9 protein-coding genes (1 of these 9 cut by a window edge) are annotated in these 49,662 nt (G+C 46.0%); all 9 read right to left on the reverse strand.

Going from position 1 to position 49,662, the window contains the following annotated elements; translation table 11 throughout:
* Positions 1 to 7,452, reverse strand: partial view of an ESPR-type extended signal peptide-containing protein gene (locus UCI88_RS00420; RefSeq protein WP_302357174.1) — the 5' portion only. 3,405 nt of this gene lie to the left of the window's left edge; 7,452 of the gene's 10,857 nt are visible here — the first part of the coding sequence; it begins with the start codon at positions 7,450 to 7,452; the stop codon falls past the left edge of the window.
* 468 nt (positions 7,453 to 7,920) lie between these two features.
* A complete protein-coding gene (locus tag UCI88_RS00425) occupies positions 7,921 to 15,087 on the reverse strand; it encodes an ESPR-type extended signal peptide-containing protein (RefSeq protein WP_302357173.1) in 7,167 nt (2,388 codons plus the stop codon).
* A 283-nt stretch (positions 15,088 to 15,370) separates the two neighbouring features.
* Complete coding sequence (locus tag UCI88_RS00430) at positions 15,371 to 22,618, reverse strand: ESPR-type extended signal peptide-containing protein (RefSeq protein WP_302357172.1); 7,248 nt, start codon at positions 22,616 to 22,618, stop codon at positions 15,371 to 15,373.
* A gap of 588 nt (positions 22,619 to 23,206) precedes the next feature.
* On the reverse strand, positions 23,207 to 27,085 hold the full coding sequence (locus UCI88_RS00435) for an ESPR-type extended signal peptide-containing protein (protein ID WP_302357170.1): 3,879 nt from the start codon (positions 27,083 to 27,085) through the stop codon (positions 23,207 to 23,209).
* Positions 27,086 to 27,389: 304 nt separating this feature from the next.
* The gene (locus UCI88_RS00440) at positions 27,390 to 33,122 is read right to left on the reverse strand and encodes an ESPR-type extended signal peptide-containing protein (RefSeq protein WP_302357169.1); all 5,733 of its coding nucleotides are present in this window, start codon (positions 33,120 to 33,122) and stop codon (positions 27,390 to 27,392) included.
* A gap of 452 nt (positions 33,123 to 33,574) precedes the next feature.
* Positions 33,575 to 36,520, reverse strand: a complete 2,946-nt coding sequence (locus UCI88_RS00445) for an ESPR-type extended signal peptide-containing protein (protein WP_330023864.1) — start codon at positions 36,518 to 36,520, stop codon at positions 33,575 to 33,577.
* 582 nt (positions 36,521 to 37,102) lie between these two features.
* A complete protein-coding gene (locus UCI88_RS00450) occupies positions 37,103 to 44,170 on the reverse strand; it encodes an ESPR-type extended signal peptide-containing protein (protein WP_302357167.1) in 7,068 nt (2,355 codons plus the stop codon).
* 378 nt (positions 44,171 to 44,548) lie between these two features.
* Complete coding sequence (locus tag UCI88_RS00455; RefSeq protein WP_302357166.1) at positions 44,549 to 46,981, reverse strand: ESPR-type extended signal peptide-containing protein; 2,433 nt, start codon at positions 46,979 to 46,981, stop codon at positions 44,549 to 44,551.
* Between the two features lie 361 nt (positions 46,982 to 47,342).
* The coding region (locus UCI88_RS00460; protein WP_330023865.1) for a YadA-like family protein at positions 47,343 to 49,662 on the reverse strand (2,320 nt) is incomplete at its 5' end.

Raw genomic sequence — 49,662 nt, forward strand, 5'->3', positions numbered from 1 at the left:
CAAGGTTGTATTTCCTGCTTCATTTGCAGCCTCAGCAACTTTTTTCAACTGAGCAACGTTAACGGCATCCGTGTCCTGCATACCGGCAGCTACTCCCGTAATCTGGCGAGTAGCTGTTGCTGCACCACCATCAGTCGGAACACCAACGGAAACAGCGGCTAAAGTAGACTTCCAAGTTGCCGTGGTATTTGTAGATGCCTTTTCAGTCTCTACATCATAGCCGGCAACACCGGCGTCAACACTTGCTACGGAGCCGGAACCTAAAGCCACACCATTAGCTACGGTTACATTGGCATTATGGCCAATCGCCGTCGCATTAGATACTGATGTTGTCATAGCTTGATCTGCCGAGCCGAGGATGACACTGTCCGAAGCTTTTGTTAAGTTTCTGTTATCCCCGATTACAACAGTGCTATAAGCATCTTCAACGGTATTGCGACTACCAATCACAGTAACATTACTGATATTAGTACCGGTATTAGCAAAACCATCAATCATGTTAAGCTTACTTTCGTTACCTTCAGTACCGGTCAACGTATTACCTACACCGACTACCTTCGAAAGCATCGCATTATCAACGGTATTAGCGCCACCGATAGCAAGTACTGCACCACCACTAGTTTGTACCATACTGCCTAAAGCTGTAACCATATCATCCGTATCACCGGTTGTAATTGCTTTTTGTAATGCATTTGCTAGAGGAGCAGCGGTAGACATATCTACCGGGCGATAGGAATTGGTTACCTTGTTGCCGGCACCCATAATTAATGCGGCATTAGCATTTTCCGTCTTATTGGCTACGCCGATAACGCTGTTGGCGACACCATCAAAGGCTACGCCGGATTTTGCACCGATAACATTAAACGAACCGTAAGCAGCAGCTGTTGCACCTTGGAAACCACCAGTCATGCCATTCGTACCATCTCCATCAACACGAGAGAAGGCACCGGTTACCGTAGAGGCTGTACCATTAGCAGTCGAACCTGCACCGGCGGCTAAGGACATACCACCTTTAGCGCCGTCATTATCATAGTTCGCGGTTTGATACGTCCCATCATTTACACTATAGTAATGAGTTTTGTTGGATGCAAGATCAGTGGTTGTAGCAATTCCGGTCACCTTAATAGGATTGCCTTCATTTTGAGTAAGGGTTAAGGTATTACCACTTAAACTTGCTTCAGTGAGGTAGGTGTTCTTAACACCTTCTACAGTAACTTTGTTATTTGCAGAATCAGTCAATGTTATAGTACCATCGGTACCTTTGTCGTTATAAGCAATTTTGCCACTTTCCAACACTGTGTTGGTGTCTGTCGATGCAATTTTGTAAGTTGTAGCACCATCATCAGCAACAGTAGATGTAATTGTTACATTATCACCTTCAACTAAACTTACTTTATTAGCTTTCAACTGCGCTACGTTAACGGCATCAGTATCTGCCGTACCTGCTGCTACATCAGTAATCTGGCGAGTGATACCTTTAGAAACATCGCCTACTGATACAGCAGCTGCCGTTGCTTGCCATGTGGCTTTAGATTTCAATACATCACCAAGAGCAGTTTGCTGTTCTGATAATGTAGCCTGAGCGGCTGTAAGTTCAGCTTGCTGAGCTTTATATTGATCAACTATTTCTAAATACTGAGGGTCATCTTGATAAGTATCAGGATAGAAGGATTTATAGAAATCCATAGCAGCTTGTGTATCAGCCAACTTACCATTCAATTCACTTATCGACGATTGAGTTTCTGTAATTTGAGCCTGAATACTTGCATATCGTTCTGTATCATAAGGAATACTATCAGCATCTGTAATTCTACCAGATGGATCGTACCCTACAATACCTTTATCTATTCTAGCAACAGAGTTAGCACCAAGTGCCACACCGCCGTCATAAGTTACATTCGTATTCCGGCCGATAGCTACGGCATCATTGGCAGTTGTTTCGATTGTCGAATCAGCCGAGCCAATAACAATCGTATTATCTACACCGGTTAAAGTACGGTTGGTACCAATAATCGTGGTATTGCCCCCGCCGGTAGACGTGTTTTTATAGCCTGAAACAAAGTTATACTGGCTGACATTATCGCTGGTACCGGTCACAGTGTTGTTTACACCGATGATGGCCGTATTTCGTGTATAATCTGCCGTATTACCACCGCCGACAGCTAATGTAGAACCACCGCCACCAGAGCTTTGGATACCTTGGCGAATAGCATCAACCATCTTATCAACCGTCGTTGGATCACCAGATATACCGATACCACTTATAGCATTTACAGAGTTAGTAATTTTATTACCAGCCCCATAAATAAGAGCACCATTTGCATTTTCCGCAATATTACCTATGCCAACAATGCTATTGGCAACACCACTAGCACCTGTATAACCGGCAGAACGGATACTGTTCAAAGACCCTACTATGTTAGCACCAAAGTTTTGAGGTCCATAGGTCAAGCTGTTAAAACCACCGGAACTATCAAAGTCACCAGTCATAACAGAGTAAGCACCTAACATACTGCCCATAGCACCTTTGTTGTAGGAGTTGGTACCAATAGTAGTCATACCTACTAAGTTAGCCTGCGATGTACCGGTAATTTCTGTTCCACCCATGACATAGCCGTCCATGGTATGAGCACCAATTTGGACGCTAGCCGTACGGGCATAGGCATTAGTACCAATAGCAATACCACCTGGAGATACGTCGGCATTAATCGGAAGATCACTACCAGATGCATAGTTATCAGGGGTGAAGCTCAAGGCTTTATCCTGTTTACCACTACCATTCAATACAACTGCATTTTTACCAATGGCAATACTTGTTAAATCCAGCCCATTAGTAGTAACAACTGCTTTGTCACCAATAGCGATACTACTAGTACCCGTGGAATTGCCACCATTGCCTAAAATTTGAGCACTATTGCCAATCGCAATAGAGTTCTGCGTATTAGCTACAGCACCAACACCGGCAGCAAGTGCATTCGCCCCCTTAGCGCCATCGTTGTTATAGTTACCTGCTTTTTCATCAGTCGAGTTAACGCTGTAGAAATGGGTTTTGTTGGATGCAAGATCAGAGATCGTAGCAATGCCTGTTACCTTAATAGGCTCACCATCATTTCTCGTAAGTGTTAAGGTGTGTGTATCGGTATCCAAAGCTGCGCTTTCTACAAAAGTGTTCTTCAAGCCGGTTACAGTAACGGGGTTATTATCAGAATCCGTTAAGACTAAAGTACCAGTAGCACCGTTATCGCTATATGTAATTTCACCTTTTGCCAAGACTGTATTCGTGTCAGTCGATGCAATTGTATAAATAGTAGAACCATCATCATCTGTAGTAGATGTAATTGTTACATTGTCACCTTTTTTCAAGGTCACCTGAGATGCTTTCAACTGTGCTACGTTAACGGCATCCGTATCCTGCATGCCGGCTGCTACGCCTGTAATTTGACGAGTCTGAGTTGCTGCTGCATTATCTCCCGGCACGCCAACAGAGACGGCACCCAAGGTCGATTTCCATGTTGGTGTTGTATCTGTCGATGCAACTTTAGTAGTTGGATCATAGCCTGCTACCCCAGATGTCACACTTGCAACAGAATTAGAGCCCAAGGCTACACCATCATCTACAGTTGCATTGGCGTTATAGCCCATAACGACTACGTTATCAGCCGTCGTCGTCAAGGTCGTATCGGCTGCGGCGCGAAGCGTGGTCGTCGTTTCCTTATTAGCACGACCTAAGATAATGCTGTTGTCAGAGCCGGATACAGTACGATTATCGCCCAACAAGATAGTATTGTTAGATTCGGATACCGCGTTTTCATTACCTAAGTTAACGATAGAGGTAGAGTCATTAACCGTATTGTTTGTACCGGTTACGGCTACATTCGTTACCCCGGTTGCCGTATTGTTAAAACCGGTTAATGCATTATATTGAGCAATGGAATCCTCAGAGCCTTCCAAGGTGTTGTTAACACCGATAAGAGCCGATTGCTGCGTATAGTTCGCCTTATTCGCACCACCAATAGCGAGTGTGGAACCACCACTATTGGAAGATTTAATGGAATTCATCAAATAAGTCTGCATTCCTTTAGCTGAACTCGGTGCCGCCAAACTAGGCACAGCAATATCCGTGATAGAGTTTGTAATTTCATTGCCTGCACCAAATATTAAAGCACCATTGGAATTAGCAGTTCTATTGGCCAAGCCCACAACGCTATTGCCAATACCAGAGGACTCATTATCAGAAGTTGATGATTCAATGCTATTAAAAGCACCATTTATAGTTGCACCAAAATTCTTGGTCGCATTCGCAGTGCCGCCACTATAATTCGAAGATGCAATTGAATAAGCACCGGTCAAGGTAGAGAATAAACCATTAGAATAACTATTAGCACCTAATGTGGTCGAGAAAATCGTCATATTTTGAGCTTTAGAGTTAGCACTATCTACCGTTACATCACCCAGTGTACCTTTATAGTTATGCGTACCTAACATAATAGCACCGGACCGTGCATATGTGTTTTGACCAATAGCCACACCCGTTGTCATTCTGCTAGGATCTTTTGGATTTCCATAAGGAATTCCAACAATCGGATACTTATTATATCCTGCTTGCTCGAAATCAAAGGTTCGTTCCAAACCACCAGACATGTTTTCAACAAAAGAATTAGCACCGATAGCAATACCACCCGGCTGATTTGAATAGCTATTCATTGAAGCGCCGTTACCCATTACGATACTATTGCTTGCATTGGTGCTAGCTTTACCGATAGCAATGGAATCTGCACCCTTAGCACCATCATTATTGTAGTTAGTTCCACTTGTCGAATTGACCTGGAAGAAGTGAATCTTATTAGCATCTACCGTATTCGTCAAACGGGTATTTACAGCATTAAGCTGGGCCACGTTTACGGCATCAGTATCCTGAGTACCTGCTGCAACACCTGTAATCTGACGTGTCTGCGTCGCTGCTGCATTGGTTCCAGGCACACCAACAGAGACGGCCCCTAAAGTGGACGTCCACGTTGCACTTGCTTTATCAGTATCAGAAACAGTAGCTCCGGTCGGAACAGTACCGGATACACCGGCTGCTACGCTAGCCACGGAGTTCGAGCCTAAAGCTACGCCATCAGCTACCGTTGCACTGGCATTATGGCCGACACTGACCGTATCGGATACGGTGACTTCTTTGTTTGTATCGGCAGAGCCAAGAATAACGTTGTTATTGGCACCGGTGATAGTGTGATTATCACCAGTCACAATGTTATTCGTAGCATTTTCTACGACATTGCGATTGCCACTAACAATATTGTAGTCAGCCGAGGTTGTATCAGAACCGATGATCTGGTTATTGGTACCGGAAATCTGAGAGAACGTAGCATTCTTTACGTAGTTGCCATCACCATTGACGGAAACATGGCTGCCCATTTTCTCATAAACGTCGCCCGCCGGAGTCCCCATAAACATCTGAGCCATAAGTTTTTGTTGATCTTCCGTCGTCAACGTTTCCTGTTTATAAGAGTTATCTACAATATTTCCCTGTCCTCTTACAAAGACTCCGTTTGATTCTTTTACACGGTTCGAGCCGCCGAGAATCACATCTGACGATGCACCGGCCTCTTTATCACCAGCAATATCGGCGGATTCTGAACCAATGATAACGGTGCCTATCCCTTGCCCGGCATTCGGTGCGTTTACTATGGAAGACTCACCGATTACCGTGCTGCTTCCTCCAGCGTTCGCATTAAAGCCCAGTGCAATAGCTGTGCCTCCTGTCGCTTGAGAAATATGACCGATGGCAATGCCTCCATTTTGGGTTGCGCTTGCACCGGTACCAATGGCAACAGCATTAGTACCCGTTGCACCGTCATTATTGTAGTTGCCCTGAGTTTCATCACCGTTTACGGAGAAGAAATGAACCGAACTTCCACCGCTGCCGCCACCAGTGACAGCTCTAAGCTGCGCTACGTTGACAGCATCGGTATCGGCAGTACCCGCTGCTACACCGGTAATCTGACGAGTGATGCTCTTTGATGTATCCCCTACGGAAACAGCACCGGCTGTAGATTTCCAGACACTGGCCGATGAAGTGGAGTTAGCTTTTGTCGAGGGATCATAGCCTTGCTGTCCCAAAACGGTTGCCGCAACAGAGCCAGTACCTAAGGCTACACCGCCGGTTGCCGTAGTCTTACTATTATGACCGATAGCCACGGCATCGGATACCGTCGTTTCAATTTCACTGTCTGCAGTACCTAAAACAATATTATTCGACGCTCCGGTAAGCTTCTGCTTATTGCCCACAATAATATTATTCGTACCATTGGTTACGGTATTCAAAGTACCAATCATGGTAGCATAAGAGGTCGTCGTCCCCTTATTCCGATAGCCGTTCAACATATTATAGGAAGCTCTGCTAGAGGATGTCCCGGTCAAGGTGTTACCGACACCGGACAATTGAGAGCGGGTAGCGTAATCCGCTTTATTGCCACCGCCGATAGCAAGAACAGCGCCACCAGGCGTGCCATTGCCATCAGTGCCACGGATATTGCTGCGCAACGTATCAGCCAAATCTTTCGCATCAGAAGGTGCCGATCCAAAAATATCAGCCGGAGTCTGAATATTATCGACAGAGTTAGTAACTTCATTTCCGGCACCAAAAACCAAAGTACCATTGGAATTATTGACTCTATTGACTGTCCCAACTACAGAGTTAGCGATTCCGGAATACATGTTGCTTGATGTTTTTGATTCAATACTATTGAAAGAACCATTGATAAGAGCACCAAAATTCTGGCCTACCATCATGACATTCCCCGTTTCATAACCACTAGTCATGATGGAGAAAGCCCCCGTATTGGTAGTAAAGGCCCCATTGGAATAACTGTTGTGTCCCAGAGTTGTTGTGCCCAAAACAATGGCAAGATTTCGTTTTCCGCTTTCCGTCGTAGGATTCACCGTAGTATCACCTAAACGACCAATATACTTATGGTCACCAATTTGTATACCACTTCGAGCATACGTATTTTGACCGATAGCAATCCCAGCCATTAAATCCCTATTATCGGTCATACCAAAGCGGAAGGTTCTTTCCTGTCCGCCAAACATATTTTCAACAAAGGCATTTGTACCGATGGCCACACTGCCCTTCTGCATAACATAATCATCAACATGAACATGATCGCCGATAGCCACGGTACCATTTTGCCCATCATTATTACTAAGTGTGATACCGTTCCCCATCTTGATATTCTTATTCGCCGGATCGACGAATGTCGTGACCCCGTCCTGGGCATATACCCCGGCAGGAGCAGACAATAACGCCAATACAGCCAAAACAGCGGCTGCAGAAACACACTGACGCGAACCTTTCGATACGGGTTTACTGTGACTCTTTGCTATTTCAGAAACTACGATATAGCAATTCTTTACTTTGCTCCAAATGACTTTGTAAATCCTATTCATATCGCTTGCCTCCTATTAGATTGATAATAAACTTTCACTTAATTACATAAAAGCAGACACGATGCTGACACTTTGATTCAGCAGATTTCTTGTTATGTCCTCACTCATCGAGCTTTGATCAGACATATAATAGCAATATAAAAAGCGTAAAATCCCCTCGTTCATCCCTCCATAAAATCCGATTTATCGCATTCTTCAGCTAACTGAACTTATATAGTCCAATTGTTGCAGATAACGAATAATATATATCCTTATGTTATCATTCTATATATTGTTCAAATTTTTGTCAATGAAGTTACCTGTATATAACAGTACAAAAACGTTATACTCGAAATTTAGACTGTTCTTTTACCGATTATTTACGATTTAACCGCAACAAATCGAAGTCTTTCAATAGAAAACAAAAGGCCCTCTTTATGCAAGAGAGCCCTTCGTGTCTACGTCCATCCTTCGATAGACTTTGCTATTTTATTTTTTCAATTCGGCAATGGCCTGCATCAACTGTTCGATCTTCTTGTTTTGTTCTTCCAGTTGCTGACTCTGAGCTTCAATCTTGCTGTTCTGAGCTTGGAGCTGACTGCTCTGATCGGATACAACCGATTTCAAGCTGCTGATTTCCTGAGCCATAGCTTGTTTCGACGAGTAATTACCCGTTTCTCCTTCGCCAACTCTCCAGGTCACACCGGCGTTGACCATGTTTTCACCGCCGCCATAAGAAGTACCGAGACTGACCAAGGTGTTGCCATTGGGACGATAGAAGGCACCGACAGCTACGGCGTTGGCACCGCGGTAATTACCGACACCGGCCGAAATTTCCCACTTTTCATCCGCGTTGTATTCCAAGGGATGGAGGGCTGCCAAGGCTGCGGCACCGGCACCGACGCGATCGACGCGAGTATCCAACTTGCTGATGCGATTACTCATCTGGTTCATGCCCGTACCGATGGCGTTGACCGTTCTGTCGAACTGTCCCTTATTGATGGCGTCCGTTGCTTCTACACCATCGCCGACATTATGAACGACGTTGCCGCCCATGCTGACGTTGTTGTTCTGAACGGTAATATTCTTCGACGAATCTTCATTTTTAACCGTAAGGCCGTCGTTGTTGATCGTCGTGTTGCCCGTCGTGACTGAACCCGTCACAACAGATTCATTGGTGATGACGGTCTTGCTGTCACCGGTCCCGATGGTAACGTTGTCGTTGCTGATGGAAACGTTGCCAATGTTGGCTTTTTCCGAAACCGTCAGTTCCTTCGTCGTCATCGTATTCGACGTAACCGAATTGAGATCCTTGAGATCTTTTGCCAGTTTAACATCAAAACCGGTGGCGCCTGTATTATTGACAACGCCGATGTTGCCTTCAGACAATTCGCCCTTAGCACCACCTTTAATATCCAAGACGTCGTCTTTACCGCGTTCGATTTTTTCACCGGTATCACTGTTAAAACCACGTTTAGCGTTGTTGATAGTTTCAATATCTTTATTGATGCCGTCGATTTTGGTATCAACCTGACCAACAACATCCTTCAACTGACCTTCTGTAGCGGCACGATTGGGAACGTAGCCATTTTCAGCCGGATTCCAAGTCGTATTGTCGAGGCCGGTGATGAATTTGCCTTTTTCAGTTACAGGATTTCCGTCGGCGTCAACTTTAGGAGTGCCGTCCGCATTCTTAACAGCCACGTCTTGGTTACCCATGACAAGGCCTTTACCGGCTTCACCAATAGTTACTTGACCCTTGGTGCCGTCGATAGCTACTTGGTTCGCGCCTTCGCCGGCCGTGATGGCTGCCTTTGTACCGTCAACCGTCACTTGATTAGCACCAGTCCCTGCTGTTACTGTTGAATTAGCTCCGTCAACGACAACCTTATTAGAGCCACCGTCGCCGGCACTGATGATAGCGTCCTTTCCATTAATGGCAATGTTCTTACCGTTTTTATCTCCAAAAGCTAAATTATCACTCAAGGAAACTTTTGTACCAGAACCATCTTCGAGCGGTGTTACGGTAATATTATCCCCGGCTATAATCTTGTTAGCTGTGATCGTCGTGGAAAGTCCGTCATAGGCTGCTTTCAACTGATCTTCGGTTGCAGCACGACCACTTACGATACCATCCGTATTCGGATTCCATTTGGTGTTGGCCAACCCGGTAATGTATAAACCGCTTTCAGTCTTACCGTCTTTATCATCTTTAGTATAGGTTACAGATTGATTGGCAATGTAAATGCCACCGGTAGCTGCACCATCTGCAACCGTACCACCGATACGAGCGCTGTCGATACCGGATAAGTTTTTAGCCAGTTTAATCTGCAAGCCATTATCTGTCTTTACGACACCCACATTGTTAACGTCAGACAACAAGCTGTTGCCGTCGGCATCCGTCGCAGCAACACCACCATAGATGGACAAGGTTTCGCCGTTTTTCTTGGTAATCGTTGCATCTTCAGATGTATCATCACCGGTGAATTTCAGGTTAACGTCCTTAACGGCTGTATCCATTTCACTCTTAGACGCAATGTCCCCGACTTCAAAGGATGTATTGTCGTTACGAGTGATGGTCAAGGTATTGTCCTTGAAGGTAGCGCCCGTAACATATTTATCCTGCAAGCCATTGATCTTAACTTCTTTCCCATCCTGCATTGTTAAGGTTACGGTACCTACACCTGCATCGGTGTATTCTACCTTGCTCGAGCCAATGGTACTTCCTTTGAGCTGACCGAGGTTGACGATATCCGTGTCTTCTGTACCGGCGGCAACGTTGGTAATCTTATTACCGCCATTGTCGAGGCCGGTATTGGACAACTTAACTTCCGAGACCGTCGGATTTTCTACGGCACTTACAGTAGTACCGTCTTTGGTGTAGACATTGTTGGTTGCATCATAGGTAGCACCCGTCAAATCAGAATACCACTTGCCGTCTTGACCTTGAACTAGAGTATTACCGTTAGCATCCTTCGCACCTGGAGCAAAGGTAATGCTGCCGTCGCCCATAGAAATAGCTTTTGCCAACTTAACCTTGAGAGCTTCTCCATCTTTCACGACACCGATGTTATTGGCTGTCGTGAATTCAGTAGCACCCCCCAAGACATTGAGGGTAGCACCATTGATCTTCGTAATCGTACCACCTTCAGACGTATCATCGCCGGTGAACTTCAAGTTAACATCGCCAACCGCTTTATCCATATCGGACTTCGAGGCAATGTCGCCGACTTCGAAGGATGTATTGTCGTTACGGGTAAATTTCAATGTGTTGTTTTCAAGTTTCCCTTCTTTAACGTATATATCCTTCAGGCTGTCAATCTTGACAGTACTTCCATCCTGCATAGTCAAGGTAATGGTACCCGAACCATCAGCACCATAGGCTACAGCACTAGATTCAATCGTACTGCCCTTGAGCTGTTTCACGTTTACGATGTCCGTGTCTTCCGTTCCAGCTGCGACGTTAGTGATCTTATTGCCACCATTGTCAAGACCGGTATTGGATAATTTAACCTGCGAAACAGTCGGATTTTCTACTGCGCTTACGGTAGTCCCGTCAGATTTGGTGTAGACGTTATTCGTTGAATCATAGGTAGCGTCGGACAGGTCAGAGTACCACTTACCATCCTGACCTTGAACAAGGCTGTTGCCTTCAGCGTCTTTCGCACCGGTAGGAGCAAAAGTAACGCTGCCGTCGCCCATGGAAATGTCCTTCGCGAGTTTAACTTTAAGGGCATCGCCGTCTTTTACGACACCGATGTTATTGGCTGCGGTGAATTCACTGGCTCCGCCAAGGATGTTGAGGGTTTCCCCATTTTTCTTGGTGAGCGTAGCCGCATCAGCCGTATCATCACCGGTGAACTTCAAGTTAGCAGCTTCAACGGCTTTATCCATTTCACTCTTAGACGCAATGTCACCGACTTCAAAGGATGTATTGTCGTTACGGGTAAATTTCAACGTGTTGTTTTCAAGTTTCCCTTCTTTAACGTAGGTGTCTTTCAAACCGTTAATCTCAACTTCCTTGCCATCCTGCATGGTCAAGGTAATAGTACCTGCGCCTGCATCCGTGTATTCTACCTTGCTGGAGCCGATCGTGCTGCCTTTGAGCTGACCCAAGTTGACGATATCTGTATCTACCGTGCCGGCGGCGACGTTGGTAATCTTATTACCACCATTATCGAGACCGGTATTGGATAATTTAACCTGCGAAACAGTCGGATTTTCTACGGCGCTTACGGTCGTACCGTCTGCTTTGGTGTAGACATTATTCGTCGCATCATAGGTAGCATCGGTCAAGTCAGAGTACCATTTACCGTCTTGACCTTGTACCAGAGCCTTGCCTTCAGCATCTTTTGCTCCCGTAGGTGCAAAGGTAATGCTGCCGTCGCCCATAGAAATAGCTTTTGCCAACTTAACCTTGAGAGTCCCCGTCGTATCATCAGCAACGACACCAATATTATTATCCGTCAAAGAATCGGTGTCAGTATTACCGCCGACAATATTTAACGTATTTGCTAAGTCACGATGAACAACGGTGTCACCATCGCCCTTGAAATCGAGACCGGCTAAGCCCATATCTTTTAACTGAGCCACGTTAACAGCGTCCGTATCTGCACTACCGGCTGCGACACCGGTAATTTGGCGATAAATACCCTTTTCTGTATTACCAACCGAAATAGCATCGGCAGTTGACATGTATGCAGCAAACATATTTCTCAACTCTGTACGAGCTGCCTGTAATTTCACATAGTCTGGATTGTTTGTCGAAACAATGCTACTCAAGGAATTTTCGCCATCATTATTTTCCTTGATTTTTTGTTGATACTCTCTAATTTTAGCTAAACTCGTATTATATGCGGCACTGCCTTCGGGATTCTTATAGAGGTTTTCTATTTCAGCACTCAATAAATCTTCATTATTCTGGCGTTCTCTGATATAAGCACGATATTGACTTTCTTGAGCTGCTAAATCCGAATAGCCGTTAATCGTAGTAACTAACTGATTATACTCAGCGGTTTTACCTAATTTTTCTGCTATGGCAGATTGTTCTGTCGACCCCAGAGTAGTGAAATAACCGATAGATCCCTGACTTCTATCAGCCAAACTATTGTACCCTAATGCTACGCCTCCGGTATTAGAGACCGCACCTTGACCGATAGCAATAGATCCGACTTGGTTAGCTTGGGATGCACCGCCCACTGCAATCGCGTCAGTTTTAGGTGCTTTGGCACTAAATCCGACAGCAATAGAATCCACACCATTGGTCAAAGTATAATTGCCGAGGTTCACACTGCGTTCACCATAATTTTTATTATTAAACCCGATGGCAATATTACTGGAAGAACTGCTCTTACCGGTAACAATATTTCTTCTACCGATAACAACCCCTTCTCGCGCAATATTTTCATTACCATATACATAGGTGTTATTAAGCTGTTTTTCGGTTACGCTGTCAGTAGCAGCATCATAGGATATATCCTTTATGGTATTTCCAAAACCAGTTGCAACAAGATTCCAATTGCCAAGACCGGTAGTAATATCGTTCGAACCGATAACTGCTGCATCTCGGCTGGACTTATCATCCGGTACACCGGCCTGATCATTATCTTTATTGGCATCTCTTTTGGTATTGATAGATACGTAAGAAATCTTATTAGCATCTACCTTGTCCGACAAGGATGTCAATTGTGCCACGTTAACAGCATCCGTATCTTCAGTCCCAGCCGCTACATTAGTAATCTGGCGAGTTAAGCCTGTTGCACTGTCACCAACAGAAACAGCGGCTCCCGTTGCCTGCCATACGGATACGTATTTGTTTGCTTCTGCAACTTTTTCTTGCAATGCAGCTCGAGCAGTTTCAAACTCCGTATTGAGCGATTTTATTTCATTGACAATTTCAGCGCGGCGTGTATCGTCAGCTGTATCGTATTCAGTTTGCAAATCAAGGATTTGTTTAGCTAATGATGATACATTAGTCTGCGCTGTGGCAATTTCAGTCTGCAAGTTATCATAAGTATCTTTATTATCGCCAAGCAAGATTTCTTGTGTTGTAATCTTATCGCTCGGATCGTAGCCCAATACACCAGAATTTACATTTGTCTTAGAATAGCTGCCGAGTGCTACACCACCTTCAATAGAAGCCGCTGAGTTTTCACCCAAGGCAGTCGCCGAGTTAGCAGTCGCATTAGCACCATAACCGGCTGCCGTAGCAAAATCTCCATCCGCCGCAGCAGCACCACCGAAAGCACTGCCAAACTGCCCCTTAGCACTAGAACCAAAGCCCGCTGCCAAGGCATTAATACCGGCTGCCGTAGCTTCACTGCCAACGGCTGTCGCCTGATAGCCTGTACCTTTTGCTGTATGACCTATAGCAATCGATTCCAGTCCTGTTGCATTAGCATCACTGCCTACAGCTACGGTTGAATGACTTGAGGCTATAGCATAATCCCCCACAGCCGTAGAACCTATACCGGATGCATTGGCAAAGTCCCCCAAGGCAATGGCATTATAATTCGTCGCTTTAGCTTTGGCTCCCATAGCTGTTGCGTTAGGGCCCGTTGCCGAGGCAAACGCACCGATTGCTATAGCATCGTCACCGGTAGCACCATCATTATCTTTATTATCGTTTTCACCGCGGGATTTTTCCTTTATCGACACAAAAGAAATCTTATTGGCATCAACAGTCGAGCCCAAGGCTTTTAACTGTGCTACGTTGACAGCATCCGTATCCTGCGTACCGGCGGCTACGCCAACAATTTGACGAGTCTGTGTTGCCGTTGTAACCGCACCGGTAGAATCCACTGCTGAAACACCGATAGCTAAGGCACCCAAAGTAGCGCGCCAAGTCGGCGTTGTTTGTTCCTCTTCGGTTAACGATACCGATGTAGGGATATAACCGCGCATACCGGACGTTACAATATTGTATGAGTCGGACCCCAGGGCAATACCGCCATCAACATAAGCCTCTGCTGATTTACCGATAGCTAACGATCTATTAAGGTTTGCTCTGGCACTCGGACCGATAGCCATAGAATCAGTACCCAAAGCATTAGTATTGCCGTCATTGTTTGTATCCGTGGTCGATACGGCAAAATAATGGACTCTGTGTTTTTCAACCTTCGTATCTAATTTCTTTAATTGTGCAACGTTTACTGCATCCGTATCCTGTGTCCCCGCAGCGACACCGACGATTTGCCGAGTCACTGTAGCAGCGCTACCAGCAGATTGAACACCTACGGATACAGCCCCTAAAGATGACCGCCATGCAGGTGAAAAAATTTCATCTCGACCAAAATTCATAGCGTTTGGAAGATAACCTATTAAATTAGAATTAACATTGGCTACAGAACCGGCACCAAGAGCAACTCCGTTAGTAGTATTGACGGTAGCACCCGCCCCTATAGCAACACCGCTGGCATTGGAAGCCGAAGAGCCGGAGCCCACAGCGACACCGCTACCAGTACCCTCCGTATTATTGGCCGCTCCGGCGATACCAGTCATCCCCAGTGAAAGTGCCAAGACCGTAAGTGTCACAGCCATTTTTTGACAGGACTGCGCTTGGACAGATTTTGTCTTTCCGCTGCGCTTTGCCAGCTCCGACACAACGACATAACAATGTCTTACTTTACTCCAAATAACCTTATATTGTTTATTCATATTAGAGCCCCCTAGTCCGTTATATTCATAACAGTTAGATGTCATTTAAAACTAATTGTTGGTACATTCTTTCATTTTTAATTTTATATATGCGCATAACAGTTGTCAATTAATTGTCGATATTATTATTGCAATGTAATTATCAATTCGTTTTCAGTATAGGATAGCCTTATATTTCTAATAAAATATTTTTTGCATCAAAACAAAAAAGCACCAGAAATCCCCACATTACAAGGAATTTCCGGTGCTCCAGAAGCCATCGCAGATCGATGGTCATAAATCATTATTTATTTTTGGTTAACTCTGCCATAGCCGCCATCAATTCTTCAATCTTCTGGTTCTGTGCTTCAATCTGTTCATGTTGCTGAGATAAAGCTGATTCTAAATTATTAATTCTCTGTGCCATAGCTTGCTTCGACGGATAAGTACCCGTTTCACCTTCACCAATTCTCCAGGTTACGCCGGCATTGACCATATTTTCGCCGCCGCCATAAGATGAGCCGATACTGACCATGGTATCGTAGTTGGGGCGGTAGAAAGCACCGAGGGCAATCGCATTGACACCTTTGTAGTTACCGACGCCGGCCGTGACTTCCCATTTTGAATCGGAGCTGTATTCCAACGGATGGAGGGCTGCCAATGCAGCGGCACCGGCACCGACGCGATTGACGCGGCTGTCGAGTTTCCCGATGCGGCTATTCATCTGGTTCATGCCCGTTCCGATGGCACTGATGGTTCTGTCGAACTGGCCTTTATTGATGGCATCCGTGGCTTCTGTCGCTTCACCAACATTATGAATCACGTTACCGCCCATGTTTACGCTGTTATTATTGATGGTAATGTTCTTCGACGGATTTTCATTTTTAACCGTAAGGCCGTCGTTGTTGATCGTCGTGTTGCCCGTCGTAACTGATCCCGTCGTAACCTTTTCGTTGGTGATGACGGTCTTGCTGTCGCCGGTCCCGATGGTAACGTTATCGTTGCTGATGGAAACGTTGCCTATATTAGCTTTTTCCGTTACCGTCAATTCTTTTGTTTCTACCGAATCGAGGCCTTTGATATCTTTAGCAAGTTTAATGTCGAGACCATTACTGCCGTTGCCTACAACACCGATATTTCCATTGGACAACTTGTTGACGTCAGCACCGCCTTTCAGATTCAGCGACTCGCCCAGTTTAACTTTAGCTTCGCCGCTGTCTCCGGCAAAGTCACGAGTGCCGACACCGATGGTATTCGTAATGTCTTTAACGGAATCTGCCACATCTTTCAACTGACCTTCTGTAGCGGCGCGGTCAGGAACATAGCCAGATTTCTCAGGATCCCATTTAGTGTTATCGAGGCCGGTGATGAATTTGCCATTTTCGGTAACAGGCTTGCCCTCAGCATCAACCTTATCCGTGCCGTCAGCATTCTTAACAGCGACGTCCTGATTACCCATTACAAGGCCGTTACCCGCTTTGCCAATTGTTACCTGACCTTTTGAACCGTCAACGCGCACTTGGTTATTGCCAGTCCCGGCAGTTACCGTTGAGTTAGTTCCGTCAATGACAACTTTATTAGAGCCGCCATCACCGGCACTGATGGTACCATCGTTGCCCTTAATAGCTACGTTATTACCGTCTTTATTGCCGAAGGAGAGGTCGTCACTCAAGGCAACTTCCGTGCCGGCACCATTAGGCAGCTCGTTTACGACAATATTTTTACCGCCAACCACCTTGTTAGCTTTAACGTCAGAAGAAATGCTGTCGTAAACAGATTTCAACTGATCTTCTGTAGCAGCACGACCACTTACGATACCGTCGGTTGAAGGATTCCATTTAATATTTTCTAATCCAGTGATATATTTACCTTCTTCCGTTTTGCCATTAGCACCATTTTTAGTGTAAGTTACGGTCTGGTTAGCAATGTAAATACCCTTGCCATCAGTTGATGTGCCACCGATACGAAGACTGTTCAGGTCTTGTAAGTCTTTCGCTAATTTAACTTTTAAGGTTCCCTTATCTTCTACAACACCGATGTTATCTGTTTCGGTCAGATTATCCTTAGCTACGCCACCGACAACGTTAAGGGTTTCACCATTTTTCTTCGTAAGTACAGTGCCGTCATCACCAGCAAACTTCAGATTAACGATGCTGTTTTCGCCGGTAATGTCGTCGGTCGTTGCGATGTTCTTAACTTCAAATTTTACATCGTCATTGCGTGTAATCGTCAAGGTGTTCCCGGAAAGTGAAGCAGCTTTGATGTACTTATCCTGCAAGCCGTTAACAGTTACAGTATCGCCATTTTCCATGGTTAGGGTCATGCTGCCGGAATCCTTCGTGTCAGTAGCAGCAGTTATACTGCCAGATTTAATTTTGCTTCCTTTCAACTGAGATACGTTAACGGCATCATCATCAGCTTCACCAGCGGCCACTTTGGAAATTTTCTGACCGCCGTTGCTTAAGCCAGCACTCGACAATTTAACTCCATTGTTGAAGGCAATGCTGCCGTCAGCCATATTAAGAGATTTAGCTAATCGAACTTTCAATGCATTATCGCCATCTTTCACGACGCCGATGTTATTGTCAGTCAACAGGCTATTGCCTTCGGTATCAGTTGCAGAAACTCCGCCAGTAATATTCAAGGTCTGACCATTGCCTCTGGAAATTTCAGCCGTCGTATCATCTCCGGTGAATTTCAGTGTTGTTTTTCCTGCTTCAGTTGCAGCTTCAGCAACTTGTTTGAGCTGTGCCACGTTAACGGCATCGGTATCTTGAGTACCAGCAGCCACACCTACGATTTGACGGGTTCCGGTGGTGCTTCCCGTCTTAGTGGTAACCCCAATGGATACTGCCCCCATCGTAGATTTCCAAGCAATACTTTCTTTTTCTGTATTGGTCAAGGCTTCACTGCTTGGGTTATAACCCACTTTTCCCTTAGTTATATAAGCGGTTGAATCAGCACCTAAGGCAACAGCACCTTCCGCTCCAACGACAGTTCCCGCACCTAAAGCAACACCGAGCGGACTAAAGAAATTTGTTGCCTTGTCTCCGATAGATATGGCTCCTGTGCTTGTATCAACTTTTGAAGTATTACCAATAGCAATCCCTCCTTCTGATCCATAGACCATGCTATCCCCAGAACCAATCAAAATCGCATTATTAGAAGCTTCAATGGATTGTCTTATTGTTTCACCTGTTCCTACAACAATAGCATTTTTAGATCCGTCAACACTCGTCATAGAACCGACAGCTACACTGAAATCAGAATTGAAGATACTTACATTTTGTCCAAATGCCGACGCCATTTTAGAATTGTCAATTTGAGCATGAGAGCCTACCACGGTAGCATCCGGAGACGCTGCAATTCTTGATTGCGCCCCCAAAGCAGTACCATACGCCGACTTCTTATCAATCGATGATAAGTATCCGATAGAGGTAGAAAAACTGCCTCCGGCTTTACTAACATCGCCAAAACTCCCCAAACTACTACCAATACCGATTGCACGGTAACCGGCTACAGTCACATCATTGCCAATAGCGATTGACTCGTTGCCCGTTGCACTCGCATTAGGACCGACTGCAATTGAATCATCGCCGGTTGCCCCGGTATTATTTTGATTCCCAGTCTTGGTAGATTTTACAGAGAAATACGAGATTTTATTCGTATCTACTTTCGTATCCAGTGCTTTCAATTGTGCTACGTTTACCGCATCAGTGTCTTCACTACCTGCGGCTACATTGGTAATTTGTCTCGTAGCACCGGCACTTCCTACAGAAACTGCACCACTTCCCGATTGCCATGCATCAATCATCTGTCTCTTCTCTCTTGCGGCAGGGAGAAATTCACTATGTTCAGCAACCCAAGCATTTATTGCATTTGCTGCTTCTGTTTGTTCTTCAGTAGTAGTTGCGGCATAATAGGCATTTATCAATCCGTTATATTCATCTTTTAAGGGGTCGATTACACTTGTAAGCTCGTCATATCTTGCTTTTTGTCCGATAGATTCCAGTGCTTTTTCCAGTGTGCTGTTATCGCCGCCCAAAGCATAGCCTATTATTCCCTTTTCACGATCGGCCACAGAGTAAGCACCGAGGGCGACGCCGTTCTCTACATTTGTCCGTGACTGATAGCCGAGGCTTGCCGCCCCTTTCGCATTTGCTTTGGCATAGGTACCTATAGCCGTGCCTTGTTCTTGTGCAGATGTCATTCCGCCGAAAGCAGCACCTTGTTTATTCGCTCTCGAATAAGATCCGACGGCTGTATTTAAATAGGTTTCCCCTATTTTTCTCCAATCGGTTCCGTCCGACGTATCTTTTAAGAAATAAGCGTTAAGGCCGCTTGCTTCAAAGTATTTTTCCTGTTCTTCCGGAGAAAGTGCCTTATACGCATCTTCATCGATGTAGCCGTTGTGAGCAAAACTTTGGTATCCGATTGCTACAGAATTATTGCCCGCAGCAACGTTGGTCCTTCCGACAGACAGAGACTGGTATCCCCGCCCATTGGTATAAGCACCGAGAGCCGAGGAATTATCAAATTCAGCAATACTGCCGGCACCGAAAGCTGAAGCACCTTCGCCCAATGCCTTGGCATCTTCGCCAACCGCCGATGATTGAAAAGCAAGAGCCTTCGACCAGTTCCCTATAGCGACGGATCCCTGTCCTTTGACCTGTCCGTAATTGCCTAATACGACTTGGGCAACACCGCCGAAACTTTTTGCCTCTTCTCCGATATATATACCGCTTCCTGCTTCGGCCGGATCAGTATCATAGTCTTTCGCCTTTCGACCGATGACGATGCTTCCGTGAGCGGATTCAGCGTTCTCACCAATAACAAGTGCATATTGAGAATTTACATTAAAGATTTTCGCACTATCGCCAATAGCAATAGATCCTGTTCCTATAGTTGAGGCATTTCGCCCTATGGCAATCGAATTTTTACCTGTAGCACCATCATTGTTCCAGTTCGTATCGGCAGGTTCAGCACTATCATCAGAGTTTACCGAGAAATAGTGTGTCGCCCCTGCATCCACTTTTGCATTTAAATCTTTCAGTTGAGCCACGTTAACGGCATCCGTATCTTCACTGCCAGCGGCTACACCGGTAATTTGGCGATAAATACCTTTTTCACTATTACCGACGGACACGGCAGACGCGGTGGACATATAAGCAGAAAACAGATTATTCAAATCTGTACGGGCTTGTGTTAGTTTTGCATAATCAGGATTATCTGTAGAAATGGTAGAACGCAAAGAAACTTCGCCGGCAATATTTTCATCAATTAGCTTCTGATATTCCTTGATCTTAGCCAAGCTTGCATTATATTCTGCAGTACCTTCAGCATTCTTATTGAGATTTTCCTTTTCAACAGTCTGTAAATCCACATTTTTTTGCCGTTCACTGATGTATGTATAATATTGTCTTTCTTTGGCTTGTAAATCGGAATAACTGTCAATGGTAGCCACTAACTGATTATATTCAGCCGTTTTGCCCAGTTTTTCTGCAATGGCTGCTCTCTCCGTCGAACCTAAGGTGGAGAAATAGCCGATGGAGCCGCTCCCCCTATCTACCAAGCTGTAATGACCTAAAGCAATACCACCATCAACATTTGCTACGGCCGAACGCCCAAAAGCTATGGATCCGGTATTATTAGCTTGAGAATAACCCCCAATAGCAATGGCACTTGTCTTGGGAGCTTTTGCACTGAATCCGACGGCAATCGAATCCGTACCGTTTGTCAATGTAGAAATACCAATATTAACACTGCGAGTGCCGTAATTTTTATTTCTGGTTCCGATAGCAATATCACCGGTGGAATTAAGACCGCTATTGGTAATCACATTTTCTCTGCCGATAGCAATTCCTCTCTGGACAAAATTGTTGTTACCATACACATAGGTATTACTAATCGCGTTTTCGGTCACACCGTCAGTAGAAGCATCGTAAGTAATATCTTTTATCGTATTTCCAAAGCCTGTAGCAACGAGATTCCAGTTACCCAGACCGGTAGTAATCGTATTCGAACCAATTACAGCCGAATCTTTACTAAAGGTATTATCAGCAATCCCCGCTTGGTCATTATCTTTATTGGCATCTCTTTTTGTATTAATAGACACGTAAGAAATCTTATTGTCGTCTACTTTAGTATTGACAGCTTTCAACTGTGCTACGTTTACCGCATCGGTGTCTTCACTACCGGCCGCTACGTTAATAATCTGACGGGTCATACTATCCGTGCTATTACCAACTGATACAGCGCCATTACCGGAAACCCATTCCGAATTGAGCATACGATATTGCTTACCGGTATCTCTGACAGCTTGTAATTTAGTTTCATTACTAGGATCCGCCTGATATTCAGCTACTGCCGCTCGCCATTTATCAAATGCAGCTTTCATTTCATCAGTTAAGGCAAAAGACGTCCCTGTAGATGGATCATATCCAAAGGTATCAGTTTTCCGATTGGCTACAGAGAATGCCCCTAACCCTACGCCGCCTGTAGCATTATTTACCTTAGAACCAGTACCCAGAGCAAGGCCATATGCTGAGCTATTTACGCCCGCCGAAGTACCGATAGTCGCAGCATATGCAGAATTCTCAATTTTGGAAGATCGACCAATTGCCGTAGCGTATCGTGACCCACTGACACTGGCGCCGTTACCTATTGCGGACGAGTCCGCCGAATTCTTCACATTAACTCCGCCGCCTAATGAAATTGAATTTTTCGAATTTGTTAGCTCAGCGCCAGCCCCAATGGCGGTTCCGTTTGTTGAACCGGTTATATTGGCATAGCTTCCCAGAGCGGTTGCATATTCTGAAGTATTCACTTCAGCATTAGTCCCCATAGTAGTGGACCCTTTAGAATTTTCTCCTACATAAGCAGAAGCACCAATGGCAATACTGTAGTCACTATCTATCTTTTGATATCCTTTAGAAGGATCATTTGATACTTTTTTCTTACCACTTCCAATAGCCACTGAACTTGCTTTCATAGCACTCGCATGATAACCAATAGCAACAGAGCTAGTATTTGCCGTAGCCTCGGCGCCAGCCGCGAAAGAGTATTGCCCAGCATATGTGTTTAAACCAATTGCCGTTGCTTGCTGCACTGCCGCCACACTGTTTTGCCCAACTGCCAAACTACCGGCGCCGGTTGCTCTAGCATCATTAAATGGCCAGCCAGCCGGGAGCATATCAATATATTTAAGTCCGATTTGTACATTTGAACCGTCTTGAGTTAATTTGATGCCTCTACCAGCCAGTAAAGTAACCTTATCACCGGAACTAATCTTTTTCGAATCTCCTGTTGCGGTTGCTTCAGAAGCTGTTGTCGAATCTGTTCCTCGATCAACAGCCAAAGTCCAGCCGTCATCTGCTGCATAGACCATGCCTGTCATTCCAGCACAAAGAGCCGCTACAGTCAAAACGGCCGCAACGGTTTTACCGGCGTTCAAGTTCGTGGATACGGGTTTACTATGACTCTTTGCTATTTCAGAAACTACGATGTAGCAATTCTTCACTTTGCTCCAAATGACTTTGTAAATCCGATTCATATCGCTTGCCTCCTATAAGGTAATGGTAAGTTTCACTCCATCATCAAAAATTAAGTATGCACCACTATTCTGTTTTCTAAAATACATTATTAAATTATTTTATTACATTTTGATAAATAAATATAATTGTAATATAAAAAAATATAAATAAAGTGCGTGCATCCCTCCACAAATTAAATTAACCGCCGAAATATCCGAATATAACGAAGATTCGCCAGCCATTCAAAACAATCAGTGTTTTATTTCTCTATGTTATCATTCTATATACTTCCTACAATTTTGTCAATAAAGTATATTATATATGTAATTTAAGACTCATTTTAGAACTAACCAACAACTATTTTACTAAGTATTTATAAATGATTTAAAAACAGAGTAGGTAAAGTGCTATACAGACTACAAACAGACTTTCAAGAGAGGATCTTCGTTTCAGTACCCATACATTGTCATACCTGACGATGTCGTGTTTTTCAATTCTTCAAGGAGCTTTCCCCTGGGCTAATTTCACAAAACAAAAAAGCACCGGGAATCCCATATTTCACGGGATTCTCGGTGCTTCGGAGGCCATCTTACGATGGACATGAACACTTATTTATTTTTGGTTAACTCAGCGACAGCTGCCATCAATTCTTCAATCTTCTGGTTCTGTGCTTCGAGTTTGTCATTTTGCTGAGATACGACAGATTTCAAGCTGTCAATTTCGTTAGCCATGGCTTTCTTGGACGAGTAGGTGTTGCTCGAGCCTTCACCGATTCTCCAGGTTACGGCGGCGTTGACCATGTTTTCACCGCCGCCGTAGGACGAACCGATGCTGAACATGGTATCGTTGTTGGGGCGATAGAAGGCACCGACGGCAACAGCGCTGGCACCGCGGTAGTTACCGACACCGGCAGCTACTTCCCAACGGGAATCGGGATCGAAATCCAAGGGGTGGAGGGCTGCCAAGGCGGCTGCACCGGCACCGACACGGTCGACGCGATCGTCGAGTCGATTAATACGGTTGCTCATTTCACCCATGCCGTTGCCGATATTGGTAACGACGTTATTCAACTGGCTGACGTTTACGGCGTCCGTTGCGGCTGTACCGGCAGCTACGTTATGGATCTGGTTGCCGCCCATGCTGACGTTGTCGGACGTAACGGCAATGGATTTGGACGAATCGCTGCTGTTGGCAATGGTAAGGCCGCTGTTATTGATGGTCGTGTTGCCCGTTACAACCGAAGAAGTCGTTACCGTGTCACCGGTAATGGACGTCGTCGTAGTGCCGGAACCAACGGTAATCTTATTGCTGGCGGTCAGAGACTTCGTTTCTACACTGTCAAGGCCGGAGAGCTTGGACGACAATTTAATGTCAAAACCGTTGCCGGCTTCGTTGTTTACGACACCGATGTTGCCTTCGGTCAAGGAGCTGGTATCCGCGCCGCCCTTGAGGTTCAAGGTATCATCTTTACCGAGTGAAATTTGTTCACCTGTATCGCTGACGAAGGTACGTTTTGCATTGTTAATTTCACCGATGCTGGTGTTGATATCGCTGATATTTCCTGCAATCTGGGCCAACTGCCCTTCCGTTGCGGCACGGTCAGCTACATAATTATTCGAATCCCAAGTCGTGTTGTCGAGGCCGGTGATGTACTGACCGCTTTCAGTGGAACCATTAGTTGTTGTAACACTCTGGTTGCCCATTACGATACCGCTGGTTGCATCACCGATGACGACCTGGCCTTTAGAGCCGTCGACCGTCACCTGATTAGCACCTGTACCGGCCGTAATGGTTGCGTTACCACCGTTAATGGTTACTTCGTTGGCATCGGTACCTGCACTAATGGTCGAGGTCGTGCCGTCGACAGTCACCTGATTGGTTGCATCATTTTCATTATTCAAGGTGATTTTGTCGTTTAAGTTGATGTTATTGCCAGAATCGATATTGATATTCTTACCGGCATCTAAGGTAATCGCTTCAACGCTCTGCGATACTTGCGCAGACAAGGCTTTGAGCTGTGCTACGTTGACAGCATCCGTATCCAAAGTACCGGCTGCTACATTGGTAATCTGACGGGTAAGGCCCGTTTCGCTATTACCGACGGATACAGCAGCTCCGGTGGACTGCCAAGTGGAAACAAGCTGGTTGGACTGAGTCTGAAGGCTGGCCAAGTTGGCACGAGCCGTAGAAAGTTCGGCTTCTTTTGCCGTAATCTGAGAATTGATAGACGTAAGGTCATCACCGGTAGCGGTGTTCTTAGCCGTCTGTAAAGCAACGACGTCGCTGGACAAGGAGTCTACTTTAGACTGAGCCGTAGCGATGTCGGACTGAAGCTGGGTGTACGTTGCCTGGTTGCTGCCCAAGATATCGGCCTGAGACGTAATCGTGCCGCTCGGATCATAGCCGATGACACCGGAGTCTACGTTAGTTTTGGACTTGCTGCCAAGAGCTACACCGCCGGCAATGTTAGCCGTCGTCTGGTCGCCCAAAGCGCTGGCCGATTCAGCCGATGCATTAGAGTAGAAACCTAAGGCCGTGGCATATTTACCATTGGTAGAAGCCTGGCTGCCGATGGCACTGGATAAATGGCCTTTTGCACGAGCCGTGAAGCCTACAGCCAAGGTATTGGTATCATATGCTTCAGCACCGCCACCGATAGCTGTATTCTGATAGCCGTAAGCTTTTGCATCAGTACCCATAGCCATGGAGAAACTATACTTATCAGATTCTAACGGATTGATTAAACGTTCTTCACTAACTGTGTTTTTACGTTCGTTCGGAACGGAAACGTCAGAGCTCGTGCCGTCGCCGGAAGATTCTGCACCTACATAGGCACGGTCACCAAAGGCTAAGGAGTAAATACCATTTGTTTCGGCACGGTTACCGATAGCCGTGGAGCTGGTGTTATTCGCTTTTGCTAAATAGCCCATAGCAATGGCGTTTCTGGCAGAGGCAGTAGCAAAATTACCAAGAGCCATAGAGAGATACTCAGTAGCAGAAGAGTTTTGACCTAATGCCATAGAGGAAGAAGCGGTTGCTTTAGAAGAAATACCGAGGGCTACACCACCATTGGCAGCCGTAGACGTCGAACCGATGGCAATAGAAGTCGCACCGGAAGAAGAAGAACGGTTGCCGATAGCAATCGAGCCCGAACCGGTAGAAGTCGCCTGATTACCAAGGGCTACGGCACGTTCACCACTGGCAGTCGTGTAAGCACCCAAAGCAGTAGCTAAATTACCGGCAGCTTTAGAAGCGCCACCAATCGCTACAGCATTAGTACCCGTAGCACCATCATTATTTTTATTACCAGTTAATGTAGAATTTACGGAAACATAAGAGATTTTATTAGCATCAACTGTATCGCTCAAAGTGCTGAGACTGGAGTTTAAAGTGCTAATATTAGAGTTTATAGTGCTAATGTTGGAATTTACATTGCTAATATCAGAATTCACATTGCTTTCCAACGCTTTAAGCTGAGCGACGTTAACAGCATCGGAATCGGCAGCACCGGCAGCCACATTGGTGATACGACGACGGTTTTCAGCCACAGTCTTACCGCTGGCATCGGTATACTCAGCATTACCTACAGATACGACACCACTGCTGGCCGAGAAGGCTTCGTTTGTCAAATAACCGGTAGTCGCAACATCGGTAGTGTCTGCCAAGGAATTCTGACCTAAGGCAACGGAGTTGCCGGAAGCAGCGGACGCACTTTTACCGATAGCGACGGAGTTAGCAGCCGTGGAAGCAACATTAGCGGCGTTACCGATAGCGATAGCAGAATTACCGGCCGCAGCGGAGTTATAACCCAAAGCTGCAGAGTACGCACCGGAAGCCGTAGCACCGTTACCATATGCAGAAGCACTGGAGTTAGTCGCTTTGGATTGGTAACCGACAGCTGTCGTATAGTAATCCGTTGCTTGCGCTTGATAACCGGAAGCAACGCCATAATTACCGGATGCGTTCGCCTGATAGCCGGAAGCCAAGCTGTAATCAGCGGTTGCCGACGCAGATGCGCCAAGGGCGGTACTGTATCTCGATGATGCTGCTGCACTCGGTCCAATAGCTACACTACTGGCCCCGGACGCCTTCGATCTGTTACCAATGCTTATCGCCGAAGTACCGGATGCCTCCGCACTACTGCCGAGAGCTACGGTATTACTAGCAGACGCCTTAGTGTTATAGCCAATCGCAGTTGAAGCCGAACCGGTGGCTTTCGCTGAATTACCTACAGCTGCCGCCATATACGTGGTTGCTTCGGATGATGTACCAACAGCCACACCGGCGCCGGCACCTTCCGTATTAGCAGCTGCACTGGCCAAACCGGTTACGCCCATGGAAAGAGCCAGAACCGTAAGTACGGCGACTAACGTCTGGGCGGGCTGAGATTTTATCGATACAGCCTTACCGCTTCTCTTCGCTAATTCCGAGACGACGACATAGCTGTTTTTTACTTTACTCCAAATGACCTTATATTGTTTGTTCATATTTAGTTTCCCCTTGTAAAAATAATTTAAATTTATATTTTTCTTAATTGTTTATCTAATCGAACTTTCTAAATAGTTAAGAACTTGTATCTCTTAGTTTTCTTGATTTTACACTAACTTGACAGAATTTGTCAATAAAGCATTTTAGAGAATTTATATCCAAAACGAATTGTATATTGCATCTCAGTCATAACTCTTAGATTCAATCCTTTCTGTTTTATTTTTAACACAAAAAAAACGAGGCCCCTCTATCAAAGAGGAGCCTCGTTCGGCTTAGGTATGCCATTGAAGATTTTCAGACGACTTATTTCGTTAACGCTGCAACAGCCGCCATTAATTCTTCAATCTTTTTGTTTTGCGCATTAAGTTGTTCACTTTGTGCTTCAAGTTTATCGTTCTGTTGGGATACAACCGATTCCAAATCCGTAATCTTTTGTGCCATAACTTTCTTGGACGGGTAGTTGATCGTTTCGCCGTCGCCGATTCGGAAGGTTACGCCGGCGTTGATCATGTTTTCACCACCGCCGTAGGAGGAACCGATGCTGACCAAGGTGTTGACGTTCGGACGATAGAAGGCACCGATGGCAACGGCGTTAGCGCCGCGGTAGTTACCGACACCGGCCGAGATGTCCCATTTCGCTTCCGGGCTGAATTCCAACGGATGGAGAGCTGCCAGAGCGGCGGCACCGGCACCAACGCGATCGACACGACGGTCGAGGTTGCCGATACGGTTGTTCATTTCATTCATTCCCGTGCCGATGTTATTGAGGGCGCGGTCGAACTGGCCTTTGTTAATGGCGTCCGTCGATTCCGTAGCATCGCCGACATTTTGAACTCTATTGCCGCCCATGCTGACGTTGTTGTTCTGGACGGTGATGTTCTTCGACGAATCTTCGTTGACAATCTTCAGGCCATCGTTGTTGATGGTCGTATTGCCCGTCGTGACCGAGCCGGTATTGACCGTGTTGCCTTCGATGATCGTCTGATTGTCTCCGGTGCCGACGGTAATCTTATTGTTTACTTCAACATTGTTCACCTCAATACTGTTAAGGCCCTTGATGTCTTTGGACAACTTGATGTCAAAGCCCGTGCCGTCGCTGTTGTTTACGACGCCGATGTTGTTATCGGAGAGGTTGTTGGCATCAGCGCCGCCTTTGAGCTTCATGGCATCCGTATTTTTACGGGTTACCTGATTATCAGCACCGCTGTCGCTTTCGAAGACGCGGCTGGAGGATTTAACGGCCGTATCGATGTCGCTGATCTGTTTGGAAATGCTGTCCACAGCACCTTTCAACTGACCTTCCGTAGCTGCACGATTTTCAACGATGCCCTGGTTTGCAGGATCCCATTTCGTGTTGTCGAGGCCCATGAGGAACTGACCGTTCTGGGAATCCGTGGTGCCGTCAGCCTTCGTGCCGGTAACATTCGATTGGTTGCCCATGACAATGCCGCCATTAGCTGCATCGCCAATCGTGACCTGACCGTTCGTGCCGTCAACGACGACTTTATTGGCACCGTCACCGGCCGTAACCGTTGCAGCGTCACCGTTGATGTTGACCTGTTTTGCAGCATCCGTATCGGAGCCCAAGGTGATGTTATTTTCCAAGGATACCTTCGTACCGGTGCCATCTTCATTTACTTCAACGCTGATGTTCTTACCGGCAACTACCTTGTTGGCTGTCACATTGGAGTTGATCGTGTCGTAAACGGATTTCAACTGATCTTCCGTCGCTGCCCGGCCGCTTACGTAACCGTCAGCCGTCGGATTCCAAGTCGTATTAGTTAAGCCCGTGATGTAATTACCTGTTTCAGAGCCCTTATTGGTGTTGTTTACGGTCTGGCTGGCAATGTAAATGCCTTCGCCTTCTTTAGAACCGCCGACGCGAACGCTGTTCAGGCCGTTCAAGTCTTTGGCCAATTTAACCTTTAAAGTATCGTCAGCAGATTTTACAACCCCGATATTATCATCAGATAAATTGTCGCTATCTGCACCACCGGTAATGTTAAGAGTACCGTTGTTTTTAGTCGTTACTTTAGCCGTAGCATCATCACCGGCAAAGTTCAAGGCTACATTGCCTACTTGACCGGAAATATCGTCCATAGTAGCAATGTTATCAACCGTAAAGTTTGTACCGTCGTTACGGCTAATGGTCAAGGTATTATTAGCAAGGGATGCACCGCTAATGTATTTATCTTGCAAGCCATTTACCGTGACCGTGTCGCCATTTTCCATGGTTAAGGTCATGGAGCCGGTACCATTGTCAGCGTAGGTAGCAGCACCAGATTTAATCGTGCTGCCCTTGAGCTGCGATACATTGACAGCATCGGTATCAGCTTCACCGGCTGCGACGTTGGTGATCTTCTGACCGCCGTTGCTTAAGCCTGCGGAGGACAATTTAACATTGTTATCGAAGGCAATACTGCCGTCAGCCATGGTGAGGTCTTTGGCCAACTTCACTTTCAAGGCATTATCGCCGTCTTTTACGACGCCGATGTTGTCTGCCGTCGTAAACTCAGTGGCCCCACCGGTAATGTTCAGTGTCTGGCCATTGCCGCGTGCAATCGTAGCGGAAGTGTCGTCGCCGGTGAAGTTCAAGGTTGTCTTACCGGCATCTTCTGCAGCAGCTGCAACCTGTTTAAGCTGAGCTACGTTTACGGCATCGGTGTCATTCGTACCGGCTGCTACGTTAGTAATCTGACGGGTTAAGCCGGTTGCACTGTCACCTACGGATACAGCAGCGCCCGTTGCCTGCCAAGTGGAAACTAACTTATTCATTTCAGTTTGGTCAGCATTTAAGGAATTTTGAGCCGCAGTCAATTCAGTTTGTTTGGCATCAATCTGGTCTTGAAGGTCAAAATATTCATTAGACCATCTGCTATACTGACTTTGCTGCTGTTTCAAGTCTGCAATGTCCGAAGTCAAGCTATTTACCGTATCATTGCTCGACGCGATAGAGGATTTAAGCGCATCATATTGTGTTTTGTTAAGTGCGCCAATGCTGTCCGTATCGGTAATTTCTCCCAACGGATCATAACCGATAGCCCCTTTATCTACCGTAGCCAGCGAGTTCGCACCGAGGGCTACGCCGCCATCATAGGATACATTCGTATTTCGACCGACAGCCACTGCATTATTAACCGTGGTCGTAGTGCCTGCATCGGAAGAACCGATAATGACGTTATTATTAACGCCGGTCAAGGTACGGTTGTCACCGATTACAACGGCCGTCTTGGTATCGGTTACCGTATTGTTGATACCTGTGATGGTTACATTGTCTACGTTAGTAGCTGTATTTTTATAACCCGTAACAGAGTTATACTGAGCAATATCGGAGCTTGTACCGGTAACCGTGTTATTCACACCGATAATCGCCGTATTCTGGGTATAGTCGGCCGTGTTGCCGCCGCCGACAGCCAAGGTGGATCCACCGCCACCGGAGCTTTGAATCCCCTTACGTAATGCATCAGCCATTTCATCAACCGTTAACGTGCTGGTCAAGGTATCGATACCGCTAATGGATTGTACAGAGTTCGTAATTTTATTGCCGGCACCGTAAATGAGTGCACCGTTAGCATTTTCAGCAATGTTGGCTACACCGACAATGCTGTTCGCAATACCGCTGGAACCACTGTAACCGGCAGAGCGAATGCTGTTCAAGGAACCGACTACGTTGGCACCGAAATTCTGCGAACCGTAGAGAAGGCTGTTGAAACCACCGGCACCGGTGAAGCTGCCAGTCATGACAGAGTAAGCACCGAGCATGCTGCCCAAGGCACCTTTATTGTAGGAGTTGGAGCCGATAGTCGTCATGCCTACCAGGTTGGCTTGGGACTGGTCGTTGATTTCAGACCCGCCCATGGTGTACCCCTTCATAGTGTGAGAACCAATCTGGACACTACCTGTACGAGCATACGCATTCGCACCGATAGCGATACCACCAGGAGATTTATCCGGATCAATTGGAAGATCGCTGCCGGATGCGTAGTTATCCGGTGTGAAGCTTAAGGCTTTATCCTGTTTACCGCTACCATTCAATACAGTAGCACCTTTACCCATAGCAATACTTGTTAAGTTAAGGCCATTAGTAGTAACGAGTGCGTTTTCACCGATAGCAATACTGCCGGTACCGGTGTCTCTGTTACCGCCATTCCCCAGAACACGAGCATTGGTACCAACAGCAACGGAATTGTTTGTCTGAGCACTGGCCGCTATACCGGCAGCCAACGCATTCGTCCCGGTTGCACCGTTATTGTTATAGTTCCCTGCTGTTGTATCCGTAGAATTAACGCTGTAGAAGTGCGTTTTATTGGCATTTACCGTATTCGTCAAAGAGGTAATATCTGCCGAAGATGCGATACCATCGACGGTAACCGTGCCGCCGTCATTACGGGTGAGGGTCAAGGTATTGCCGTTCAAGGCTGCACTGGTGACATAGGTGTTTTTAAGACCGCTTACGGTAACGTTATTACCAGCCGAGTCGGTCAAAACCAAAGTTCCGTCACCATCGGTATAGGAGACAGTACCGCTGGCCAAGGTCGTATTGGTATCGGTAGATTTAATGGTGTAAGTAGTGGAACCGTCATCTTCTGTTTTAGAAGTAATGGTTACATTGTCACCTTCCGTTAAGTTTACTTTAGAGGCTTTGAGCTGTGCCACGTTTACAGCATCCGTATCCTGCATACCGGCAGCAACGCCCGTAATCTGACGAGTTGCCGTAGCGGCACCGCCATCCGTCGGAACGCCGACAGAAACAGCAGCTAAGGTAGATTTCCAAGTGGCAGAATCCGTCGTGGAAGCCTCTTTCGTGTTCGGGTCATAGCCGGCAACCCCAGAGGCTACGCTGGCTACAGAACCGGAACCTAAAGCGACACCTCCGTCAACGGTTGCGTTAGCATTGCTGCCGATGGCAACAGCATCACTGGCGGTTGTCGCCGTAGCGGAATCTGCGGTACCGATAACAACAGTATTGGCCAAGTCAGATACAGTTCTGTTCGTACCAACAACGATGGTGTTGTCTACATTGGTAGCGGTGTTGTTAAAGCCGGTTACAGAGTTGTACTGGCTGATGTTGCTGCTCGTACCTTTAACGGTATTGTTTACCCCGATGATGGAAGTCTTCTGGGTGTAATCAGCCGTATTGCCGCCGCCGATGGCAAGGGTTGCACCGCCGCTTTGAGAGTTCTTAATGCTGGTCATCAACGTGGTCTGTAATTCTTTCGCCGAGGCACCGCCGCTGGATGGAGCAGAAATAGCCGTAATGGAGTTGGTAATTTCATTACCGGCACCGAAAATCAGAGCACCATTGGAGTTGGCCGTTCTATTTGCCGTACCGATGACACTGCTGGCAACACCGGAATAATTAGAGGATGAGGTGGCCGATTCAATGCTGTTCAAAGAACCGTAAATATTGGCACCAAAGTTTTTGGCCGCTTTCGGTCCATCAAAAAGACCGGCAAAACCGCCAAGGCCCTGGTAATCAGAGGTTGCAATGGAATAGGAACCGTTTACCGTAGAAAACGAGCCGGAGTTATAGGCATTGGCACCAAGGGTGGTGGAGTTAATATACAAAGATTTCGCTCTTACACCGGTATTAGAGGAACCGTCAACAGTGACGTCGCCGAGAGCGCCTACATATTTATGATCGCCAATCATGATGCTTCCGGAACGGGCGTAGGTATTTTGGCCAATAGCAATACCTGCTGCCCACTGGGTCTGATCGGTCTGACCAAAGGTAAAGGTCCGTTCCTGATTACCGGCCATATTTTCAACATAAGCATTGTTGCCGATGGCAATGCTGCCTACTTGGCCACTATAACTGTTGGTTTTAGAGTCATCGCCCACTTTAATATCAGATACAGCTTGAACGGTAGCGACATTCGCAACAGACAGCACGGCGAAAGCAGCTAAGACGGCTGCTGCCGAAACGTATTGACGCGAGCCACTCGACACGGGCTTGCTGTGGCTCTTGGCGATTTCAGAAACTACGACGTAGCAGTTCTTTACTTTGCTCCAAACGACTTTGTAAATTTTGTTCATATTCATTTCCCCCAATAGAATAGATAATTAAACGACACAACGATAAGAAACAGACACAATATTACAATGGAAATCTGAAGACCTCTTTTAGTCTTTAACGGCATTTCTTTATTTCGACACATCATTCAACAAATAGGCCGCCCTATCGCATATCCCCTCCACAGCCTGTTTTTACCGCAGTATTACCTGAATTTGACAAGCATACTCCAGTTAAAACAAGTCATTATCAAACTAGACTTTTATGGTCATATTTTATAGATTGCTTTAAATTTTGTCAATAAAACAAATACTAATTTTCTATTACAAATCGATATTGACTATTTCATATTTTTTATAATTTAACTTTTCTTTACAAAGGTCTCTATTCAACGCTAAAATTTGCCACACAAAAAGGCCCTCTGAAAAGAGGACCCTTTTGTTACCGCGTCAATGTCACACGATATTCAGTGATTCTATTTTTTTAATTCAGCAACATCCTTCATCAATTGTGCAATCTGCCGGCTCTGTTCTTGCAACTGCTTGCCCTGGGATTCCAATTGCCGGCTCTGGGCTTCAATCTTACTGTTTTGTGCTTCAAGCTTATTGTTCTGAGCCGCCAGTTGTTCACTCTGCGACTCGATTTTATTATTCTGTGCCGTAAGTTGTTTGCTCTGCGATTCCAGTTTACGATTCTGTTCATCGACAAGGGATCTCAAACTGTCAACTTCCCGTGCCAATGCATCCTGCAATGAATATACCTTAGTCGTGCCTTCGCCGATGCGGAAGGTTACACCGGCATTGACCATATTTTCACCGCCGCCATAAGACGAGCCGAGGCTGATCATGGTATCGTAGTTCGGGCGATAGAAGGCACCGACAGCTACGGCGTTTGCGCCACGATAATTACCGACCCCGGCCGAAACTTCCCAACGGGACGTCGGATCAAAATCCAGCGGATGCAAGGCTGCCAAAGCAGCTGCACCGGCACCGACACGATCGACGCGGTTATCGAGGTTGCTGATGCGATTATTTACCTGACCCATACCATTATTGATTTGGCTGATTTCGCGGTCAAATTGATTTTTGTTAATAGCATCCGTCGGGTTCGTGCCTTCGCCAATATTCGTAATGACATTTCCGCCCATGTTGACATTGTTGTTCTGAATGGTAATGTTCTTCGACGGATCTTCATTTTTAACCGTAAGTCCGTTATTGTTCATCGTCGTGTTGCCCGTCGTGATTGAGCCGGTATTGACCGTATTGCCTTCGATGATCGTCTGATTATCGCCAGTACCGATCGTAATCTTATGATTTACTTCGATGTTGTTGAGACCTTTGATGTCTTTCGACAACTTGATATCAAAGCCGTCTTTATTAGAATTGGTCACGACGCCGATATTGCCGTCGGATAAGTTCGTAACATCGGCCCCGCCTTTAAGGTTCATAGTTTCGCCAAGTTTAACACTGACGTTTCTATCATCCCCACCAAAATCGCGAGTCCCACCTCCAATAGTATCGCTGATGTTTTTGAGGGAATTGGTTACTTCTTTCAATTGCCCTTCCGTAGCCGCACGATCTGCAACAATATTGTCCTTATCCCAAGTCGTATTACTGAGGCCGGTCATAAATTTACCAGTTTCTTTCTTGCCGGAAGTTGTCGTTACCTCCTGATTTCCGATGACAAGGCCGCTTCCCTTAGCAGCATCACCGATGACGACCTGGCCTTTCGTACCATCGACTTTTACCTCTTTATCGGGCGCCGCATCACTGCCAAAAGTAATGTTGTCATTTAAGTCAATGGTATTCTTCTTAACTCCATTGGCATCCGTCGTTGTATGAACGGTAATATTTTTACCAGAAGATAAGACACTGTTATCTACTTTCTCGTTTAAAGCCTTGAGCTGTGCTACGTTGACGGCATCGGTGTCCAAGGTACCGGCAGCTACGTTGGTAATCTGACGGGTATACCCTTTTTCACTATTACCGACGGAAACCGCAGCAAGCGTAGATCTCCAAGGGGTTCCTTTCTTGAGCAACTCATCAGAATCTGTTGCATACGCTCCACTTGGATCATACCCAGTTATGCCGGCATCGACATTGGTCTTAGAATCGCTGCCGATAGCGACACCACCTCCAATGTTGGCGATAGACTTATTTCCCAACGCCACGGCCGACTTAGCCGACGCCTGTGACCTAGGTCCTATCGCCATTGCAGATTGACCACTTGCATTCGCCTTTATACCAAAGGCCAGTGCCGACGACTCAGAAGCAATTGACTGAGGCCCTATTGCCACTGAAGATTGACCACTCGCCTGGGCACTGGTACCGATAGCAGTCGAAAATACACCCATCCCCTTAGCCAATCGACCAAATGCGATAGCCCCGCTAGCTGTTGCTGCGGCCGTATTTCCTATCGCAATAGAGTATGTGCCGGCACCATTTGCAGAACCGCCAAAAGCTATCGCGCCTTCTTGCGTAGCATTCGCGGCCTCGCCAATCGCAGTCGAAGATAACCCCTTGGCCTTTGCAGAAGAACCAACCGCTATTGCATGGTCAGCATTAGCAGCCGCCTCTCCGCCGATAGCAGTCGAGTATTTACCCGTACCTTGCGCAGAAACCCCAAAAGCCATCGCGCCTTCTTGCGTAGCGGTTGCCTCCTTGCCGATGGCAGTCGAGTATTTACCCGTACCTTGCGCGGAAACCCCCAAAGCCATCGCGCCTTCAACCGTAGCATTTGCGGCATTGCCAACCGCAGTCGAGGATAAACCCTTGGCCTTTGCATAAGAACCAACCGCTATTGCGTGGTCAGCATTAGCAGCCGCCTCTCCGCCGATAGCAGTCGAACCCATACCAGAACTTTTAGCAATATACCCCAGGGCTATATCACCAAACCCGGTTGTTTTTGACTGAAGACCAATAGCAGTAGAATAGCCGGATGCCAGTGTACCATAACCAATAGCCGTCCCACTAAGGTCAGCCTCTGAACCCCCACCGATAGCAACAGCCGCGCTATCAGTTGCTTTTGATTCATTCCCCATAGCAATGGCACCATTTTTACTGGCAGTTGACTTCTTTCCAATAGCAATCGAAAAACCTTCTTCCGCGGTTGCCTCATTTCCAATAGCAACGGAAGAACTATACTCGGCTTTGGAATTTATACCAACTGCAACAGCGGCATCATCCGTTGCTACCGAACCCGCCCCAATAGCAACACCCATCCCTGTACCTTCCGTATTCTTAGCCGCACTTACAACCCCCGTCATACCAAGACACAGTGCAAAGACCGTCAAAGCCGCAGCGATGGTCTTACCCGACTGGGATTTCATCGTCACCGATTTACCATTACGCTTGGCAATCTCCGATACGACAACATAACAGTGTTTTACCTTATTCCAAATAACTTTATACACTTTATTCATTTTTAACCGCCCCTTTTCGCACCCCCATCATGTAATAAATATTCTCATATTAAAACATATCGTTAGTGCTAGTCTTCTCTGATTTTTATTTTATAGATATGGGTTAAAATTGTCAACTAACTGTTTTATATAATTCATTATAGACAAATATCATATATTTAATTGATAATAAACATGCGTTTCAAATTAATTTATTTACTCAAGCACGATTAATAAATCGCTAAAATATGCAAATTCCAGAGGAATACGTTTCTTATCACCGTTTTTCAATCTCCACCTGAAAGGTTTATTTAAGTCCAAAACAACTCTTTAATCTCTATATTTTATGTATCAATATCATTACTATATTGATTTACAGTAGATTTTAAGCTGTCATTTTACTAGATGCGCTTCCTTCAGCGCCAGTATATTCAGTCTATCATTACCCCATTTTACCGCTACAGAGAGCGATTTAAACGGATTGGTGATTTATTCTCACATGGTCTTCGTCAGCAAGATATATAAAATTTTACGAAAATCGAAAAACTGAGGCCCCTCTCCAAAGAGAAGGACCTCAGTCTTACGCAGCACGTTGTCTATATTTTATTTTTTCAAATCTTCAATAGCCTGCATCAGTTGTTCAATCTTCTTATTCTGTTCTTCCAATTGTTGACGTTGAGCCTTAATCTCGTTACTTTGAGCAGATAACTGTTCACTCTGAGATTCAATCTGGCTGCTTTGCGACGCCAGTTTACTGTTCTGTTCGTCTACAACTGACCGTAAATCATTGATTTCCTGAGCCATGGCGCCCTTCGATTGGTAGTTCCCCGATCCGCCTTCACCGATTCTCCAGGTGACCCCGGCATTGACCATGTTTTCACCGCCGCCGTAGGACGAGCCAATGCTGACCATGGTATCGTAGTTCGGACGATAGAAGGCACCGACGGCTACGGCATTGGCACCGCGGTAATTACCGACACCGGCTGAAACTTCCCAACGAGTATTAGGATCGTATTCTAAGGGGTGGAGAGCTGCCAAGGCCGCCGCTCCGGCACCGACACGATCGACGCGGTTGTCGAGCTTGTTAATCTGATTGCCGAGTTGATTCATGCCGGATCCGATAGTCGTAACAGCTTCATTCAATTGGCCTACGTTTACCGCATCAGTAATATCTTTACCGGCGGCAACATTCTGAATCTTATTTCCACCCATGCTGACATTATCGGACTGGACGGTGATAGTCGTGCTATCGTCACTACCGGTAACAGTCAAGCCTTTGGTGTTTACCGTCGTATTGCCCGTCGTGACCGCATCTCCGCTGATGACGGTCGTCGTGTCACCGGAGCCAACGGTAATGCTGTCGCTGGCCGCTACTGTCTTCGCTGATACACTGTCGAGTCCGGAAAGTTTGGACGATAATTTAACTTTAAAGCCTTTCGTGCCATCGTTTACGACACCGATATTCCCTTCCGTTAATGAATTCGCAGCGGCACCACCTTTAATGCTCAACGTTTCAGCATTGCCGACTTCGATTTTTTCTCCGGTGTCACTGATAAAATCACGTTTGGCATTTTGAATGGCTTCAATATCTGTATTAATGTCTCCGATTTCCGTGCTGATGCTATTTACAGCATCGCGTAGCTGACCTTCTGTAGCCGCACGATTTTCAACAATCCCGTTTTCAGCAGGATTCCAAGTCGTATTGTCGAGGCCGGTAATATAGTTGCCGGTCTTATCCGGATTGATTACATTGCCGTCCTTGTCCTTGGCCGTATCGGCTTGCTTGCCGATAACCAGTTGACTGCCTTCTGCACCAATCGTAACTTGGCCTGCAGAACCATCAACAACGACTTGATTATCTCCCGTACCGGCCGCAATGTTCGAAGTCGTACCGTCAACGATTACCTGTTGCCCCGGAGCAGCGGCGTTGTTCAAGGTAATCTTATCGTTCAAGTCAATAGTATTGGTCTTAACCCCGTTACCATCGGTCGTCGTATTAATCGTAATATTTTTGCCGGAAGATAATTTACTGTCAGCAGCGTCCTGAGTCAATTTATTAGACAAGGCTTTCAGCTGTGCTACGTTGACCGCATCATGATCATCGGCACCACCGGCTACATTGGTAATACGGCGGCGATTTGAAGCTACGGTCGTATCACCGATGGTGTACTCAGCATTACCGACGGAAACGACACCATTGGATGCCGCAAAAGCTTCATTGGTTAAGTATGCTTCTGTCTTCACATTATCCGGAACGTATGCCAATGAATTTTGGCCTAATGCAACGGAGTTGTCGGATGCAGCGCGTGCTTTCTGACCGATCGCGACGCCATTACTTACAGTGCCTGTACCATCCAAAGTGTTGGTAATTGCATAGGAGCCAATAGCAATTGCATTATCGCCATACGCACGAGCCCAATGCCCAAGAGCCGTTGCTTCGTTACCGTTAGCATATGCCTGTTTGCCTAATGCAGTTGCATAATTGCCTTTGCCGATAGCCATTATTCCAACTGCCAAGCTATTCGTATCGTGGGCCTCTGCACCAGCACCCAAAGCTGTCGTCTGATAACCAAAGGCTTTCGCCGAATTACCGATAGCAACAGAGTTCATTTGTGCCTTTTCAGGAGCAACAACGGTATCATCATCTACGATGCTCGTACTATTTCCCGGTATACCTTGCACAGGATCTGTTGATCGTATCGCTCCGACATAAGCATCAACGCCCATAGCAATCCCATTATTAGCCGTACTTTCCGTAAGTGCTCCATAACCCAAAGCCATACTTTGATTAGCATTCGCTTTTGCGGTAAGCCCGATAGCCATCGCATTTGCTTCATTCGCCTGTGTTTCACGACCAATGGCTAAAGAGTCAGCCTTTGTTACAGTAGCAGCATAACCGATGGCGATAGCCTGATTTGCCGCAGCATTAGCACCATAGCCCATAGCAATACCAAGTGCACCTGTAGATTTACTGCCAGCACCGGCTGCAATCCCCCAAGAGCCGGAAGCACTGGCATTATAACCAATAGCAGTATCTGCTGTATTAGTAGCTTTTGCACGTACACCAACGGCCAAGGCATTCTCTCCTGTTGCACCATCATTATTTCTATTGCCTGCGTCAGTCGATTTAACTGAGAAGTATTTGGTCTTATTCGTTTCAAGTGCACTGGTCGAAGCTAAGCCGCTTACTTTATAGGTCGTTCCGTCATTGCGTGTAAACGTAATGGTATCGCCACTTAATGCAGCACTATCCGTTATCGTATCTTTCGCGTTAATCTTATACTGAGTATACCCGGCACTGGTATCTTTATCTATACTGCTAATATTGGCTCCCGCAAGCACTTCAACTTTTGCAGATTTGAGCTGAGCTACGTTGACGGCATCCGTATCAGAGCCTCCGGCTGCCACATTGGTAATCTGACGAGTCAGTCCCTCTTCCTTATTACCGATAGATACTGCACTTGCGCCGGATACCCATGGTGCCACCAGCAACTTATATTTTTTAATAGCCTCTAAGGCAATTTGATCATTTTCCGGCGTTGGATTTTGATTGCGTTCATAAATCGCTGCATTTGCTGCTTCTAATGCCGCTTGCATTTCTGATGTAAAGACAAAATCTCCACCGACAGTCGGATCATAACCAAGATAATTTCCATCTCGATCCGTAATAGAATAAGAACCTAACGCGATTCCGTTTGCCATGGTAGCATTAGCATTTCGCCCAAGAGCAAGCCCATTTTCCGCCGAAACATTGGAACTGCGCCCAATAGCAACCCCATCGTAGGCATTATCTGATGCTGTCGCAAAGTAACCAATAGCGACACTATCTTCCACCAAAGCATTAGCATAAGCCCCCATTGCAACCGTTTGATAATCTGTTGCCTTTGCAGCGCCACCAATAGCTATAGCATAATTCTGCGTTGCTTTAGCTGACGATCCAAGTGCTACTGAAGCAGAACGGGTAGCTTCTGCACGTTCACCTACAGCAGTAGCTAATCCACCGGATGATTTACTTCTGGCACCAATAGAGATACCAGTTCCACCACTAGCTACAGCGCCTTTACCAAGAGCCACATCTTCACTACCGCTAGCCGAAGTATCTACACCGATAGCAATCGCATGAGAACCACTGGCACCTTCATTATCTGCATTACTCGTTACAATAGAGCCTTCAGGATTCACACTAAAGAATTGAATTTTATTGGCATCTACTTTAGAATTTACCGCTTTTAGCTGCGCAACGTTAACTGCATCTGTATCTAAAGTACCAGCAGCTACGTTATTTATTTGACGAGATAAGCCTGATATACTACTCCCCACCGACACACCTGCCAAAGTAGATTCCCACGTAAATAGTAACTTATTAGCATTCGCAGTCATAGTATCTACATTATTTTGAGCAGAAGTAAGTGCAGCTCGTTCTGTCTTTAATTGAGCATCAATTTCTGCCTTTCTTTCATCAGTGGCAGAACTTCGTTCCGTTTGAAGGGCACTAATACGACTATTTATATCGTTGATATTATTTTTCTCAGTGGCAATGTCTGTTTGCAATTGGTCATATGCAGACTTATTATTGCCTAATACAGTATCACGTGATGTAATCGCCCCCGTTGGATCATACCCAATGGTGCCTTTACCGCCACTTGTTTCAGACAAGAGACCAAGAGCGACACCAGTCGTAATATTAGCGACCGAGTAACTGCCTATTGCCGATGATGACTTAGCTGTCGCTCTCGCTGAATACCCCAAGGCAGTAGAATAGGCCCCACTGGCACGAGTGGCTCCGCCCAATGAAGTTGATTGATCACCCGAAGCATTTGCTAAAAAGCCAATGCCAACCGAACTCATAGCCGTACCTTTAGCCTGGTTGCCAAGAACAACCGAATTGGTACCTTTTCCATTTGCCTGATACCCCAAAGCAATAGATTGTGTACCCGCAGCTTCAGCAGAATCACCTAATGCAATACTCGCATACCCCGATGCCTGGGTATTACCACCTAGAGCAATACCCGCAGAACCAGCAGCACTTAAGTGACCTACAACAACTGCACCATTTCCAGCTTCAGTTTGAGTACCAATAGCTACAGATGTCGCATCTTTAGCTTTTGCTGTATTACCGACAGCAACTGATCCCGATCCGGTTGCCTGCGCCTGGATGCCGAGCGCTAAGGCTCTATCAGCCGTCGCTTCCGCTCTACTCCCCACCGCAGTTGCATACATGCCAGTCCCTTTCGCCACATATCCCATAGCAATGGATTCAGTATTGGTTACACTCGTATTAGCCCCTAATGCCACTCCATAAGCGCCTGAAACAGTCGTTCCCGGACCAATAGCGACAGATTCTGATCCGGTTGCACCTGTATTATCTTTATTTATTGGTTGAATAGATTTTACAGAAAAATATTGAGTTTTATTACTAGATAACGCACTCGTTGAAGCCACACCATTTACCGTATAAGTAGTTCCATCATTACGGGTAAAGGTAATTGTATCTCCACTCAATGCAGCGCTATCAGTTATCGTATCTTTCGCGTTAACCTTGTACTGAGTATATCCGGAGCTTGTGTCCTTATCTATACTGCTGATATTGGTACCGGCAAGCACTTCAACTTTTGCAGATTTGAGCTGAGCTACGTTGACGGCATCCGTATCAATAGTACCAGCTGCCACATTAGTAATCTGGCGGGTAAGACCTTCTTCACCATTACCGAGCGAGAGTGACCCCATTCCGGCCATCCACGGTGCAACCATCGCTCGATATTTCATACCGGCATCCTTAGCCGCTTGAGCGTTTTCCGGAGTTGGATTCTGATAATATACAGCAGCTGCAGCATTCCATGCATCTAACGCGGTCTGCATTTCAGGTGTAAAGTTAAAATTACTTTCTGTAAGAGGGTCATAACTAAGAATATTCTCTCTACGATCAGCAACAGAATAGCTGCCTAAAGCAATGCCATTAGGGACTGTATTCCTTGTCTCTCGCCCAATACTCACACCGTTATCAGCCATGTCTGACGTTGAGGCCAGATTACCGATAGCTATACTACTTATATTCATTGCATTCGCATAGGCCCCAATTGCCACAGTATTATAGTGTTGTGATTTAGCAGCTCCGCCTATAGCAACAGCCAAAGTCTGCGTTGCTTCTGCTGCCGTGCCTAGTGCTACCGTACTTGGCTTTGTTGCTGCCGTTCCTTCGCCGATAGCAGTAGCCATTCCACCTGTTGCTTTACTATTAAGACCTATAGAAATACCGCTACCTTCACTAGCTACAGCACCTTTACCGATAGCAATATCTTGCAAGCCCGTAGCCGAAGCATCTATGCCAATTGCCATTGCATGATAACCTGTCGCACCTTTATTATCTTCATTGCTAGTTACTACAAAACCTTCAGGATTTACACTGAAGAAGCTAATCTTGTTGGCATCAACTTTATCATTTACAGCTTTCAATTGTGCCACATTGACCGCATCATAAGACTCAGCCCCGCCGGCTACGTTCGTAATGCGGCGGCGATTTTCAGCTACTGCATCCTCGCCAATTTTATACTCCGTATTCCCAACTGATACTATCCCATTATCTGCCGAAAAAGCTTCATCAGTTAAATACGCTTTAGTTGTTACACCGTTCGGAATATATGCCAACGAATTCTGACCTAATGCGATAGAATTATTCGAAGCAACACGTGCTTTTTGACCGATGGCAATCGCATTATTTACAGAATCGGTGCCATCCAATGAAAAGGTTATTGAATTCGTACCAATCGCAATCGCATTATCACCATAAGCACGCGCCCAGTGGCCAAGTGCCGTAGATTCTAAACCATAGGCACTGGCTTGCTTGCCAATGGCACTGGCATAATTACCTCTGGCATGGGCTGCCACACCAACCGCTAAAGAGTTTGTATCGTAAGTTTCGGATCCTGCCCCCAAACTCGTATTCTGATAGCCAAAGGCTTTTGCCGTATTACCAAGAGCTATGGAGTTCATGTGATCCTGATCAGGTTTTCCTGAAGAGGTATCATCATCAGTAACCGCTAAAGAATTATCCGGCACACCTTCCGAAGGCTGACCACCCGGAGTTACTTCAGCCCCAATATAAGAGCCGATGCCAAGAGCAATACCATTGACAGCCGTAGTAGTTGCCGTTGCTTCGCGCCCCATAACAATTGAGTCGTTACCGGCCGCAACGCCACTTAAACCAATACCAATGGACGCAAGCCCTGTAGCCTGTACAGAGCGACCGATAGCGGTTGAAGCTTCGTTAGTAGCTTGAGTTTGTAAACCAATGGCTACCGATTGTAAACCACTAGCTTGAGCCGCATACCCTTGTGCTATCGATAAATAGCCCGATGAATTGGCTTGCATGCCCAGAGCCAGGCTATAGTCACCTGCTGCATTGGCGTTATAACCAACTGCAACACTTCCCGCATTAGGAGCCTTTGAGCCTGTACCATAGGCAATCCCTGAGCCTGTTCCCGTTGCCGTATTTACCGCCATAACACCCGACGTCATGCCGGCACAAAGGGCCATCACGGCAAGAGATGTTGCCATTTTTTTACTGACTCTCCCGCTAGTCGATACAGACTTACCGTCTTTTTTTGCTAATTCAGATACGACGACATAGCAATGCCGCACTTTGCTCCAAATAACTTTATAAATTCGATTCATGCCGATTCCTCCCATATTCCTTAATTGAAAAAAATATAAAAGAAATGATAAAATTTAGAAGTTATTTCCCCCAAACAGCTCCGTGCTGTCTATATCGATTACCAAGCCTCCTTAATTCTCGGCCTAATAAGCCCCACTTTACCAAAATTATAAAATTTTAATAACGTTTATTTGTTGTTTATTTTATATAGTATCTATATACTTGTCAACAAATTACACATATTATGTCTATATTAAATCAGCAATTCTCTGTTTATTTCAGTTTCAATATATTTTTTAGTAATATATAACATTTTCAGAAATAAAAAAACTGAGGCCCCTCTCCGATAAGAGGAACCCCAGCTATCGTTACTTATTGTCAGAATTGATACGACTGCCTTATCTCTTCAACTCGGCAATAGCCTGCATCAATTGTTCAATCTTCTTATTCTGTTCTTCGAGCTGCTGACTCTGAGCTTCAATCTTGCTGTTCTGAGCCTCGATCTTGTCGTTCTGTGACGCCAGTTTGCTGTTCTGTTCGTCTACAACCGACCGCAAGTTGTCAATTTCCTGAGCCATAGCGCCTTTCGACGGGTATTTTCCCGTTCCGCCTTCCCCAAATCTCCAAGTTACGCCGGCATTTACCATATTTTCACCGCCGCCGTAAGACGACCCGATACTTACCATGGTGTTATAGTTCGGGCGATAGAAGGCACCGACAGCAACGGCGTTCGCCCCGCGATAGTTGCCAATGCCCGCCGAAAATTCCCAGCGTGACGTCGGATCAAAATCTAAGGGATGTAAGGCTGCCAAAGCTGCTGCACCGGCACCGACACGATCGACGCGGTTGTCGAGTTTGTTAATCTGATTTCCCAGTTGATTCATACCCAACCCGATATTGTTAATCGTGGTGTCAAAAGTTCCCTTGTTGATGGCATCCGTAGCTTCCGTAGCTTCGCCGATGTTGTGAATAGCTTTACCACCGGCGTCGATACCGTCCTTCGTGACGGACGGACCGTCGGTAATCGTCAGGCCGTCACTACTAATTGTCGTATCACCCGTTGTAACAGAACCGGTCGTAACCGTATTCCCGCTGATGACCGTAGTCGCATCACCAGAGCCAACGGTAATGCTGTCGCTGGCCTTTAAGGTCTTAGTAGATACACTGTCGAGTCCGTTAAGTTTCGAAGACAATTGGACTTTAAAGCCTTTGCCATTATTAACGATACCAATATTTTTATCCGTCAAGGAATTGGTATCAGCACCACCGGTAAGACTCAACGTATCGGTTGTCCCGATTTCAACCTTAGTTCCACTGTCACCGACAAAGGTCTGTTTCGTATTTTTAATGCTGTCATTGATCTTACCGATTTCCGTGCCAATAATATCTTTTAATTGCCCTTCCGTAGCAGCACGATCGGCAACGATATTATCTGCATCCCACGACGTATTGCTAAGACCTGTAATGTATTTACCACTTTTTTTAACGACATCACCGTTTTCATCAAGCTTGTCAGTTCCATCGGCATTCTTAAGGATAAACTCCTGATTCCCCATTACGATACCAGCATCCGCAGTACCAATTACAACCTGGCCCTTTGCGCCGTCAACTTTCACTTGATTATTTGCATTCGTGTCACTGCCTAAAGTAATCGTATCTGCGAGGCTAATTTTATTCGTATCTCCATCTTTATTTATAGTAATATTGTTGTTCCCCGCTACCAGCGATACTGCTTTTATGTCGGCAGTCAATTTCGTATTTAACGCTCTGAGCTGTGCTACGTTAACGGCATCCATGTTGTACGTGCCGGCCGCTACCTGTGTAATCTGACGGGTCTTGCCCTTGTCACCGACAGAGACAGCCCCAAGGCCTGACTTCCAAGAACCGGATGCATCCGAGCTTCTATCCTTCCCTTCCGGATCATATCCGGCAAGACCGGCTCGTTGTTTTGCTACAGAGTAAGAACCTATAGCGACGCCACCTACTCCACTATCTTTTGTTACACTCGCTTTATAGCCAATCGCAATACCATTTTCTTTATTAGTGACTTTTGCAGAAGTCCCTAGCACAACAGCATATTCCGATGTAGTGACTTCTGCTAAATTACCGATTACATTAGAGCCGGTAGAGTCAGCACCAACATAGGCTTTGTCACCGATGGCAACCGAATAGGTACTATCGACCTTCTTATAGCCGCTGTCTGATTTACTTGGATCGATTCGTACGCCGGTACCGATAGCCACGGAGCCTTCCAAAGCAGCTTTAGCATTATAGCCAATAGCAACGGAACTCAAACCGGCATCAGATTCGCTGCCGCCAGCAAATCCAAACTCCCCGGAATGAGATTTCCAACCCACGGCCACCCCCTGTTGTTTATCTACCACACTATTCTGACCGATAGCCAGCGACGCTGAGCCGGTGGCATTAGCATCGTTATAGGGCCATCCACCCGGCTGCATGTCGATAAACTTAAGCCCAATCTGTACCGCCTTTCCAGTTGAACTTTTAGTTAATTTAATACCTCGTCCAGCCTGTAGAACAACCGTATCACCGGGTTCAATTTCTGTAGTAGAACCCGTTGCCGTGCCTTCATGTTCGGTTTTTACATCAGGGCCTACACTTACACCAAATTTCCAAATTGTATCCGTATCGGCAGCCATGACACCGGGCATCATCCCGGCACAAAGAGCCATTACGGCAAGGGAGACAGCCATTTTTTTACTCATCCGAGAGGATGACGATACAGCCTTACCATCGGTTCTTCCTAATTCAGACACGACCATACAGCAATGACGAACTTTACTCCAAATACCTTTATAAATCTGATTCATGCTTTTCCTCCTGTATCCTTTAATTAAAAAAATATAAAAAGAAATGTATGAAAAAAATTTAGAAGCTATCTATCCTAAAAGATCCGTACTACCTCGATTGATCCCCCCTTTGTGACTCGTTTTAGTAGTCATAGTACCCAAATCATAAAGGGTCAACGACATACCTTTTTTCGTCTTTATTCTATATTTTACCAATATATTTGTCAATATTTTATGTATTTTATGTGTATTCATAAGGTGGTTTTACTTTTTTATTAAAATATCTCTTCATTTTACAGTAAACTACATAAATTCTTATAAAAAAACCAAGGCCCTCTCAAAAGAGAAGGGCCTCAGTCTCAAGCATGGCGCTGTCTTCAGTTTATTTCGTTAATTTTTCGATAGCCTGCATCAGTTGTTCAATCTTCTTATTCTGTTCTTCAAGTTGTTCGCTTTGCGACTCGATCTTATCATTCTGCTGTGCTAAGGCTGATTTCAGGGTATCAATTTCCTGCGCCATAACCTGTTTGGACGGGTAATTCTTCGTTTCGCCTTCACCAATTCGCCAGGTTACGCCGGCATTGACCATGTTTTCACCGCCGCCGTAAGATGCGCCGATGCTGAACAAGGTATCGTAGTTCGGACGATAGAAGGCACCGAGGGCCACGGCACTGGTACTTCTGTAATTGCCAAGGCCGGCCGTAACTTCCCACTTCGCATCGGGGCTGTATTCCAAGGGATGGAGAGCCGCCAAAGCTGCTGCCCCGGCACCGACTCTATCGACGCGGCGATCAAGACTGCCAATGCGGCCGCTCATTTCATTCATGCCCGCACCGATGGCAGTGACCGTACGGTCTAACTGAGCTTTGTTGATAGCGTCATTTGCTTCCGTCGCTTCGCCGACGTTGTGGATAGCGTTACCGCCCATGTTGACGTTGTTGTTCTGGATGGTGATATTCTTCGACGAATCTTCGTTTTTAATCGTAAGACCATCGTTGTTGATCGTCGTGTTGCCCGTCGTTACCGAGTTGTCCGTGATGACGGTCTTCTTATCACCGGTTCCTACGGTAATATTGTTGCTGATGGAAACGTTGCCGATTTCAGCCGAATTGAGGCCTTTAAGATCTTTAGAGAGCTTAATGTCAAAGCCCGTCTTCTGCTTGTTGGTTACGACACCAATGTTGTTATCGGAGAGGTTATCGCTGTCTGCACCGCCTCGGAGTTCCATAGCATCCGAATTTTTCCGCTTAAGCGGGTTATCACCGCTGTCGTCGCTGGCATAAGTCCGGACGCCGTCTTTGATTTCCCCAACTTCCTTAATTTTCTGGGAGAGGTCCTTCAACTGGCCTTCCGTAGCTGCCCGATCGTCAACAACATGATCTGCATCCCACGTGGTATTGGTTAAACCTGTAATTGTACGATTTTCCGTTTCGCCTTCACTTGGAGTCGTACCGTCGATTGTAATACCACCAACAGTAATCTTTTCTTCCAAGCTGACTTTTACACCCTTCGTAGCATCATTAGCGTCAACTTTTTCAACCTTAACCCCGGTCTCGGCATCGCCTACTACATTGGCTACGCCCGCTTTACCTTCGATTGTTTCAATCTTGGTATTGATGTTAGTAATGTCATTGTTAATCTTAGTAATGTTTTGATTGATAGTCTTTACATCACCTTCAACCTTCGTTACACGGTTGTCCAAATTGGTGATATTCTTGGTATTATTGGTAACTTGCTCAACAAATTCCGCCTCAAGACCAACTTTAATATCATTATTGTTTTGGGTAATCTGAACCTTTTCGCCGTTAACAAAGTTAATTACGGAATCTTTCTTAATGGACCGTTCGCCGGCTCCGTTTACAGTGAGTTTCCATGCTCCAGCATCACTGAGTAAGGTGTCGGTAATACCCAATTTGGTCTTCCAACTATTTACATTATCGTTTGACAAGTTAGTTGCATCAACTTTTGCGGAAGAATCTGCCACTGCTTTCAGTTGTTTTTCCGTAGCGGCACGGCTTTCAACAATGCCATTTGCTTCCGGATTCCAATCGGTATTGCTCAAGCCGGTAATGAATAAGCCGTCTTCAGTTGTATTAGCCTTAGTAGTTACAACGCCGTTCTGATTAGCGATGTAAATGCCACCGGTAGTTGTACCATCTTCAGCAGTCGTGCCACCGATACGTACGCTGCCGTCATTCAGGTTAATGTTCTTCGCTAACTTAACGGTCAAGCCAGCATCTTTATCAGCTACAATACCGATGTTGTTGTCAGAGAGCAGGCTTGCATCGCTGATTCCGCCCTTAACTTCAAGGGTTTCGTTCAGCTTCTTAGCAATCGTGACGTCCTTCGTATCGCCGGCAAATTTCAAGCCGTCTTCCAGGGTAGCTACCGTATGTTCTTCACCCTTTTCATCTTCATAAACGATACGTGTGATACCGTCTTTACCATGCTTACCATCGACACCATCGACGCCGTTCTTCACGGAGATTTCACCATAAGCGTTCTTGCCCGGCTGACCGTCTTCACCGGCAGGGCCTTGCGGACCGACTAAGCCGATGCTACCCGGTGTGCCATCTTTACCGTCCTTGCCCGGTTGACCGATAACAACTTCATTCTTCAATTTGAGGTCATAAATCTTCTGGCCGTTAACATCTTTCACGGCCATAGTGAGGTTGTTGTCACCGATGTATTTACCTAAAGCG

It is taken from the genome of Megasphaera massiliensis (assembly GCF_036305205.1).
Lineage (GTDB): Bacteria > Bacillota > Negativicutes > Veillonellales > Megasphaeraceae > Megasphaera > Megasphaera massiliensis.

Coding starts and splice junctions, on each gene's coding strand:
- UCI88_RS00445 (WP_330023864.1), bottom strand. CDS start 36,520: ATGAATAAAGTGTATAAAGTTATTTGGAATAAGGTAAAACACTGTTAT.
- UCI88_RS00450 (WP_302357167.1), bottom strand. CDS start 44,170: ATGAATCGAATTTATAAAGTTATTTGGAGCAAAGTGCGGCATTGCTAT.
- UCI88_RS00455 (WP_302357166.1), bottom strand. CDS start 46,981: ATGAATCAGATTTATAAAGGTATTTGGAGTAAAGTTCGTCATTGCTGT.
- UCI88_RS00430 (WP_302357172.1), bottom strand. CDS start 22,618: ATGAATCGGATTTACAAAGTCATTTGGAGCAAAGTGAAGAATTGCTAC.
- UCI88_RS00435 (WP_302357170.1), bottom strand. CDS start 27,085: ATGAACAAACAATATAAGGTCATTTGGAGTAAAGTAAAAAACAGCTAT.
- UCI88_RS00440 (WP_302357169.1), bottom strand. CDS start 33,122: ATGAACAAAATTTACAAAGTCGTTTGGAGCAAAGTAAAGAACTGCTAC.
- UCI88_RS00425 (WP_302357173.1), bottom strand. CDS start 15,087: ATGAATAAACAATATAAGGTTATTTGGAGTAAAGTAAGACATTGTTAT.